Source organism: Corallococcus terminator (assembly GCF_049194865.1).
In the GTDB taxonomy this organism is placed as follows: Bacteria; Myxococcota; Myxococcia; order Myxococcales; family Myxococcaceae; genus Myxococcus; species Myxococcus terminator_A.
On the sequence record NZ_JBLZWL010000077.1, the window covers coordinates 1 to 57671 of the forward strand.

Sequence of the window (57671 nt, forward strand, 5' to 3'; positions counted from 1 at the left end):
TCGCGCCCCCCATCCTGCCGCGCCCCATGCCTGTCCTTCGTGGTGCCGTCACCTTCTCGCGCTTCCGGGTCGAACCCGCCAAGGAAGCGCCTTCCGACATCAAGCGCTGGCTGACCCGTGGTCTCAAGGCGCACGCGTTCGAGCCCATCGACCGCCGCTCCGAGGATGACCGCGCGGCCGGCTTCGTCGAGCTGGAGAACGCGGACGCCGTCGAGTTCTCCGTCGGCCGTGTTTTTTACGGAGAGTATGTCCTCTTCTCCTTCCGCATCGACTCGCTGAAGGTCCCCGCCTCCGCGATGAAGGAGGAGATGGCGAAGTGGTCCACCAACTTCGAGGCGGAGAATGACCGTCCTCCCAGCCGTGGCGAGAAGACGCAGGCCAAGGCGCAGATCAAGCAGATGCTCCGCACGCGCGCCACGCCGCGCACCAACGTGCTGGACGTGAGCTGGAACCAGAAGACGCAGCAGCTTCAAATCTGGGCCGCGTCCCGCAAGGTGGTGGAGGAGATCCTCATCGCGCTGGAGAACGCGCTGGGCCTGAAGCTCGTGGGCCTGACGCCGGCCGCCATCGCCCAGACGTCGGGAATCGACGAGAACGCGCTGGGGCCCACGGCGGAGCTGATTGGCATGGACCTGCCGGCGACGTCGGCGGAGGTGGCACATGGCGAAGCGTGAGCAGGCGCGGGCGGATGCCGCCTTCGCGCGAGGAGAGGTCGGCGTCGATGGCGCCGCCACCGAGGAGACCAAGGACGTCGCCGAGGTGGAGCGTGGTCAGGCGCGAGAGCAGCTCCTGCGGGGCCGGGCGTACCTGGGCCGCGAGCTGCTGACGTGGATGCTGTGGCGCTCGGAGACGGGCGACGCGCTGGTGGAGCTGGAGGGTACGGGCGTCAACGTGCTCTTCATGGGCCGCATCACCCTGCGCGGCGTGGCGGGCGACGTCACGGAGCTGAGCGCGAAGGGCACGCTGGCGCCGTACTCGGAGCAGGTGAAGCACGCGTTGGACAAGGGCCTGCTGGTGGCCCAGGCGCGCATCCGCTTCACGCATGGCGAGAAGGAATACGAGGCCACGCTCGACTCGGAGTTCCTCGACGTTCGCGCCGCGAAGCTGCCCGCGCTGATGAGCGAGGAAGAGGATGACCAGCTCAACGAGCGGCTGTTCCTCACCGAGCAGCTGTCCGCGATGATCGACGCGCTGGTGGGCGACTTCCTCAAGATTCGCGTGGGGAAGACCTGGAGCAAGCAGGTGGTGCCGGCGATGAAGGAGTGGATGCGCGGCGACGAGCAGGGCGCCAACGCGCTCTCCAAGGCCGCGCGCGCCCGGGGCCGCGACGCCCGCGCTGCCCGGCACTGAGTTTCGGAGACGCTGACAGGGGCGTGGAGCCTCTGTCAGCGCCTCGCAATCCGTGAGCCTCGGCTTTCGCTCAGTGGGGAAACAGCGAAGGGGCGGCGAGCGGACCGAAGGACCGCGTCCCGGTCCCGAGCTGTCCGTTGAGATTGGTGCCCCATCCCCAGATGGAGCCATCCGTCCGGGACACCAGGACATGGGATGGGCCGGCCTCGAGGTTCTGGACGTCTGACAGGTTGGGGACCGGCGCGGGACTCGACCTCGAGGTCCAGGTCCCATCTCCCAGTTGCCCCACCGCGTTGCTGCCCCAGGCCCAGACGGTGCCATCGGACTTGAGCGCCAGCGAGCAGCCATCCCCTACCGTGATGGAGACCACGTCCGAGAGGCCCGCCACCTGGACGGGCGTCTGCCGGGTGAGGTTCGTCCCATCTCCGAGCTCGCCGTTGCCATTGGGGCCCCACGCCCACACGGTGCCGTCTGACTTGAGCGCCAGCGAGTGGTCCTCGGCCGCTACGGCGATGATGTCCGTGAGGAGGGAGACCTGCACGGGCGTCAGACGGTCAACCTCAGTTCCATCCCCAAGCTGGCCTGCCGAGTTGTTCCCCCAGGACCAGACGGTGCCGTCGGCCTTGAGCGCCAGCGAGAAATCCCAGCCTCCCGCGCTGGCGATGACGTTCGATAGTCCTGTCACCGGCTTCGGCTCAGCGCGTCCCCAGCGCGTGCCATCTCCGAGCTGACCGTAGCCATTGTTGCCCCAGGCCCACAGGGTTCCGTTGCCAGTGGCGGCCAACGAGTGGACGTGGCCGGCGGCCACGGAGACGACGTCCGTGAGCTGCGGAATCCGCGCGGGAGTGGGCAACGTGAGGCCGCCGGTGCGCCCGAGTTGATTATTCGAGTTGCGGCCCCAGCTCCACACCGTGCCATCCGTAGCCAGCGCCAACGCGTGGAAATAGCGCGCCGCGAGCGAGGTGACGGAGGGCAGATTGGAAACCTGGAGGAACCCCGGGCGGAAAAGGGTGGTCCCATCTCCCAGCTCACCATTGCCGTTGTGGCCCCATGCCCACACTGTTCCATCCGGCTTCAAGGCCAGTGAGAAGGCGTAGCCGGCCTGGAGGCGCGCCGGCCCGGTCATGAGGGAGGCAATCGGGCTGGGGTGGTAGTTCGGAACTCCGTTCCCAAGCTCACCCACCCTGTTGTTGCCCCAGGTCCACACGGCGCCATCGGACGTGCGCGCCAGCGAATGATAGTCCCCCGCCGCCAGCGCGACGCCGCCCGTGAGGCCCGTGACGGGGACGAAATTCCGCCTCTGGGTGGTCGTGCCGTCACCCACCTCCCCGAAGGTGCTGTCTCCCGCCGCCAGGACAATGCCGTTGGCCCCGAGCACCAGCGAATGAGAAGAGCCGGTGGCCACCGCCACGATTCCCGTCAGCCCGAGAATGGGTGCGGGTGCCCAACGGGAGGTGAGGGTTCCATCGCCCAGTTGGCCGTAACCGTTCGCACCCCAGGCCCAGACGCCGCCATCGGTCCGAATCGCCAGCACATGCCTGGCGGACACGTCGATGGCGGTGACGTTCGTCAGGCCGGGCACCCGCACAGGCGTGCGCCGGGTCATGGTGGTGCCATCTCCCAGGATGCCTCCCGAGTTGGAACCCCAGGCCCAGACCGTGCCATCGGCTTTGACCGCGAACGCGAAACCCCCAGCGGCGGTCAGTGCCGCGACACCGGTGAACCCTGGGATGGGCCCCGCCAGACGTCGTGACGTCGAGGTGCCATCCGCGAGCTGTCCGAAGGAGTTGTCGCCCCAGGCCCAAACCGTGCCATCGGTCTTGAGCGCCAGGGAGAAGTCAGTCCCCGCGGCCACGGCCTGAACGCCTGTAAGACCTGTCACCTGGACGGGCAGGGAGCGGTTGGTTGTCGTGCCGTCGCCAAGCTGCCCTTGGTAATTGCGGCCCCAGGTCCAGACGGTGCCGTCGGACTTGAGCGCCTGCGACCAGAGACCCCTCGCGGAAACGGCCACGACGTCCGTGAGCCCTACCACCCTGACGGGTGTCCGTCGGGTGAGTGTCGTGCCGTCTCCGAGCTGCCCAAACTCGTTGTCACCCGAAGCCCAAACCGTCCCATCCTCGGCGACCACCAGTGAGTGCCTGAATCCCACGGCGCTGCGCACACTCGCGGGTGGAGTGACATTGAGGGGTTGGCTCTGACGGGGTGGCGCCTCCGCTGCGCCGGGCGGCGCCTCCGCGCACCCCACTGCGAATAGCAGACTCAACGCCATACGGACAGACGTCAGCTTCAGACGGGCAGACATGGATGCCTCCAGTGCGGGAGAGGCATTCTGCCAGCAATGTCAGGCATTGGCGAAAGGGGCAGCGCGGACAATGGCGGGCGGAAAGTGTGGATAGAACATTCCTGCCACAGGGTTCGAGCGAAGAAGACCTGGAGCAAGCGAGCGGTGCCGATGATGACGGAGTGGCTGCGCGGCGGCGAACAAGGGGCTTGGCGACCGCGCGAATCCAGGATACCTCTCACAACCGCAGGGGCCGCAGCCAAAGGGATGGATCATCGGTTCATCCCTTGATGGAAAGCATATCCATGCAGGCATCCCTGCCGTTCCGCTCCGTGGCGGAGAAGCTCCAGAGTCGTCCCATTGCCCGCGCCCTGTCCCTGCTCCTTGTCCTGGGCGGAGGACTGGCGCACGGCACCAGCTCCCAGTCCGTGTCTCGCTCAACCCCCGCGAGCCTGGCGTCCCTGCTGCCAACGATGTGTGCCCGCGTCCACGGCACGGGTGACTTCCAGCGCGCCTTCTGCGCCACCGGCAACGTGGGCGCCACCTGTGTCGGCGATTCCGCCCGGACTTGCACCGATGACGGCAGCGCCATCCACCCGCGCTGGTATCAGGCAGCCATCGACTGGGCGAAGGCCAACGGCCACTCGAGGGTGGTGTTGGATCCAGGCACCATCACCATCTCCGAGGCGACGAAGCTCGCCTGGAGCTGGCCTTGGGGCAATGGCTTTGGCCTCCATGTCCCGGCGGGAATCCACCTGGAGGGGACGTCGCTGTCCCCGCCCACAATCATCAACGTCGACCATGCCACCACGAAGCTGAACGGGTTGATCATCGTCGCGGGCACGGGCACCGAGGAGGGCCTGCTCAACGACGCCAGCGTCTCCAACCTGACCCTGGTGGGGACGACGAACGTCGGCTACAGCCAGGGGCAGGAGTGCCCGGCGCGCGCCCACTCACTCAACTCCATCCTGGACCTGGATGGCTACGAGCCGCCCTCGCCCGCGCCCACGGTGTTCAACACGGGGACGATGCCGCGCCGGTGGACCGTCGGCGTCCAGGTCAACCACGCCGAGGCCATGAGTGGCCCGGCAGTGAATGTCCATCACCTGCGCATCGTCCACCTGGGGGCGGGCATCGCCTATGGCTGGAATACGGCCCACGTGAAGGAAGACCCCGCGTGTGAGACCAGGCCCGGTATCAAGATCTCCATCCAGCCGGCCAGCGCGACGTCGACCGGTCCCGGTAGCCCAGTGGTCTATCACTGCCCCAGCGGGTGGAACCTCAAGGCGCTGAGCCTCCGGCCCGGAACCGCGGAGTGCCGCCCCACGTCCTGCAATGTGGACGGCAGCATCCCCTCTGGACAGTGCCCGGCCCTGCCACCGCTGGGGGAAGGGGAGACGGTGCCGAACGGGATGTACTGCATGCGCGTCGACCCCACCACGGAGTTCGGAGCGCGGCGGTATTGCACGAACCAGCCGTTCGAGTTCCGCGGCAACGCCAATGCTCGCTCCCTGGTCCACCACAACTCCATCTGTGACGTGAACGTGGGCATCAACATCGTGGGCGGTAATGTCGACGTCTCCAAGAACGTCGTCCTGCGGGCGCCCCACAACGAGCCCCTCACCAGCAACTTCGGACTGAGCACGGACGGACACCTGCCGTACACCAGCTCGACGACGCACACCGAGAACTTCGTCTCCGGCTTCTCGCTGGGCTTCCTCACCGATGGCAGCCAGTACACCGTCGCGCCCCCGTGCGCGTTTCGCCAGTTGACCGGCTATGACATCGGAGATTTCGGCGACTACAACCACGTGCTCGAGTTGCAGCAGCACCTGCTCGACGATGCGCAGAAGTACTACGCGCTGACCGACCCGATGCGCGGCTTCATCGACCACGTGTATGTGCGGGACAACCGCTTCTACAAGAATCCGATTGGCATCACCTTCTACCGGGTCAACTGGGGCTTCGTCGGCTTCAACAAAATCGAGTCACAGCTCACCGGTGTGAAGGGGCAGCTCGGCGTCCTGGTCGACAACACGCTCAACAGCTGGGTCTACGGAAACACCATCCGAGACTTCAGCAGCAGCCTCGAGTTCCGAGGGTCGCCGGGCCATCAGTCGACGCTGGGCTCCTGCTACAATGGCAACCACGTGGTCTGTGATGCGCCGGGCTGCCCCAACTGGGCCAGCTACCCCAACGTGTTCTCGGGCAGCGATGTCGTGGGCGGCACGGCCTGCAACGTGGCGTACACGGCGAACTACTGCGCTGACTCGACGTCGCTGCCTTCACCCACGTTCCCCGTGGGTGTCACGAGGCAGTGCTACGCATACTGAAGTCTTGACGCTGCGGGGATGCGCGGCGCAGGGCAGGCCGCGCATCCCCGTGGTGGGGCGATAGCTCCTCGATTGACAGGGAGGTGTCGCCGAGACGTCACTGCACGAAGAGGACGAACGTCTCCCAGGCGCCGACCGCGGGGCGGTTGGCGTTCACTGCACCCGAGGTACTGCCGCCGCCGCCGTTCTCCGCCACCACGTACTGTCCATTGGAGGCTTGCAGGGCCACGCGGTCACCGGTCTGGAAGCGGCTTCGTCCTTCGAGGTTGATGAGACGGAAGGCCTCCCAGCCCTGGGCGACGGCGCGGTTGGCGTTGACCACGCCGCCGCCGCCGTTCTCGGCCGTGACGAACTGGCCGTTGAAGGCGCGCAGGTTGATGACGTCATTGTTGAGCAGCTCGCCGCCGTTCAGGTCGACGTAGCCGAAGCTCTCCCAGGTGCTGATGGCCAGACGGTCAGCGCCCACGAAATTGCCACCGCCGTTCTCCGCGACCAGGTAGTGGCCGGTGGCGGTGCGGAAGGCCAGGCTCGCCCCGCTCCGGGGATACAGCGCAAGCAGCGCGGTGACATCGCTGCCCGTGAACTCGCCGGTCTCCGACGAGCGGAAGCAGGCGTTCATGATCGAGCCACCGAGCACCGCGTTGGTCGGCGTGCCGGGGATGTGGATGGCTCCGACGCCCGCGGCGCCCTCGTTGCCGCCAGTGCCGCAGCTGATGGCGCGGTTGTAGTAGTCCGAGTGACGGAAGCCGAGGGTGTGGCCGAGCTCGTGCGTGATGACGTGCTCGATGACGTCGACACCGTACTGGCTGAGCAGGCCGCCAATGGTGATGGACCCGAAGGGCAGGCCGTTGGCCGGGAACCCCGCGACGCCGCCGTTCATGTTCGGGTCGATGTTGGCGTTGATGGTGAAGCTGCATCCGGTGCTCGGCGTGCGCGCCATCGAGAACCGGAGCGGCCGCTCCGCGTAGTTCTGGATGGCCAGGTTGAGGGCCGTGCTGAACACCCCGGTGAACGCGGAGCCGTTGACACAGATTTTCGTCACGGCCGCGCCGACGAGGTTGGTCGTGCGGTACTGCTCCTCGGAAGAAGGAGCCTGCAGCATCTCGCGAGAAGCCTCCAGGCTGACCTCCGCGTCCCGGCCCACATAGACGGTCTCGCCGACGACCTGGATGTCATTGGCCGGGAAGCCCGCCTGTATCAAGTTGTCGACGGTCTCCTGTGTCCGTGCGGGCTGCTCTCCGCAGCCGAAGACCAAGGCGCTGCTCGCGGCGAGCGCGAGAATGAAAAACTTCGAGGACCTGGGGGTGTGGTTCACAGGCAATCCTGTCGTGAAGGCCGGACGGATGAGACATTGCCTGCTCGAGCCTTCTCGCGAGCAGGATGCCCAACGCCTTATCAACCTCCATGTTCAGCGACTGCGGATTCGCGGGTGCTTCGCGCCCACGTGTCGCCTGGAACGCCACGGCGTCATCGTGGGACGCAGCCGTGTTCCTCCACTCCACAGTGTCGATGTCGCGGCGCGCGGCTCGTGAGTTGCGGGCTCACGGTGCGGGAGGCGAGAGCGCCCGGAATCCCTCCGCGAGCGCGATGCCGATGTTGCCCATCAGGTCCTGTCGCGCGTTGACTACATAGAGATGCGGAGTGAGCGCCCACACCTCACGGACGATGCGGCGCGCAGGGGGAGGGGGCTGCGTGCTCAGCTCCGCCTGGAGCAGCGGCAGCACCTTGTCGGACAACCGCAGGGCCGTGTCCATCACGAACACCGCCACGTGCGGACGCAGCGCGCGCACGCGTCGGAAGAAAGCCCCCACCTCATCCGGCGCCAGGTGCTTGGGTGGCGACGACTTCATCTCCAGATAGACGAGCCGTCCCTCCGCCGTGCCCACGACATCCAGGTCTCCACCCACGTCGGGCGCGTGGAACTTCACGCCCGCCGCCACGTCGAAGCCGAAGCGGCCTCGCAGCTCATGCGCGACGTACCACTCCAACGTTCCGCCGAAGCTCGCCGCGGGATGGACCAGTTGGTATCGGCCGTCCGTCTCGCGCGTGGCCAGGTCCAGGGACACCAGGTCCTCGGCGAAGGCCGTGGCGCCGGCCTCCTCCAGATAGCGAGTGGCCTCCATCGGCGTGAAGCTCCCTCGTCTCAGGATGGCGCCGCGCAGGAACAGGCGGAAGGCGTAGTGGCCCAGCCGCTCCACGAGCCGCTCCGCCCGCGCGCCGCTCACGTCGGCGGGGAAGGGCAGGTCCAAGGGCGCGACGGTGGCCGGGAAGCCCCGGCGCGCCAGCATCGCGAGGGGCTCGTTGCCGGGTGGCAACAACAGACGCGGCTCGGGCGCTGCGCTGGCCTCGCCCAACTCCAGCTCACGCGCCGTGGGAAGTTCGTCCTCGGGGGGCGGCTGCTCCGTCATGGCCCTACCCTAGCCCGCTTCCAGGTAGGGGATGGGGCAGCGACTCACTGCACATAGACAGGGCAGTAGCGCAGGAACTCCGTCACGGGAGGCTGGCAGAGCTGGAGGATGCGGGAGTCGTCACCAAAGCTCTTGCTGCGCGCCTGGAGGTAGCAAGCCGCGGGGTCATCCTCGTTCGTGGCGAACTGGCAGAGCTGGAGCGCCTGCGCCTGCGTCAGCGAGCCCTCGTCCTGGACCTGCAGGAAGCACTTCGCGGGAGCGTCGGAGCGGGCGCCGCGACAGAGCTGGGTGGCCACATAGTCGTCGCTGAGCCCTCCCTGGCTCGCGGCCGAGTAGCAGGAGACCTGGGGGGCGACCGCCGCCTCGTCGTCGTCCTGAGCGAGCCCGCTTGCCGGAGCGACGAGCAGGAGCAATGCACCCAATCCTCCCGAGCTGGCGAGCGGAAGGACGGACCGGAACCTGGAGCTGGATGATTTCATCGCGGGCCTCGTGCCGAAAATCTAGGGCGCCGACCGCCGCGCGGAAGAAAACGCACGCCCTCCGCGAGGCCGCCAGGCTGGAGACCTGCCCAGGACGACCAAGCGCCTTGTACAGTGCCCGGCGCGCAGGGCAGCGGAGGGGACATGGCCGACGTGGCATCCAGTCTGGGCTCGGAGTGGCGGGCGTGGCTGGCGGAGAACGTGGTGCGGGGCGTGGCCTCGGCGCGGCTCGTCGACACGCTGGTGTCGGCGGGCGTGCCGCTCGCGAGCGCTCACGCGGAAATCGAAGCCACGCGTGCGCATCCGGCCGTGGCGGCGGGTCTACGTCGCATGGGTCCTCACGAGGACATGCTCTCGCTGCTCGACACCCGCGTCGCGCTGCACCGTCACTCCGGACGGCACCGACGCCTGGAGCGCCAGGAGCACCTGTCCGTGAGCACCCTCATGCAGCGCTACTACCTGGCGCACGAGCCCGTGCTGCTCGCGGGCTTCATGCGGGACTGGCCATTGATGGCGAACTGGCGGCCGGAGGCGCTCGCGCGGCGTCACGGTGACGTGGAGGTGGAGGTCATGGTCGGCCGCGAGGCGCGCGCGGACCACGACGTGGAGCCGGATGCCTGTCGCGCGGTGATGCGCCTGGGCGAGTTCCTCCGCAGGCTGGAGGAGGGCGGCCCCACCAATGACCTCTACCTCACGGCTCGCAACTTCGCCCTGGAGCGCGAGGAGCTGCGCGGGCTGCTCGACGACGTGCGCTATCCACCGGGCCTGTTGCGCGCGTCAACGCGGGCCGGCGCGGTGAAGCTCTGGGTGGGACCTTCGGGCACGCGGACGGAGCTTCATCACGACCTGGGCACCGTCCTCTTCGGCCAGGTCTTCGGCCGCAAGCGCTTCCGGCTCATCCCCTCGTTCCACACCCACCACGTCTACAGCCACCTCGAGGTGTGGAGCCAGGTCGACGCCGACCGTCCCGACCTCACGCGCTTCCCCGCATACCGCGAGGCGGACGTCCTCGAAGTCATCGTCGAGCCCGGCGACATGCTGCTGATTCCCGCCGGTTGGTGGCACTGGGTGCACGCGCTCGACGTCAGCGTGTCCGTCACCTTCCAGGAGTTCGACGTCCCGGAGGGCAATACGTGGTGGAAGCTGGGATGACGCCCTTGCGTCGCGCCTTCATTTCTCCAGCGGCGGTGTGGTGGGCGGCGGGGTGGGAATGGCGCGTTCCTCCGGCGGCGCGGAATGACCTCCCGGGTTGGGGACGATGCGCGGCGCTATCCGCGTGGCCGGGTTGGGTGGCGGGTTCGGGACGATTTTTGGAACTGGATCATTCGAAGTCGTCATGCGGTCCCCAATGCAACGGAGTGGCCTACCCGGGTGGTATATCGCACCGCGCGAACCATGACTCCTGACGAGCGCGAGAGCCTGCCGCCCCCGGTGCGTTCCTGGCTCGCTGAAAACTTGACCGTGGGCGTGGACCCCTCACGGCTCGTCCAGGCGCTCCAGGCCCGGGGCCTGTCCGAGTCCCAGGCCCGCGAGGCCGTGGACGCCGTCGCCTCCCACCCCGCGGTGCGTCACGGCCAGCAGGCCACGTCCCGGCGCCGGGAGCTGGAGGGGCTGCTGGAGGCGCGGGCCCGGCTCCATGCCCAGCACCACCCGGGCGCATCCCCGGTAGGCGTCGAGCGGCGGCGCCACTTGTCGCCCGAGGCGTTCTTCGAGCGCTACTACGTCAACAACCAGCCCGTCGTCCTCGAGGGCTTGCTGGACGACTGGCCGGCGCTGTCTCGCTGGTCCCCGGAGTGGCTGGCGGAGCGTTTCGGTGACGAGGAGGTGGAGGTCATGGCGGGCCGCGACGCGGAGCCGGACCCGGACTTCCATGCGGAGCGCCTGCGCCGGACGCTGCCCCTTCGCGAACTGGTGGCCCACGTGCGTGGCACCCGGTCGTCGGACGACGTGTACCTGGTGGCACGCAACAGCCTGTTGCTGCGCGCCGCGTTCCGTCCGTTGCTCGACGACCTGACTCCGCCCAGGGGCTTCATCCATCCGGACCTGAGCGCCCCGGACAGCGTGCACCTGTGGTTCGGCCCGGCGGGGACGCTGTCGAACCTCCACCACGACCACCTCAATGTCCTCTTCTGCCAGGTGCTGGGCCGCAAGCGCTTCTGGCTGGCACCGCCCTGCGAGACGCCCCGGCTCTACAACGACAGGGGCCTCTACAGCGCGGTGGACATCCTCGCGCCGGACGCGGGCCGCTTCCCGGACTTCGCGCGGGCCACGCTTCACTCGTGCGTGGTGGGGCCAGGTGACGCGCTCCTGATTCCGGTGGGGTGGTGGCACGCGGTGCAGGCGCTCGACGTGAGCGTGTCGGTGACGTTCGTCAGCTTCGACCGGCCGGAGCGCAACGTGGAGTGGCGTGACTATTGGATTGGCCCCAGGCCAGAGAAGGTCCAGCGATGACGGATGCGGACACGCGCGCTCCTGGAGCGCGCACGACGGGCTCGCTCGCGCCGGAGTGGCGGCGCTGGGTGGTGGAGAACCTGTTGCGCGGCGCGGAGCATGACGACCTCGTCTCCGTCCTGGAGCGCTCGGGCGTCGACCCGGCGCTCGCGCGCGCGGCCGTGCGGGCCGAGGCCGAGGACCCCTGCTACGTGGGCGCCGCCCGCGCCGTCGCGATGCAACGCAAGCTGGAGGGCCTGCTGGACCTCTACGGAGATCTCCATCGCCAGTCGGCGGACCCCACGCACGTCGCGCGCCATGACGCGCTGACGCCCGAGGACTTCTTCGAGCGCTACTACTTCCAGAACCTCCCCGTGGTGGCGCGCGGCACGGTGCTGGCGGACTCCGAGGACACGGGTTCGCTGCTGACCACGCTGGCGCGCGAGGCCAGCGCCACGAGCGTCGTCGTGCCTCCTGGCGCCTCCGAGCTGTCGCGCGTCTCGGTGCGTGCTCCAGAAGGACTGGTGACGGCGGATGCGCCCGCGGGCCTGTGGTGGGACGCGCCAGGCGCGGAGGTGCCCCTGGCGCCCTCGCGCCGCAACACGCTGGTGTGTCAGGTGCGGGGGCACCGGTGGCTCCAACTCGTGCCCGCCTATGCGTTGCATCGCGTGCTGGGCGCCGCCTCGGTGCCCGAAGGGGTGCCGCGTTTGGAGGTGGAGCTGTCGCCCGGTGAGCTGCTGCTGCTGCCCGTGGGGTGGTGGTTCGCGCATCGCTCGCCAGAGGGCGGCGCCGCAATCGTCTTCGAGTCCTTCGCCGCGCCCGAGCCCAACGTGTCGTGGACGCCCCGGCCGGAGTCCCGCGAACCTACGCCTCCTCCTCGCTCTCGAGTCGACTGAGGAGCTGCCGCGCGAACTCTCGCAGCGCGGGCGCGGAGGGCTCGCGCTCCAATCGCACCAGCGAGTCGCGGATGAGGGTGAGCCTTCCCGCCTGCGCGAGAATCTTCAGCGCTCGCAACTGCAACAGCTCCTCGGGAGGCATGGAGTGGGGGACGGGAGGTTGTCCTCGCAAGGGCACCCGTCCTCGCTGCACCAGCAGGTCCACCAGCACTCCCACGTCTGCGTCCTCCAGGGGGCTGACGGCCAGGTCCCGGGTGGAGACCTCCATCTGCTCCAGGGCATCCATCAGCTCCCCCCAGGCGAAGCCGCGGAGCGGGGGTTTTCGCTCCGCCACCATCCGCCTGAGCTGTTCGCGTGTCGTCGGCATGACAACTCCTAGCGTGTCCACATGATGTCTATCTCCGGGACTTGCTCCGTCCCGACGGTGATGCCGAGCTCATCGCGTCCCAGGTCCACCTCCCAGAGTCTTCCATTCGCCCGCAGCGTCCCCATGAGGAAGGGCAGCGTCGGGTGCAGGTAGCGGCGCCTGAAGGAAGACTCCACGCCCAGTCTGACGGGGCGGCCATCCGCGGAGGGCAGCGGCATGTCCAGCGCCACCGCCTCTGTCCGGAAGCAGGCGTCGTAGAGGTAGAGCCGCCCCGAGTCCTCCAGGAAGTTGAGGCAGTGGCCGTCGTCCCAACCGGCCATGAAGACATACCGGGACTCCACGCGGCCCAGCAGCTCCACCGGCTCGTCGGGTGAGAAGGGATAGCGCACGCAGTCGTGGAAGCGCCCGTGCAGGCACGTCAGACGGCTGGGCTCGAACTGGTTGATGCCTGGCGTGACGGCCACCATCGCCTCCCAGCGCACCTCGTCCGTGCGCGGGTCGTCCTTGGGCACCAGGTGCAGCGTGCGGCCCTCCAGCGTCACGCCCTGACAGTTGGCGAGCTGCTGGAAGAGTTGATACCAGCCGCCACACATCCCGCCGCCCACGGTCAGCATGTGGCGCACCGTCCACGCGGGCACGCCGTAGCGCAGGCCCGTCTCCGGCAGGCCCCGCAGCAGCGCGTCGCAGATGTCCTTGCGCGACTCCAGCCTCTCGCACCAGCGCGAGGACCAGCGCACCAGCGGCACATAGGCGCCGGAGGGTGGCGCTCCCGCTCCACCATCACGCATGGGCGCGCCGGTGGTGAACAGCTCATGGCGGCTGTTGCCCAGGAAGAGGCGGCGCGCGCTCCCGTCCGCGTCCGTCCACTCGGCCACCCACTGGAGCTCCAGCGCGTGCGTGCCGATGTGATTGGGCAGCGGCCGGTTGAAGGACACCGGCTCCGCGAGCGTGTTCCAGCCCGCCGTGCGCTCCAGGCTCACCGGATGCGGCCCGAGCCAGCGGATGGGCGTGTCCGGGCCATGGGCCGCTGACAGAGATGGGCCGAAGGCGCTCAGCTCGAATGAGGCGGGGACGAAGTGGTTCGCCAGCAGGGAGATGAGGACGGAGGGCCGTGCGCCGCGCACGTAGGCCACGGGCTCGGCGCGGTGGTCTCGAATCCACTCGGGCTGCTCCCCCAGCCGGGTGTCCGTGACGGGACTCCACAAGGGAATCGTGCCGCTGTCCGCGTCTCCCCGGTCGAAGTGCAGGCTGTAGATGGCCAGCGGTTCCGCGTCGTGCATGTCCACCCCCCCTCGCCCGTGCCGGAGGGGCACGGACACTGCTTCACGGCCTCCGGCGACGCCCCCACGGGCCTCCGGTGGGCCTACTCATACAACAAGACGCGCGTCACCCACGGCGCGCCCTTCACCTCGCGCAGCCAGCGCAGTCGCTCCGCGCGCAGCGCCACCGCCGGCGTCGCCCCCGCGTGGATGCGCTCCCGCACACCCTGGAAGAAGCGGCCCGCCGAGTCCGGGATGTCCACCGTCGCCGCGAACACCGCGCGCGCGCCCGCGCCCACGAAGGCCTGGGGCAGTGAGGACGTCTGATGCAACAGCGGCGGCAGCCGCGCCGCGCTGCACGCGCCCAGCAACACCACGGGCGAGCCCTCCAGGCGCACCTGCTTCAGCGCCTCCGACGTCAATGCGTAGCGGCCGTCGTACTCGGGCGCCAGGGCGATGACGGGCGCCTCCGACAGGCTGCGGTCCACCACGCCATGCGCGTGGAACTCGATGTCGGTGGCCCGCGCCATCGCCTCCAGCACGCGCGAGGGCGTGGCCTGCGCGGCGGACAGCTCCATCGACTGGCCGATGGGGGCGGGCGTGGACTCCCACGAGGACAGCCGCGCCAGTCCCAGTCCCGAGGGCGTCTCCACGTTGGCCACCACCAGGTGCAGGGGCGGAGGCGGCTTCTTCTTGGGCTCCGTCGCGACGCCCGTGGCCACGCGGTAGCTCCACGCCATCTCTGGCGGGAGCAGTCCGGCCCGGCTGTCGAGGGGCGGCGCGGCGAGCACGTCCACCCGAGGGCACGTGCGCAGCAGCGTCAGCAGCTTCTCCGGCACCAGCCCGGACAGGTCTTCGCCCAGGGGCTCCTTGCGGGAGGCGTCATGGTGGCCGAGCACCTGGCTGCGGGGCCCGAGCGCGACCACCACGGTGCGCTCGGCTTCCGTCGCGGCGATGAGCGCGCACTGCTTGGGACTGGTGACGCCCAGGTGGCTCGCCACGACGCCCGGTACCTCGGAGAAGGCGCCCGCCTCTCCGGCCGTGACGGCCATCGTCTGGTAGGCCACCGCCACCGCGTCGCGCGCGTCAGCGTCCGTGGTCAGGAACGGCGTGGCCTCCTTGATGACCGCGGAGAGCCGCTCGTTGCCCTGCTTCCGGTCCTTCAACAGCTCGAAGCGCGCCCGCACCAGCTGGGTGAGCATGCGGCGGCCGGGGGTCTCCCGCGTCGCCTGGGCCCGGGCCAGCTCGGCGGTGATCTGCGCCGCGTCCTCCGGCCGAGGATCCATCCGCATGAGGTCGGTGAGAATCCACGCGCCGATGAGGCCCACGGAAGCGTCGCACTCCTGTGCGCGCACCAGGGCGCGGCGGGCCTCCTTCGGCCGCAGGCGCATCAGCTCCAGGGCCGCCACGTTGCGGTGGACGTAGTTCTTCACGTCGCAGGTGTCCGGCGCTCGGGCCAGGTACTCGGCCAGGTACGCGCGCGCGGAGGCCACGCGGAACTGGAATCGCGCCGCCTGGGCGAGCGCGCGCAGGGCCGCGGACTCCAGCTCCCACTCGCCCATCGCCTGGGCCTCGCGCCAGCTCGCGAGGGCCGTCTCCTCGGCCTCCGACAGCCGGTTGGCGGACGTGGCCCGGTGGCTCACCTTGCGCAGCAGGTCCGAGCAGCGCGGGCGCAGCCGCTTCTCGCGACACAGCGTCAGCGCGGCCTTGAGGCGCTGGTCGGCCTGCCACGACTCGCCCGCGAGGCCCTCCTGCCGCGCCAGCTCGTCCTGCACCAGCAGGTGGATCCACGGGTCGTTCCATTGGCGGGCCAGCTGCTCCAGCTCCTCGGGCGGGCCCTGGGCCTCTGGCGACAGCAGGCGCGCGCCGAGCAGCAGGTCATGCTCCCCCGCGCCACGCAGGCGCGTGAGGAGCTCCGAGGAGGCGGGCTGACGCTCGCGCACGAGCCGTGCGTACTCGGCGGCCAGCGTCGCGCGTCGCGTGAAGTCCCGCGTGGCGATGGCGCGGGTGTGGTCGGCCAGGGCGGTGCCGCCGTGGATGCGGTCCAACAGCTCCGCCAGCGGCAGCAATGCCAGCACCCGGGCGGAGGTGGGCGCGGTGCGCACTGCGTCGTAGAAGAGGCCGCGAGAGATGCCTGGATGCTGGCGCGCCTCTTCCAGGGGAATGGGGAGCGTGGGGTCCTGGGCCAGCTTCGTGAGCGCGGCCCGCGTGCGCTTCCAGGACTCGGCCCGCTGGCTCACGGAAGCCCGCAGCGAAGCCGCGTGTTCACGGGCCTCCGCGCTCCAGCCGGGCTCGCCCAGGGCGGCCACCTCCTCGAAGACGGACGCCGCGAGCAGGTGCAGCCCCATCTCCCTCAGCACGAGCGCCCGGTTCCACAAGGCCTGGGGATGACGGGGCGAGGTCTCCAGGATGCCGTCGAGCGAGGTCAGCGCCTCGTCATGGCGCTTCAGCAGGAAGGCGGCGACGGCCTGGTCGTTTTCGCGATTCAGCGACGGCGGTGCATGCGCGAGGTGCGCGAGCCCCTGCTGCGGATCTCCATGCAGCAGATAGGACGCGGCGATGCCCGCGCGGTCTCCGCTCTCCTCCAGCCGGGCCAGCTCTCGCAGGGGCACGGCGATGGAGGGACGCTCCTCGCGGGGACGGGCGTAGGGACGGTGGACATCCGCGGCGGGCACGCTGAGGCGCGGCTCCAGCGGACGGGTGCGCGTGTCGGTGAGCCACAGCAGCTCGTCGCGACGGCTGGTCAGCGGCCCGGAGCGCGCGATGAGGAGGGCGGGGAAGACGAGCAGGGGGATGAGGTGCCACGCACGCAGGCGCGGGACGCGTCGCCCGCGATTGGACTTCCCTGGTGCATCCAGCTCTGCAGCCATTCGCTGGACCCTCCCCGTCGCTCCACGTCCCATGGCGTGGAGCCATCACTGAGACTCCGAGTCTTAAGCCATAACGCCTGACTGGGACAAATCGTCGCAGTGAAAGACTTGCTGGGTTGGAGTTGACGGCCTGAGTCATGACGGCCCGGGTGTGCGTCTGGGAGCCTCGCGAGCGCCTCGCGGAGCTAGGGTATCGGCATGTTCATCGTCATCCTCGGCGCTGGTGTGTCGGGCCTGTCATGCGGCATCCGGTTGCTGGAGGCGGGGCACTCGGTGGAGGTGTGGGCGCGAGAGCTTTCCCCGCACACGACGTCGGATGTCGCCGCGGCGGTCTGGTACCCCTACCGGGCGTGGCCCCAGGAGCGCGTCCTCGCGTGGGCGAAGCGGACGTACACCGTGCTGGAGTCACTGGCGCGCGAGCATCCCGACGCGGGCATCCTGCGCGTCCCCGGCGTGGAGGTGTTCCGGCGTCACGTCGAGGACCCGTGGTGGCGTGACAGCGTGCCGGACTTCCGTCGGGCGCGCGCGGAGGAGCTGCCGCCGGGTTTGTTGGAGGGTTATCACTTCACCGCGCCCGTCATCGAGATGCCGCGCTACCTGCCGTTCCTCATGGGGCGCCTGCGCGAGCTGGGAGGCCAGGTCGTCCAGCGCGAGGTGCGCTCCCTGGAGGAGGCGTGGGCGCGCACGCCCCTCGTGGTCAACTGTACGGGCCTGGGGGCGCGCGGACTCGTGGGCGACGAGACGCTCTTTCCGGTGCGGGGTGAGGTGCTGCGGGTGACGCCGGCACCCACGGACCGCTTCATCTTCGATGACGAGTGCGAGCACGGCATCGCCTACGTCATTCCCCGCGCCCACGACTGCATCCTCGGCGGCACGGTGGTGGAGGGGAATGCATCGCTCGTTCCCGACGCGGACGAGGCCCGGAGCATCCTGGAGCGCAACGCGCCGCTGCTGCCTCCAGGCGTGCCGCTGAACGTCGTGGAGCACAAGGTCGGGCTGCGCCCCGGACGCCCCACGGTGCGACTGGAGGCGGAGGTCGTCGGCGAGCGCGTCGTGGTGCATGACTACGGCCACGGGGGCGCGGGGGTCACGCTGTCGTGGGGCTGCGCGGAGGAGGTCGTCCAGCTCGTCTCCGCGCACGCCCGTTGAGTCAGGCCCTCGCGCGGAGCACCTGCCCGAAGCCGCGCTCCTGGCCCAGGGCCGATGACACCGCGCCTTCCGTCACCGCCTCGCGTCCGGAGATGAGCACCGCCTTCACCGCGGCGTCATTGCGGCGCACCAGCCGGACGAAGCCGCCGAAGTTCTCCATGGGCGCCTCCGCGATTTCGTCGAGCTTCGCGTCCAGGCCCTCGGGGTTGACGACGACGAGGTCCGCGCGCCGGCCCTCCGCGAGCACGCCCGCGTCCATGCCGAACCACTCGCCAATCTCCCCGGTGAGCCGGTGCACCGCGCGCTCCACCGTCATGAAGGGCTCGCCGCGCTTCTGGGCCTCGCGCACCAATCGCAGCAAGCGCAGCGGGAAGTTGTAGTGCGCCATGTTGCGCAGGTGGGCGCCCGCGTCGGAGAAGCCGACGAGGATGTCCGGGTGCTGGCAGATGAACTCCAGCTCCTCGCGCCTGTCGTTCGCCATGACGGTGTACCAGCGCAGCGCGTCCCCATGCGTGGCCACCAGGTCCAGGAACACGTCCACCGCGTCGCGCCCCTGCTCCTGGGCCACCTGCGCGAAGGACTTGTCCACCATGCTGGCGTCCGGGCACGCGAGGATGCGCGACTGGTTGAAGTCGCGGTGGAAGGCGCGCGGAAGGAAGCGGTTGGTCCACTGGCTCCGGAAGCGGGAGCGGTACTTCGGGTCCTTCAGCAGCCCCGCGCGCGAGGCCGCGTCCTGGAGGTGCAGGGCGGCCGCGCCCGCGCCGAACTCCTCGAAGACGACGAGGTCGATGCCGTCCGCCCACAAGTCGAACACCTCCGGCAGGGCCTGCCAGCGGAAGTTCGCGCCGAACAGCGTGTTGGCCGCGCGCGACAGCACGCCGATGAGCCGGTGGATGCCCCGGCTGGCGCGCGGGTCCATCATCGAGATGACCGTCGTCTTCAGCGTCTTGCGGAACAGGCCCATGCTCTCCAACAGGAACAGCACCACGTTCACCTTGGTGCTGATGTTGGGCACGCCCTGGAAGACGCGGCCCCGCTCGCGCAAGAGCTTCGTCAGCCGGCGGTACTCGCTCCAGCGCGCGTAGGTGGAGGGCAGGGGCCTGCTGCGGACATCGCGCGAGCCGCCCATCTTGTCCCACTTGAGCGTCATGATGGACATGCCCAGGTAGCCCAGGTCCAAGCCCTCGGTGACCAGCGCCTCCATGCGGCGCAGCTCGTCCTCGCTGGGACGCAGCCCCGGCTCCAGGCTGCGATGCAGACCCATGGCGTGGGCGCGCAGCGCGGAGTGCCCCAGCATGGACGCGACGTTGGGCCCCAGCGGGAGCGTCTCCAGGTGTTCCAGGTAGCCGCCCAGCGTGTCCCACGTCTTTCGCTCCTCCAAGAGCGAGCGGACGGCGTCGTAGGGGATGGCCTCCACGCGGCAGAACATGTCCGCCAGGTCCTCGGGTTTTCCCACCGCGAGGCTGAGCGAGCAGCTCCCCACCACCACCGTGGTGACGCCGTGGCGCACCGACTCGGAGAGTGACGGGGCGAACTCCACCTCCGCGTCGTAGTGCGTGTGCAGGTCGATGAAGCCCGGTGTCACCCAGTGGCCCGCGGCGTCGATGACACGCGTGTGCGGCGCGCGCTCAATCGGTCCCTCCGTGAGGCTGGCGACCACGCCTCCCTTGATGCCCACGTTCAGCTTGCGGGGTGGGTTGCCCAGACCATCGAATACGAGGCCGTTCTCGACGATGAGGTCCATGCGCCGAGCCTAGGCCCGTCGTTCTGTCCACTTCCACTCGGAAGCCTCCGGCAGCAGGGTCCAGGGACCTTCGGGCGCGGTGCGTCATTCAGGCCCGCGCGCCCCCGCGACGAGGGCAGGGGCGCTTGCTCGACGGCCCGCTCTCTCGTGCTCCCATGCCTACCTTGCCGTCCGGACGACACAAACGCGACACGAGCGCGGAGGCGAGGGATGGCACGGACACGCTGGCAGTGGCTCACGCTTGTGGGCCTGGGAACGTCACTCGCGGCCTTCACGGGCTGCGATGACGCGAAGGTGCGCGACAACTCCCGGGAGGTCGGCCGCGAGGTGGGGAACGCGGCGAGGGAGGTGCGCGACGGCACGCGCGAGGCGGCGAAGGACATGAAGACCGCCGCGGAGGAGGCGTCGCGGGGCTTCAAGGAAGGCGTGGGTGGCTCTGGTGAGGCGAGCGACGAGGCCACGCCGGTGCCGGACCCGGTGGAAGAAGACCGGGAACGTTCGGTGGATGACCGCGATGTGCCAGGTGAAGCACCTCCGCGCTGAGGTCGAGGCCGCCCTCCTGGCGCCGTGACTCGACGCGGTGCCAGGATGGCGCACGCGGCCATGCAGCGCCTGGCGGGGGGCCCCATGAGCGAGCTGGAGCTGGACAAGGTGTATCGCCGGGGCGAGGAGTCCCGTGGCGTGCGGCGCATCCAGGAGTGGCTGTCCCTGAATGGCTTCGCGGTCGCCATCGACGGGGACTTCGGCGCCGCCACGGAGGCGGCCCTCAAGCGCTTCCAGGCGCGGGCGGGGCTGCCCGTCTCCGGCGTCGCCGACACCGTCACCTTCGAGCGACTGGTGGCTCCGCTGCGCGCCGCGCTCTCCATGGCCCCTTCAGCGGGCCGCTCCCTGGGCTCGCTGACCGTGACGTATGCGGCGCAGCACCTGCGGCAGCTCCCGAGGGAAGTGGGCGGACGCAACCGAGGGCCCTGGGTGCGGCTGTATCTGGATGGCAATGAGGGCTCGTCCTGGTGCTGGTCCGCCGGCTTCGCGACCTTCTGTCTCCACCAGGCGGCGAGGACGCTGGGCGTCCCCATGCCGTTGGAGCGGACCTTCTCCAGTGACTTGTTGGCCGCGCAGGGACGCGCGCGGGAGAGCTTCCTCTCCACGCTGAGCGCACCGCCGGACCGCACGCGCATCCGTCCGGGCAGTCTCTTCCTGCGACGGCGCACGCCCGGGGACTGGGCCCACGCGGGCATCGTCACCGAGGTGGATGAGGAGACCTTTCAAACCATCGAAGCCAACACCAACGACGACGGCGCGCACGAAGGCTACGAGGTCTGCGCGCGCACCCGGGGCTTCAAGAACGTGGACTTCGTCCTGGTGTGACGCCGCGACTCACGTGGGCTTGCCAGGTGTCGGCTTGCCGTCGCGAGGCTTCGCCGGTCGCGGCGTGTAGTGCGCCAGGACGGGCTGGTGGTCCGAGGACTCGGTGCTGCGGTCCACCTCGAAGAGGACGGGCTCCAGCTCCGGGCTGGCGTAGAAGTTGTCGAAGCGCTTGCCCGTGGCGGGTACGACGCCCGACTCGTCCGGCAACGAGGTGAGCGTGGCGCTGTCGGCGATGTCCTGGAGCCGCAGCCAGTGCTCGCTGCCGCGCGGCACCTTCCCGGAGCGCAGCTCCGCGCACGCCTGCTTCGGCGTCATCATCGCTCCGTCGGCGAGGCGCACGCGCGCCACGGCGGCGTGAGCGATGGTCTCCGGCAGGGCCTGCTCCATCACATGCAGCTCGTGACGCAGCCGGGGGTCCGCGATGTTGCCCACGCCCTTGTCGCCGACGCTCGCGTGCGGCTCGCCGTAGCGCACGGCGTACTCCTCCACCGTGTCCGTGTCGTCGTACGTAATCAGGTGGGCCATCAGCCAGGAGCCGCCGCGCTTGATGGCGGTGTTGGCGTTGAAGTCACCCAGCGCCACGGCGTGGGGAACCTCCCGGTGGCGCAGCAGCGTGTTGAGCTGCCGCATGTTGTGCGCGTTGATGGCGGAGTCGCCCAGCGTGTGGTGCACGTTGTAGAGGACGACGGGCACCCCGCCGACCTCCAGGCGGACGTACAGCGCGCCCCGGTCCTCCGGCAGCTCGCACGGATCTCCACCGCGACGCTGGATGGCGGCGGCGCGCTCCGCGTCGGAGAGGGAGTAGGTGAAGTGGGCCGCGTCCACCAGCGGATGGCGCGAGAGGAACGCCTTGCCGTTGATGAGGCGCGCGCCGTGGCCACCGTCATGACCGAAGTACGCCAGGTGGAAGCCATAGCGCGACGACAGCAGCACGGAGATGGGGACGTTGGCCTCCTGCAGCCCGATGACGTCCGGCATGCGGCCCTCGGCCTCCAGCCCGTCGAAGTAAGCCAGCAGCGCCGCGCGGCGCTCGCCTCCGAGCAGGATGTTGTAGCTCATCACGGATAGGCCGGGTCCCGTGGGAGGTCTGGATTCCGGGTTGCGAACGATGAGCGTGCGGCCATCCCCGAGCTGGCGTGCGGTGGCCGGCAGCTTGAAGGCGTCGAGGCTCGGCAGGGTGAGGGTGGGGTCCCTGCGAGGCCGAGGCTCGTCGTCGCTGGTCGCCATGCGGCCGAGCAGAGGGCCTACGCCCGGCAGGTGCTCGAGGACCTCGGGCACCTTCATACGGGCTCCCGGGGCAGACCCCTCCTGAGAGGGGCGCGAAGCAGCGACTCGTACTGGCGAGCGACGTTGTCCACCAAGCCTCCTGAGTGTCCTCAAGTTCGATGCGGATCCTCCGACTCGCTAGGGGGCAGGCGTGTCGAGGCGCGTGATTCCGCCATTCTCGCCGGGACGGAAAGCGGGCGAGCAGCGAGGCCATGGCCTCCTCTCCCGCAGGTCGAGAGGCGGAGCGGGGGCACCTCATGGTTGAATGGTGAACATGACGCGGGTGTGGCTGCTGGTGATGTGTGCTGTGGGAGTGACGGCGTGCGCGACGACGCCCCGGACTGAGTCGGCGACTCCATCCTGTGAGCAGGGCGCGGTGCTGCCGTGCCCGGAGTGGGGCGCCAAGCTGCTGCGCGAGGGAGACCGTCCCCGCGCCATCGAGGCCTTCGCCAAATCGTGCGAGGACGGCGACCTGTCGAGCTGCATGACGGAGGGCCAGCTGCGCAAGGAGTCTGGCGACCTGGTCGGCGCGGAGCGTCCGCTCACCAAGGTCTACGACACGGGAGACGAGAAGGCCGCCCTGGCGCTGGCTGACGTGCACGAAGCGAAGGGACAGGCGGTGGATTTGCGGGCCGCGGCCCAACTGCGGCGCGAGGCCCCCGCGATGAACAAGCCCGACACGGAGGTGCTCTTCGCCATGCGGACGGGCAGCGAGATGGGCACTGGCCTCGAGCTGTCGTTCAACCTCCAGCCGATGGCCTTCATGGACCGCCGGCTGGGCTTCGGCGCGAACATGGTGCTGGGCGGGAACGATGGGCTGGTGGAGGCCAACGGCTTCGCCGCCTACCAGCACTACCTGACGCCCTTCGTGGTCCCCTATGCGCGGGCGATGGTGGGCGGCATGGGCTCCGGGCAGGAGACCTTGTTGAACCTGGGCGGTGAGGCGGGGGTGAAGCTGTGCCTGGAGGACGTTGGCCACCTGAACATGGCCGCCGGTGTCTCGCGCGCCAGCGGGGGCTACCTCTCGGTGGGCCTGGGGCTCAATGGCCTCATCGTCCTCGCCATCCTGTTGCAGATCCGCTAGCGCCAGCTCCACGCGGACGCGCTGCTGCACGCGATGTTCGAGCGGCAGGCCCAGCGCGCGCTGGAGCGGCTTCCGGCGGTGAGCACCACGACGGACCGGGTGCGGGCTCAGGTCCGTCAATCCCTCTCCGGTGGTGATGCCTCGTTCGCCGCGGTGGCGAGGACGCTGCGAATGTCACCCCGCACGCTCCAGCGGCGTCTGGCCGACGAGGGGGAGTCCTACGCCGCCATCGTCGAAGGACTGCGCCGGGAGCTGGCGGGGACCTACCTGCGGCGGCGGATGTCCATCGCGGAGGTCTCCTTCCTGCTGGGCTACGCGGAGCCGGCGGCGTTCCATCGCGCCTTCAAGCGCTGGTGGGGAATGAGCCCGGAGCGCTTCCGCCGCGAGCACCTGCCGTCTTCACCGTGATGCCGCTGCTGTTCTCCGCGCGTCTGGGTCCTTGGGGACCGAGCTTGCGTGCGTCCTGATAGGTGTCAGGGCTTTGCAAGGGTGACTGCGTGGCGGGTTACAGATGTGACAACGACTGTTTGACTCGCTTGGAAACGTGTTCCTAGCATCACGTGACATCAAGCGGGGGAATCACCACTCACATGCCGGCACTGACTGAGTCACCTGGGTATCTCTCCCAGGGCGAGGACTCGCTCTATTTCGTTCACCACCGGGCGCTGACGGAGCGTCGGGCGGCGGTGCTGCTCGCGGGGCCGTTGGGGTTGGAGCGTGCGCACGGCTACGTCGTGTGGGTGAGGTGGGCGCGCTTCCTCGCGGCCCGAGGCGTGGACGTGCTGCGTCTTGACTACCGGGGCTCCGGCGAGAGCACGGGGCGCTTCGACGAGATGACGTTTCCTCGGTGGGAAGAGGACCTGCGCACGGCCCTGGAGCACCTGCGCCGCGCGAGTCCCGGTGTGCCATTGATGGTGCATGGGCTTCGACTCGGTGCGTTGCTCGCGGCGAGGGTGTTCCGGACGGAGCCGGTGGATGGGCTGCTGATGTGGGAGCCGCCGGAGTCGGGGCGGGCGCACCTGATGGAAGTGCTTCGCCGGAAGGTGGCGGCGGACAACCTGGAGGGGACGGGAGGGGAGGCTCGCTCGCGCGAGGACTACGTGACGGAGCTGGAGTCGGGGCGGCATGTGGAGGTGGAGGGGCTGCCCTGGTCTCGTGGCTTGTGGCGCAGCTCGGAAGGGTATGGGCTGGCTGTCCCGGAGAAGGACGAGGCGCGGCCGTGGCGGGTGGTGCACCTGGATGGTCGCCCCGCGGAGCGTCATCTGGCGCCGGGACGGAGTCACTCGGTGCGGGCACCCCGGCCCTTCTTCTGGAGCACGAGCAACCGGCTCTTGCCGGAGCTGGTGGAGCTTTATGAGGACGGGCTCGGGTTCATCGCCGGGTCGGGCGCGGGTCAGGAGGCGCGGTCATGAGGGAGCTGATCCAGCTCGATGTGATGGGCCATCGGCTGTGGGGGACGTTTCATCCTCCGTCGTCGTCCGCGCCCCGGCGCACCGTGGGGGTGCTCTTCCTGAACCCGGGGCATGTGCCGCGCTCTGGGCATGGGGGGCTGTCGGTGCTCGCGGCGGACCAGCTCTCGGCGCAGGGGTTCCCGTGTTTCCGCGTGGACCTGCCGGGGTTGGGGGACTCGGATGGGCCGCTGCCGGAGATGACGTCGGAGCTGTACCAGCTCGTGTGCAAGGGCGGCTTCGTGGACGTGGCGAGCGCCGTGCGGGAGGAGCTCCAGCGGCGGCATGGGTTGGAGGGGATGTTGATGGGCGGGCTGTGCGGAGCGGCGACGACGGCGCTGTACCTGGCGGACCGTGAGCCGGAGGGGGTGCACGGCCTGTTCATGTTCGAGCCGGAGTTCTACCTGTCGGAGCAGGAAGCGGCGGCGGTGGGAGGGGAGGGGGCTCCGGTGGAGGTCGAGCACTCGCGGTTGTCGTTGAAGCGGGTGACGTCGAAGCTGTTCTCGTACTGGGGCTGGATGCGGATGCTGACGCGGGAGAACGAGTACGCGCGGCTGTTCAAGTACGTGCCGTTTCCCCGGCAGCGGCTGTTGGACTTGTTGATGGACTGGGATTCGCTGCCGGCGGTGGCGAACGTGCCGCTGGTGCGGGCGTGGCAGCGCGTGGTGGAGCGCGGGCAGCCGGTGCTGGTGCTGACGGCGGAGGGGAAGTTGAGGGACGTGTTCTTCGACCGCATCCACCGCTCGGCGCTGGCGGACCTGCCGCACCCGAACCTGTCGCGGATTCGGCTCAAGGGCACCAATCACATCTTCACGACGGGTGGTGCGATTGAGGCGTGCGTGGACCACCTGGCGCAGTGGGCCTCGGAGCGCTTCCCGGGGACGAACACCACGCATCTGAACATTCCGCCCGACGCTGTGCGTCCGGGCGTAGAGCGGGTGGTGAGCTGAAACCGAGCGTCTACTTCATCTCGTTATGTCGCATGTGTTCGATGACCTGCTGCGCTATACTTCGAAGGGTCGTGTCCGCTCGCAGTTCCTGTTCCATCTCGTTCATCTCGGTCTGATCATCGACTCCAGGAACGTGGTGCGCGGAGTCCCCCGCGCGCCACAGGCCAATGCTGGGAGGCGGTTGCAGCAGGCCGTCCCTGAACTGGTCAAAGGTGAGGTCGAGCCAAATGCCGCAACTCTCAACCCACCAGTGCCCGAACCATTCATAGTGGTCGTCAGCAGCGTCGGCGCCCTCTGCAGGGATTGCGCGATCCAGATGCACGTGGCCGCGAATAGTCCATGCTGCAAGGCCAAGTGCTTCCAGAACCATCACAAGCCCCACCGACGCGGTATGGGCGCCCCTTTGTGGAATTCTCGTTGTCCCCATCAGAACCTCCTGAAAGGCTCCCGCCACGTGGCGAAGCCACACTTCGTCGGTCCGGGAGGGTTCGTCCACGCCGTGGAGCACATACGGGTCGATCCGACTGTCGCCGGGCAATTGCACACCCTCGGGCCGGTGGCCCAATTGCTGGGCAATTTCTGCGGCAACCACGGCGATCTTGGCGTCGCGCTTTTTTCCTTTGGGGATGTCGTCGATTAGTGTGCCATCCAGGGTATTGTTTACATGTATCAGACTCATGTGTGAGGGATGCCGGACATACACTGCGCGGGCGGCAAGGCGATTCTGGGACTTCAGCGCAGCGACAGCCCAGCAGGCGCAGTCCCCGAAACAGATGATCCAGTCGGTGATGGCAGCCAGTTCCCGTTCCAGCCTGCCCAGGTTCGTGGGCTGCAACACATCGCTTTCTGTACCCTGAGTTCGGCCCGTCCACATTGGGCTGCTCGTCCTGGTGTGTTCCACACGGGACCAAGCGTTGGTAATGGTGGCTTTTTCCCGATTCGGGATCCAATCGAGACCCATCGCATGAAGGTAAGCGATGACCTTGTCCAGATGGTTCCCCGTCTGGCCGGCGGCCGGGTGCTTTTCAATGAGTTCATCATGACCGGGACAGGAGAAGACATAGGCAACGCGAATGTCAGTGCCCACTTCGATCCATGGCCGTCCGTCGGGTGTGCCCATGATTTTGAAATGCCTCTCAATATGGATGCGTGGTCCCTGTGCTGGGCAGTGACCGATGCGGGGCAGGTCAGACCCGGTGGAAGAGACTCAGTCCCCGGACACTGTTCGACGAGCCCTCCGCCTCTTCCTTGCTCACCCCCAGCAGGCGCGCGAGCTGGGCGAACTCCTTGTCGCCGACGAGCTTGCGGATAGCCTCCGGGTCTCCTTCCAAGAGCTTGTGGTTGTTGGCGAAGCGCACCGAGACTTCAAAGTGCTCGATGTAGGAAAACCAGTCGTGACCGCCAATCAGGCCGAGCTTCGCCGTCGTCGCGCCGTAAACCCGGGAGTTGCCCGCTACGCAGAAGCAGTAGACGACTCCTCGAAGCGTGGCGTCCCCGTGGACCTCCAGGTTGCCCTCCAGATAGAGGTGGTGTGCTTTGAGCTGGCCTGTGACTGCCAACGTGCCCGTCTCATCTGTCGCGACGGCGCCGCTCACCGTCAGGTCTCCCAGGACCAATAGCGCCCCCGAGTCCACGCGGAGGTCTCCCTCAATCACGAGGTCTCCCTCGTGAACCCAACAGTCATCGCCGAGGACGCCAGCGATGTCCTCGTCACGAATCAGCTTGAGGTCTTCGTCCTTCACGGGCCGGAGCTTTGGCTTCAGCGCCTGCGGTGTCTGCTCGTTCAAGTCACGTCTCCACGTTCATCGATGACTCGGCGTCCAGGACCTACGCCACGACCCGTTCCGACTCCGCCTTGCCCCCAGCCTCGCGCTTTTGCTCAGACCCGGAGGAAGAGCTTCATTCCGTAGCCATCGCTGTCCGTGTCCTCGTCGGACAGACCCAGCATGGGCGCGAGAATGGCGAACTCCTTGTCGCCCATGAGCTGGCGGATGGCATCAGGGTCTCCCTCTTGAAGCTCGACGAAGTTCGAGAAGCGGCCAGAGACCTCGTAGTGCTCGTCATCGCACTCCCATTCATGGTCGCCGATGAGACCGAGCTTCGCGGTTGTCCGTCCGTAGACCTGTGAATTGCCCGCGGCGTAGAAGCCGAAGAGGGCGCCTCGGAGCGCAACGTCCTTGTGCACCCGCAGGTCGCCTTCCAGATAGAGATGGCGGGCATCGAGTCGACCCGTGACGACGAGCTTGCCGCTCTCGTCCGTCCCGACGGCATCGCTGACCCTCAGGTTTCCCAGGATCAGCAGCGCCCCTCGCTTCACCTCAAGCTCCCCTTCGAGCACCAGGTCTCCCTCGTGGACCCAGGTGTCACCGTTGAGGAACGTTGCGTGCTCATCGAGCACGAGTTCCGCGATGTCCCGGGCCCTCCGAAGCCGAGGCTTCAACGACTCCAACGTATGTGTCGTCACATCGTCCCTGCTCTCGGGGAGTGAGCGGCGTTTGTGAATCACATCGGCGGCCAGGTCAGACCCGGTGGAAGAGGCTCAGTCCCCAGGCGCTGTTCGACTTGCCCTCGGGCTCATCCTTGCTCACACCCAGCATGCGCGCGAGCTGGGCGAACTCCTTGTCGCCGACGAGCTTGCGGATGGCCTCCGGGTCTCCTTCCACGAGCTTGCTGTGGTTGCTGAAGCGACCGACGACTTCGTAGTGCTCGCTGTCGCAAGACCAGTCGTGATTGCCAATCAGGCCGAGCTTCGCGGTCGTCTTGCCGTGGACCCGGGAGATGCCCGCTTCGTAGAAGCCGTAGACGACTCCTCGAAGCGTGGCGTCCCCGTGAACCTCCAGGTTGCCCTCCAGGTAGAGGTGGTGGGCCTTGAGCTGGCCTGTGACCGCCAACGTCCCCGTCTCATCCGTCGTGACCTCGCCGCTCACCGTCAGGTCCCCCAGGACCAACAGCCCTCCCTCAGTCACGCTGAGATTTCCCTCAATCACGAGGTCTCCCTCGTGAACCCAGCTGTCATCGCCGAGGACTCCAGCGATGTCCTCGTCACGAATCTGCTCGAGGTCCTCGTCCTTCACGGGCCGGAGCTTCGTCTTCAGGGACTTCAGTGTCTGCGCGTCCACGTCACCTCCAAGACCATCGATAAAGCGGCGCCCAGAGGCTACGCCGCGACCAGCCCCGACTCCGCCTTGCTCCGGGCCTCACGCTTCTGGATGGCCAGGAACAGGGCCTCGTGCGTTGCAGGGGAGGCCAGCTCCACCTCTCCGCCCGGCGCCCCGAACGCGCCCACCGCATCCCGCAGCGCCTCGCGCACCGACAGCGCCAGCATCAGCGGCGGCTCGCCCACGGCCTTGCTGCCGTGAATCGTGTTGTGCTGCCGCGCCCGCTCCAGCAACCGCACGCGGAAGTCCACCGGCGCATCGCTGAACGCGGGCACCGGGTACGTGCTGGCGGAGTGCGTGAGCAGCCGCCCCTTCGCGTCCCAGCGCAGGTCCTCACCCGTCAGCCAGCCCATGCCCTGGACGAAGCCGCCTTCAATCTGTCCCCGGTCGACGCCTGGGTTGAGCGAGTCGCCCACATCCTCCAGCAGGTCCACCCGGAGCACCCGCTTCATGCCCGTGTGGCCGTCCACCTCCACCTCCGTCACCGCCGCGCCATACGCGAAGTAGAGGAACGGCTTCCCCCGGCCCTTCGCCTTGTCGTAGCCGATGCCCGGCGTCTGGTAGTAGCCCGTCACCGAGAGCCCCACGCGCGCCAGGTACGCCGCGTCCACCACCTCCGCGAAGGACACGGACGCATCCTTCACTCCCACGCGCCCGTCGTGGAACTCCACTGCCTCCGGCCCCACGGTGCGTCCATGTCGCGCCGCCAGCAGCTTCACGGCCACCGGCACCAGCCGCTCACTCAGCGTGACGCACGCCTCGCGCACCGCCGCGCCATTCAAGTCCGAGCCTGACGAAGCCGCCGTGGCGGAGGTGTTGGGCACCTTGTCCGTCACCGTCTTCGCCACCCGGATGGCGTCCGCGGGCAATCCCAGCTCGCGCATGGCCACGCCCTGAATCTTCGTATGCAGGCCCTGGCCCATCTCCGTGCCGCCGTGCGACAGCATCACCGAGCCGTCCCGGTACACATGCACCAGCGCGCCCGCCTGATTCAGGAACGTCGCCGTGAAGGAGATGCCGAACTTCATCGGCGTCATCGCCAGCCCGCGCTTGATTCGCGGTGAACTCGCGTTGAACTCCTCCACCTCCCGACGCCGACGCGCGAAGTCCGACGAGTCCTTCAGCTCACGCCACAGGTGTGGAAGCCGCTCGTCCTCCAGCTCCTGGCCGTAGTGCGTCGTGTTCGTCTCACCGGTGCCCCGGTAGAAGTTGCGCTCGCGCACCTCCTCCGGCGGCAGGCCCAGCGTGCGCGCCACGCGGTCGAGGACCTCTTCGCCCACCAGCATGCCCTGCGGACCGCCGAAGCCACGGAAGGCCGTGTTGGACACCAGATGCGTCTTCGCCACGCGGCCCGTGTAGCTCATGGCCGGGACGTAATAGGCATTGTCCAGATGGAAGAGGGCGCGGTCCGTAATCGACTCGGACAAGTCCAAGGACCAGCCCGCGTTCGACACGAGCTGCGCGCGCAGGGCGAGCAGCTTGCCCTGCTCGGTGAAGCCCACCTCGAACGTCGCATGGAACGGATGACGCTTGCCCGTCACCATCATGTCCACGTCCCGGTCCATCATCCACCGCACCGGCTTGCCCGTGTGCCACGCGGCCAGCGCGACAATGGCCGCGGGCGAGTTGCCCTGCGTCTCCTTGCCACCGAAGCCGCCACCCATGCGCGGGGACTGCACCACCACCCGACTGCGCGGCAGGTGCAGCACGTGGGAGATCACCGCCTGCACCTCGGAAGGGTGCTGCGTGGAGGAGACCACCGTGACGTCGCCGTCATCGCCCTTCTCGGCGAAGGCAGCCTGCGTCTCCAGGTAGAAGTGCTCCTGCCCGCCCATCGTCACCGTGCCCGACAGCCGACGCGGGCTCGCCGCGAGCGCCGCGTCCACGTCGCCGCGCCGGATGACATGCGGCTCGGTGTGGTAGCTGCCCTGCGCCATCGCGTCTTCCACCGTGAGGATGGCCGGCAGCGGCTCGTACTCCACCACCACCTGCTTCGCGGCCTCGCGGCACGCGTCGATGCTCTCGCCCACCACCACGGCGACGAGCTGCCCGTGGAACAGCACCTCGTCCTTCGCCAGGAGCGGCTCGTCATGGCGGATGGGCCCCGTGTCGTTCATCCCCGGGATGTCCTCCGCGAGCAGCACCGTCACCACGCCCGGCAGGGCCCGCGCGGCCGTCGCATCCCTGCGCAGGATTCGCGCGTGCGCATGCGGCGAGAACACCGGCCACACCTCCAGCATGGGCCGGCCCTGCGCCACATCGTCCACGTACTTCGCGGCCCCCGTCACATGGCCCAGCGCGCTCTCGTGCCGCAGCACACGGCTGGCGTCCGAGGGTGCCTCGGCGTCCCCCGTGAGGAAGCCCGGCGCCGCGTCTATCGAGGGACTCTGCTCCCCCGAGAAGAACTTCTCGAACAGGCTCACGATGAGCCCACGCCGGTACTCCGCGCTCCCGCGCAAGTCGCTGATGGGGGACAGCTCTCCCGAGAGCACGGGGAGCACCTTGTCCACCGTCTCCCGAGTCCACGGCTGGCCGACGAGCAGCTCCTCCGTGCGCCGCGCGCGAATGGGAGTGGCCGCCACGCCGCCGTACCCGAGCCGCGCCGTGCGCACCACGCCGCCCGCGTCCAGCTCCACGCAGAAGCCCGCCGCCACGATGCTGATGTCCAGCTCGCGCCGCTTGGACACCTTGAACGAGTCCGACACCCGCTTGAGCCCACTGGCCGCCGAAGGCGCATGCGGGATGACGATGAACCGCACGACCTCGTCCACCTGGAGCGCCGTCTTCCGGTACGCGAGGAAGAAGTCCGACAGCGCCACCGTCCGCTCACCCTTCGCCGACGACAGCACCATCCGCGCATCCAGCGCGAGCAGCACCGGCGCCAGGTCGCCAATCGGCGACGCCGTCACGAGATTCCCGGACAGGGTGGCCCGCTGACGAATCTGGCGCGAGGCGAAGACGTTGAGCATCTTCCCCAGCTCGGGCACGTCCTTCCCGAGCGCGTCCTCCAGGTCCACGAGCGTCGCCGCGCCGCCCACGTACCAGCCGTCCGCTTCACGGCGGATGGCACGCAAGGACTCCACGCCCTCGGTGGAGATGAGGAACGGGTAGCGCCGCGCCTTCTTGGTGATGTCCACGCCCAGCTCCGTGGCACCCGCCACGAGCAGCGCCTCCGGGTGCGCGGCCTTCAGCGCGAGCAGCTCCTCCCACGACGTGGGCCGCAGGAACTTCTGGCCCCCGGCCTCATAGCTCAACGCCGACACCGGCGAAGCAGGGCCCCCGAGCGGCGTGCCCGGCAGCGACTGCAAGCCCACTGCCGCGTCACGCGCCGCGAGCGCCTCCATCATCGCGTCGCGGATGGGCCGGTAGCCGGTACAGCGACAGATGTTTCCACAGAGCTGGTCCGCCACGGCCTCGGGGGTGCAGACCTCCGGCCGCGAGTACCCCTCCGCCATGGAGACGATGAAGCCCGGCGTGCAGAAGCCACACTGCGAACCGTAGTGCTTCACCATCGCCTGCTGCACGGGGTGCGGCTTCTCGCGCGAGCCCACGCCCTCCACCGTCACCACTTCGCGCCCGGCCACCATGGGCACCAGGGTGATGCAGCTGTTGAACGCGCGCAGGCAGCGGTTGCCCTGGGCATCGCGGTCGACCAGGGCCACGGTGCACGCGCCACAGTCTCCCTCGGCGCAGCCCTGCTTCGTCCCCGTGGCGCCGCGCGCGCGCAGGAAGTCGAGCAGCGTGGTGTTGGGCGACACGTCCGCGACGCGGACCAGGCTCCCGTTGAGCCGGAACTCGAACATGGTGCTCATTCTCCAGACGAAACCCCGCGCAGGCGGGGCGGCTCCGAGGCGGATGGCTCGGTGCGGGTTTCAACGAAAGGTTGGTGGTGGAGCTGGAGCAGTCCCGCGGCGATGCTCACCGCGACCTCCTGGGGTGACTTGCCCCCCAGCTCCAGCCCCATGGGGCACTGCACCCGGCTCAGCAGCGACGTGGGCACGCCTCGCGCTTCCAACCGCTGTCGGAAGCGCGCCCACTTCGTCTTGCTGCCGATGAGGCCGATGTAGCGCGCGGGCTTCTCCAGCGCGGCGGCGATGACGTCCTGGTCCAGGTCATGCCGGTGCGTCATCACCGCGACGTACGTCCGGCGCGCATCCCACACGGCATGGGCCACGAAGTCCTCCCAGGACTCCTCGTGGCGCGTCACCGCGGCGGGCACGCGCTCGCCGTGGAGCCACTCGGGGCGCTCGTCCACCAGGTGCACCCGGAAGGGCGTCCCCTCGAGGATGCGGCACACCGCCTGGCCCACATGCCCGGCCCCGAAGAGGTACAGGCGAGGCCCGTGGTTGACGGGCTCCACGAAGACGTCCACCACGCCCCCACAGCACTGGCCGAGCTTCGCGCCCAGCGGATAGCGATAGGAGCGGGACTCCCCACGCTCCAGACAGGCCCGAGCGTCGGCGAGCACGAGCTGCTCCAGGTGTCCGCCGCCCACCGTGCCGTGAAACGCGCCGTCCCCACGCACCAGCAGCTTCGCGCCGGGCTCGGCGGGGGTGCTTCCCTGACACGCTGTAACGGTGGCCACGGCGAAGGGCGCATCCTCGCGCGCCCACTCGCCCAGCTGGCGGACCCAATCCCACATGGTCCCTGTGAGTCTGCCACACCCGGAGTCAGACGGGGATGGTCCTCATCAGGAGTCTGGAGGCTGGACGGCGGCTCGGTGTCCGAGCCACCCCCCGCCCCGGGGCCTGGAAGCCCGGGAGGACGCCCCCGTCAGTCGCTCACGTCGTCGCCACCGCCGAGCCGGCCGCCTCGGTGCTCCGGCGCATGGGCTGGGCCTTGCCGTACGTCAGCGAGCGCCACACCCACTCCATGGGCCCGAAGCGGAAGCGCGCGAGCCACAGGTGGCTCGCCACGATTTGAACGGAGAAGACCCCCAGGCAGTACAGGATGGACAGGCTGGGCGTCAGCTTGCCGACGAGCCCCAGGCCGTAGCCGTAGAACACCAGGATGCTGATGACGGACTGGCTCAGGTAGTTCGTCAGCGCCATGCGACCCACCGGGGCGAGCACGGACAGCAGCCGCTGCCACGTCGCGCGCTGGAAGAGCAGGGTGATGCCCGACACGTACGTGGCGGCCATGCCCAGCTCGCCCATGGCCCGCACCGGAGCCAGCGCCATGGGCACCCACACGGGCAGTGTCTCCGGGGTGAGGATCTTGCGGAGCATCAGCTGCTGGAGCACCACGCCCACGCTGCTGCCCAGCAACCCCAGCCCCAATCCCCAGAAGAACAGGCGACGGAAGAAGGCCAGATGCTGGGGCGCGTCATGGAACAGGCGCTTGCGGCCCGCGTAGAAGCCCAGGAGGAAGCGGCCCAGCAGCGCCAGCGCGTTGACGCTCATCATGAGCAGGAACTCGCGCCGCCAGAAGTACAGGCCGGCCTTCGCCACCGCCCACCAGTTCCCGTTCTGGAAGACCGACAGGGTGTCCGCCTTGAGGGCCGCGCCGCGCTCCATCTCCAGCTTCGCCAGCTCGGCGGCGGCCTCCGGCGAGGCGGCCATCAGCTGCGGCAGCTTGAAGAGGACCGCGCTGACGATGGGCCACACGAAGAGCAGCACCGCCGCCACCTTGAGAATCGTCCGGTCCTCCCGGCGCCGGAACCACAGCAGCGAGAAGCCAATCAGGGCGTAGTTGCTGAGGATGTCCCCGTACCAGATGAGCGTCAGGTGGGTGAGCCCCAGCAGGAGCATCACCGCGAGCCGGCGGACATACACGCGATTGATGGGCGAGCCCCGCGCCTCGGCCCGCCCCAGTTGCACCGCGAAGCCCAGCCCGAAGAGGAACGAGAAGATGGTGATGAACCGCCCGCTCACCAGCGTCGTGACGACGGGCAGCAGTATCTTGTCGAGCAGCGTCCCATTTGCGAACAGCGCCTCCAACTGCTCGCGGGGGATGAAGGCCCGTCCGCTGAACCACATGAAGGTATTGGAGATGAACACGCCGCAGAGCGCGAAGCCGCGCAGCGTGTCGAGCAACACCAGACGCTCGCCCGAGTCGACCGGGCGTGCCTCCGGGGTGGTCACCGCGGATGGTGCAGGAGTCATGGCTCCGGAAAGAACGTCCGAACCCGCGCTTCATTGCCGGTATTCCACGGCAGCGGTGGATTGAGCGCGCTTCCAGAGGAGCAGGTGGGTCTACACGCCGATGCGTGGGCAGACATCCTTCACGATGCACTCGTCGCACTTCGGCTTCTTGGCGGTGCAGGTGTAGCGGCCATGCAGGACGGTGGCGGGGCCGAAGAAGGTCCAGGCGTCCTGAGGCACCAGCTTCATCAGGTCCTCTTCAATCGCCTCCGGCTTGTCGTGCTTCGACAACCCGAGTCGCTGGCTGACGCGGGCGACGTGGGTGTCGACGATGATGCCGGACGCCAGGTCGAAGGCGGTGTTGAGGACGACGTTGGCCGTCTTGCGCGCCACGCCGGGCAGCGTCACCAGCGCGTCCACGGTGCGGGGGACCTCGCCGCCGAAGTCCGCGAGCAGCGCGCGGCTCATGGCCTGGACGGATTTGGTCTTCTGCTTGAAGAACCCGGTGGGCTTGAGGTCCTCCTCCAGCGCCTCGGTGTCGGCGTCGGCGAAGGCCTGGGGGCCCGGGTACTTGGGGAACACGGTGGCGGTGACGCGGTTGACGCGCTCGTCGGTGCACTGCGCCGCGAGGATGGTGGCGACGAGCAGCTCGAACGGCGTGGACCAGTTGAGCTCGTAGCGCGCGTCGGGGTGCTTCTCGCGCAGGCGCTCAAGGAGGAGGGTGGCTTTCTCGGCGGGTTTCATGGGGTGTGGAGGACATCCTACCCGGGATGTCTGACAGCCACGGGCTCGGAAGCGGTGGCGCGTTCCGGAGCGTGCCGGACTCTACCGTGAGTGCGCACTCCACGGGGGGCGGTTGGCGCGGGAGGCGAGGCGCCCGAGTGGTGTGTGCATTCCTTGAGGCGTGCGCGCGGTTGTGTGGAGAGGGTTCCTCGGACAGTGTGGGTTTGGGCTCCGCCGCATCGTCGTGATTTGACAATGCACCGATTGATGTTGTCGAGACAGTCTCGTCGGCGGAGCCGCGGGTTTCGGGTGACGACACGGACTTCCGCTGCCTCGCGGGGCTCCAGGTCCGCACGCAGATATTTGCCGCGGGATTGCGGCACGTTTAAGTGAGACCGCCACGCGCTTTCCGCTCACAAGCGACCGCATTTCCGGATCCGTCGCACCGGCTTTCGGCGCCACGTCGCACAAAGGCTTCGTGAGAGCGGTCATCGGTCGCTGCGAACCTCTTGAATTGCTCACCCACCTGCCTTGACGTGGGCCATGGCTGACTTAGTTTGGTCGCAGAACCTTCCCTGGCGAGACTCGCTCGGGGCAAAGGATTCATCCCCCACGAACCCCTCTGGACTGGAAGCGCATCGCTGCGCCTCGTCCAGGCGGGTCCCCCCCTCGGAGCCTTCTTGACTTTCTCTCCCTCCACTTCGCGCCACCCGTCTATCCATAGCAGCCTCGCGACCCGGCTTGGCATCGTCCTGCTGACGCTGGCCATCACCGCCTGCGGCGGGACGGATGACCCCGAGCCGAAGCCGGCGCCGACACTCACCGCGACCTCCCCCGTGGACGGTGCCACCAGCGTGCCGCTCAACGCGACCCTCTCCGCCTCCTTCGACCTGGCCATGGAAGCCCTCACCGGGACGACCTTCACGCTGAAGGAGGGAACGACCGCCGTCACGGGAACCGTGGCGACCAGCGCCGATGGAAGGACGGCGACCTTCTCGCCCTCCAGCAGCCTGACCGCGAGCAGCGTCTACACCGCCACCATCACCACCGGAGCGAAGTCCGCGGAGGGCACGAGCCTCGCGGCGGCCCGCTCCTGGAGCTTCACGACGGGCGTGGCGGCGGACACCACCCCGCCCCAGGTCAGCTCGACGACCCCCGTCGCCGAGAGCGTCGGTGTGGCCATCAACCGGAAGGTCACGGTGAGCTTCAGCGAGGCGATGGACCCGCTCACCCTCACCTCCGCCACCTTCACCGTCCGGCAGGACGCCACGCAGGTGCCTGGCACCGTGGTCTACGGCCCCGGTACCACCGCGACCTTCACTCCCGGGAGCGCGCTGGCCTCCAGCGCCATCCTCACGGCCTCGGTGAGCACGGACGTCAAGGACCTGAACGGCAATCGACTGGCGAGCGCCTTCACGTGGAGCTTCACGACGGGCACCTCGGCCGCGATGGGCCCCATGCCGGTGTCGCTGGGGACGGCCGGCAACTACGCCATCCTGGCCAAGTCGGGCGTCTCGACGGTGCCTGCTTCCTCGGTGACGGGCGACATCGGGCTCGGCCCGGCCGCCGCGAGCTACCTCACCGGCTTCTCGCTGGTCGCGGACGCCACGAACATCTTCGCGTCCTCGCCGCAGATTGTCGGCAGGGCCTACGCCGCCAACTACGCGGTGCCGACGCCCTCCAACCTGACCACGGCGGTGGGCAACATGGAGGGCGCCTACACCGACGCCGCCAGCCGGCCGACGCCCGACTTCCTCGAGCTGGGCACGGGCAACATCGGCGGGAGGACCCTGGCGCCGGGGCTCTACAAGTGGACGAGCACGGTGACCCTCCCGACCAACGTGACGATTTCCGGCGGCGCGAATGACGTGTGGATCTTCCAGACCACGGGAGACCTGATGGTGAGCGCGGCCCAGCGCATCACCCTGAGCGGCGGCGCGCAGGCGAAGAACATCTTCTGGCAGGTCGCCGGCCGGGCGACGATGGGCGCCGGCTCGCACTTCGAGGGCGTCCTGCTCTGCAAGACCGACGTCACGCTGCAGACGGGCGCGACGATGAACGGACGCATCCTGTCGCAGACGCAGGTGGCCCTGCAGCAGGCCACGGTCACTCAGCCTCCCCGCTAGCGTCGGGTCGCTGGACTTCGGGGGACAGGTCCAAGTGACCTGTCCCCCGATTGCGTTTCGGCCCTACTCCGCGAGGGGCAGCGTGAAGTGGAACGTGCTGCCAGTGCCAAGGGTGCTCTCCGCCCAGATTCGCCCGCCATGCGCCTCGACGATGCACTTGGAGATGTGCAACCCGAGCCCGTGCTCGCCGCGATGCCGCCCAGCAGCGAGCGGAGGTCATGGCTGACCATCCCGAGAAAATCATCGCGGGTGACCAGTGCGGCGTCGGCCCCCCTGCGCTCGAGCAACAGGTCCTTGTCGGTCTCCTCACGCTCGAAGCGGAGCAACTCCGCGAGGGCTCGCCGCCGCTCGTCGCGCTCGCTGGTCAGTTGAGCGGCCTGCGGGGTGCGCTCCTCAGCCAGGACGCGGTCCTCTGCTGTCCGCTCGACCTCGAGCGCGGCGCTGGAGCCGAGGGTCGTCGTGTCGGCCTTCGCGCGGGCTGTCTTGAGCACCTCATCCGCGCGGTCGTGAGCGCGGGCCAAGACCGCGTCCAGGTCCTCCTCTATCGAGGCCCGCTTCTGTTCCAGCGCTCGATCCGCCCTCGCGCGCTCGCTGCGAAGGCTGTCATCGGTCTGGGTGCGCTCAGGTTGCTTTTGACTCATTTCCGCCCGTCGTAGGACTGCCCCAGGGATGAACACCGCGGTGCCAGGAATGGGAGCGAAGATGTATCCTTGTTAGCGGTTCACGCCCGGCGCCGCTCGTCATGAACGGCGGCGCCGGCCCGCCTTGGATGCGCTACCGTGCTGCCCCATGAGCGAAACGGTCGCGAGTGAATCGCCCCCCCAGGTCTCCCAGCGCGGAGGCGGTTTCATCACCGGTGCGGCCATCTCGCAGGCCCTGGTGGTTCCCTATCTGCTGCTCGCGGGACTCATGGCGGCCGAGATGTCCGCGCTGCTGTCCACGGCGTTGCTGGCCCACGGAGTCGTGGTGGCCGTCGCGGCTGGGTTCCTGTTCCGCCGCAGACTCTGGGCCTGGCGCCTGTCGGCGGCCCTCGCGACCCTGGCCTTCATCGTGGGCGCGGGCGCGACGGTGATGTCGCCAGCCTGGGTAGGGGGGATCCATGCAGCGGGCGCAGCCGCGATCCTGGGCCTCCTGCTCGCGGGCCGCCCCGCCGTCGTCGGCGCACGTCCACCAGGCGCCTCGGAGAGCCTCTCCAGGACGGGCCGGTGAGCTGCCTCGCCGAGCGGTGTCGCGGCGGTGGTGGGACCCGTCCACGCCAGCCGAGCCCAGCCCCGTCACGATTTCGTCCGGACGCAGCCTCTACTTCAAGACCCACTCGGCGCAGACCACCTACTTGAGGATGTTCGCCGTCCACGAGGAGCTGTCGGGCTCCTACAGCTGCGTGCTCGAGGACGTGGGGCCGGATGATCATGGTGACACCGTGGAAACGGCCACGCCTTGGCTCCCGAGCACCCAGGCCATGGGCGTCATGGAGCTGCACACGGACATGGATGTGTTCACCGTGTCCCTGTCGCACGGGGCCTTCCATGGTGTCACCTGCACGTCCCAGAACTCGGCCGTGCCCTGCAAGGTGAAGGTCCTCTCCCCCACGGGAGCGTCCACGGGGGAGCCCACGGGCACGGCCTCCTTCAATGCGACGCATGACGGCACCTATCGGGTGGAGGTGACGTCGACCTTCGCGCAGAACCCCATCGCCCATGCGGCCTATACGCTCCAGTTCGAGACCCTGGGCACGGACGACCACGGGGATGCTCGGGAGTACGCCACTCCGGTGACACCGTCCTCCGTGCCTTTCACGGGACAGCTCTCCGGTGGACTGGACCGGGATGTCTTCTCCTTCACCACCCAGGTAGGACACATCTACCTCTTCAGTTGTGAGGTCGTCCCTGGGTACAGCGTGGGGCCCCACCTGCTGCTCACGAATGGCACCGGGCAGATGGTGGATGTCTATACGTATGTCGAGAACCAGCCGACGCGCGTCTCGGTGGATGCAGCCGCTGTCGCCGAGTACTTCGTGGAGGTGGGCTTCGCGGCGGCCTACGTGGGCCCCTATTCCTGTCGCCTGGAGGACCTGGGCTCCGACGACCACGGGGACACCCTCGTGGACGCGACCGAAGTGCTGCTTCCCTCCCAGCTCACGGGACACTTGGAGACGCGCCTCGACGTGGATGTCTTCTCCTTCTCCATGCGTGCCGGGCACCATTACTCTCTTGAGCGGACGGGAGGCACCGGCAGCGCGGGCGCAGTGAGGCTGAAGAACGCGCAGGGGACGGTGCTCCAGACCCTGTCCGGTGGCTCCACCTTCCTGGCGTCCGAGGAGGCGGTCTACTTCCTGGAGGTGGATGTCGCTCCGTTCGGGCGTGCGGGCACCTTCTCCATCCGGGCCCGTGGCCTGGGACCCGATGACCATGGGGACACACCCGCGACAGCCACTCCGCTCGAACCGGGCCAGCCTGTCTCCGGCGCGTGCTACGTGAGCACGGACGTGGACGTGTTCACCTTCTCCATGGAGGCCAATGCCCTCTACCGGGTGAGCTGCACCGGATGTGACCCGAAACTCGAGTCACCGGCCGGGCCGCTTCGAACTCTCAAGACGACCCAGGGCACCACCCTCAGCTACCACCTGGACGCCGACGCGACGGCTCCGGTCTACGTCGTCGTCAGGTCGGGGCTCTACCAGCTCACGCTGGAGTACCTGGGCAGGGATGACCATGGGGATGACTTGGACCATGCGACGCCCATCACCTATCCGCTGCTGCTGCCCGCTGTGCTGGACTCAATGTTCGACGTGGACGTGTTCTCGCTGCGCCTGCTCGCGGGTCAGGCGCGTCGGGTGAAGGCCACCGCCAGTTTCTGGACGGTGGTGAGTGTGGTGGCCCCGGATGGAACGGAGGTACCCAGGAGCTTCGAGGGGAACTTCACTCCCACCCAATCGGGCCTCCACCACATCCGGATCCGGCCTGACCGCGCCTCCGGGAGCTTCACGTACGGCCCCTACTCACTCATCCTGGACTGAGCACGCCGCCACGCCCACGTTCTGGCGGAAGAATGGCTGGTCGGCCCGGGTCATCAAGAACGAGGAGGATGGCCGATGAGCATGAGCCCCACGCACTGCTCTCGGCCATTGACGACGCGGGCGCGACCGTCGCGAAGCATCGCGTGCCCATGAACCTCAAGTTCAACAGAGACGTCGCCAACGCGTGGGTGCGCGGCGGCTTCCCCGAGTCCTGAAAAGGGGTTTGGTGGCACGTCTCCTGTCTGGCGCGAGGCCCGAGGCGACGCGGGTGGAGACACGCGCGTGGAAGAAATGGCAGTGCAATTTCCGCAAAACATGCGGAATCCGCATCTACGTACTTCCCCGCAGCAAGGTCTGTCGTGAGGACACGCGGCGCGGACGCAAGGTTCCGGGGGCCCCTCCGCTCGAAAGCCAGACGAGCGATGAGCCTGGAATGACAAATGCTAGGGAGACTTCCCATGAAAATCCAAGCATGGGCCCTGGCGGGCATGGTGATTCTGGGCAGCGGCTGCATCTCCAGCATTCGGACCAGCAGCCGCTCATTCCTGGACGCGAAGGAGTCCGAGGCGCTCCTCCAAGGAGGCACGGATGACGCCGCGCGACGCATCACGGAGTTGATGAGCAAGCGCGGCTTCCCGGTGACGGAGAGGCAAGTCCGCAAGGACGGGAGCCTCGTCTACGTCTTCAAGGGACAGCGCACGGCGTTGACCACGGTGTCGGGGTCCGACCTCATCCACGGCTCCACGAACACGGTGGGGTCCATGTTCTTCGTGCTGCTGACGCCACGCGAGGACGGCGTTACCCGGATGGACTTGATCGGCAAGCCCACCTTGGATGGCCGCGCTGTGTGCAGTGACGCCCCGCCCGCCTGGGTGCCGAGCTGCGACGAGAGTGTCGTCGTCGGCTCGCTCTGGCACGGCCGGGACCGGATGACCGGGAAGGATGAGGCGGAGGCCATCCGCGGCATGCTGCTGGAGCTGGAGTTGGGACAGACCAGCGGCCCTGGTGCATTGCTCTCCAAGCCGGAGGCTCCCTCCCAGCCGACCTGCGTTGCCTCGGAACATCCCGACTGGGCGGGCGCCTCGGCCGTCCAGAAGAAGAAGATACTGGAGATGTGCCGAGCGCCGGCCGCCCAGGCCGCCGACGCGAGCTGACACCTTGAAGGGCTCCCCTCGATTTCTGATTGGCCGATAATTCCGAGCTGGATACGGAATCCGCGCCCTCGTCTGGACAGCGTCTTTTTTCACGAGGGTCGCACATGGCACATCCGTCGTTCTCGCGGTTACGAGATGTATTGGGCGTCGCGCTGGGGCTCCTGCTGTCCGTGGGCTGTGGACAGCAGGGCGCCAGTCCTGACGCGACAACAGTCGAAGACAGTCAGGAAGCCGCGATTGCGCGCACGAGGCCCCGGGTCAAGCTCTCCGCGGGGACTCGTCACTCCCTGGCCATCCGCACGAACGGGACGGTCTGGGCCTCGGGAGCCAACCATTCCTCTCAGCTTGGCAGGACCGGTTTCACCAGCACCTCGACGCCCCTCCAGGTACCGGGCGTGACGAACGCCACCTCCGTCGCCGCGGGTGATGAGTCCTCCGTGGCGCTCCTCTCCGCGGGCACCGTCTGGACATGGGGTGCCAACCAGACGGGGCAGTTGGGCGTGCCCACGGGCAGCACGCCGGGCGCGGTGCGCGCCGCCCCGGGCCAGGTTCCGGCAGTTGGGGGGCGGCACAAACACCGCACGGTCGACGCCTCTCCAGGTGACAGGGCTGACGAACGTCGTGGCCCTGTCCGTGGGCCTGATGCATGCGTTGGCCGTCAAATCGGATACCACCGTCTGGACCTGGGGAACGCTCCTGGATGCGCCATTCCCTCAAGACCCCGATCAGCCCGTGCCCATTCAGGTGTCTGGCCTGACGGGATGTGTCGATGTCGCCGCTGGCAAGGTCACCTCCTTCGCCATCAAGTCGAACGGCACGCTGTGGAGCTGGGGCTTCAACACCGCGGGTGAGCTCGGAGATGGAACCCGGATCACGCGGCACGCCCCCGTGCAGGTGCCGGGGTTGACGAACGTCTCGGTGGTCGCGGCCGGCGAAGCGCATGTCCTCTGGGGGTGCAGGAGGTCGTCTCAAGCGGCGAAACGGCCTTTGCCTGGGACGGCAACGGCGTGCTGTGGGCCGCGGGACGCAACTTCTACGGCCAGCGCGGCGACGGCACGACCTACTCTCCCTCGCCCCCCAATCAAGTCGTGGGAATCACCAACGGCGTGACGGCTGTCGCGGCGGGCGACACGCACGCGCTGGCCATCTTGCCGGATGGAACCGTGTGGTCCTGGGGCAAGAACGCCGACGGACAGCTCGGCCGCGGAGCGCCGACCGAGGCCCTCCTCCCTGTCCCATCGCTCCTGGACTGAGCCAGTCCAACCCGCATGAAACCAGGCCCCGGGACGTCGCAGGCCCCGGGACCCCGTGCCTCATCGCATCCAGCGCGCGTGGATCCGGCCGTTGACCACGTCGACGGCCATCCAGTCGTCCGCGAAGGCGGCGGAGCAGTCGCACGGCACGTTCTTCAGGTGCTCCCGAATCAACTGGAGCTTGAAGCCACGCGGCGTCTTCAGGATGGCGACAACGCGCTCCTTCGACTGACCGAGTCGCTGCTTCACGTCGAGCACCTTCCCTGTCGCCGCGTTGATGAGCGCCACGCCCACCCATTCGTACCCGGGACGGTCGTCCCGGGTGAAGAACACCAGCGCGCGGTGGTCATCCACCGCGAAGGCGGAGACGCCACCGCCGACGGACCCCTTCGCTCCGGCGAGCCGGCAGACGGACTTCCCATCCGCGACGTTTGCGATGGAGCCGTACCAGGCCTTCTCCAGCGGCAGCTCGGTCTTCCCTCCCGAGGTCTCCACGAAGGCCCGCATGTCGTCCTCCACGCACTCGCCCGAGGCGGAGTCGAAGGCCACCGAGAACACGTGCGCTCCGACCTGGCACTCCCACCGGAAGTCACAGTCGGCGACCTGCGGCTCGGCGGCTTCCACAGTGACCGCACCGCAGCACAACATCAGCGCCACCCACCCACCGCGCGTCATCGAGTCCTCCGTGCAGGCCCCGGTCGGGCTGCTCAGTGGCCAGCGTCGTAGACCGCGTCGCGGAGGGCAATGGTGAACGCGCCTCACCCGCTCTGCCAGGGTGGGTGAGACAGTCGGAGCCAGGGAGAGCAGGGGGCCCGCGGAGAGAGGCTCCCCTAGTTCCAGGGATAGGCTGGCTCGTAGGTGCTGTGGTCGCTCAGCTCGAAGGGGAGTTTTCCCGTCAGGACGAGCCCTACCTCACGGCCCCGCCGGACGCGGCCGGGGGCTCCGTCCGGGCCGAGTCCTCCGCCCTTGTCGCTCAGGGGGATGCCGATGCGCACGCCCAGGGACGCGTAGATGCCCGTGACGAAAGGGGTGAGCTGCAGCCCCGTGGTGGGCAGGTGCTCCTGGGTTCCCGTGTGGTGGTAGACGCCCAGCTCCAGTCCGCCGAAGACGAGGGTGCCCTGGATGCCGCCGGCGAGGCGGGCGTGCCCCTGGGTCATCCACTGGGCCTGGGCGAAGGCCCCCAGGCTGTGGACGTCGTTCAACCAGTTGAGGCTGGTCTCCAGGCCCAGACCCAAGCGGGGTTTGTCCGTGAGGTCGGTGAGGCTCACGAGCGGGCCGACGGTGAGCCAGCGCTCATCCTTGGGGAAGGAGACTTGTGCCCGCGCCGCGAAGGGGAGGAGGACGAGGAGGAGGGCAGGCAGGAGACGTGGGGACATGGTGTGCGGAGTTGCAACGCGCGGACCCGAGGAAGTCACCTCGGGGATGGGGCAGGGGCGTGTGCAGCGGGGTGTACGGTGCGCAGGGGCTGGCACGAAACGCGGGGGAAGACCTCTTCCCAATCACCGTGCTTGGCCCGCGCGCTCAAGGAGGAGGCGCTGCGTCTCGTTGCCCTCGGTGGTGCCCCCCTCGCGCTCCAGGATGTAGTCGAAGAGTGAGTCCTCGCCCACCGTCACGGGCGCGCCCGCCTTCAGCTCCGGCACGGCCTCCGGCTCGCTGTTCAACACGCCATGGAGCACGCTGCCCTCCCACCGCGTGACGTGGACCCACATCCACTCGATGCCCCCGTCATGGGTGGTGAAGCGGGCCTTCACGAGCAGCTTCGACTCCAGCTCCAGTCCCTCCTGGAAGCGCGGCTTGACGCGCGTGAGCAGGGTCTCCACGGCGCGGCGGCTCGCGGCCAGCAGCTCCGGGTCCTCCTCGACATGGACAATCTCGGCTTGCGTACCGAAGACCTCGGCGATGGCGGCATAAGGGCGCTCCGAGGGGTTGTCGCCAGGCCGCGCCTTGAAGATGATTTCGAGCAGCCGGTTCTCGCCTTCCACGTCGTTCGGGTCCACCGGGAGCAGGCCAATCAAGGTGCGCCGGGGCGCCTCGGGTGGCACCTGCTGCAGCAGGGCCTCGCGATAGGAGGCGAGCTTCAGCGCATCCACGGTGATGGGGAAGACTCCATCCTTTCGGATGGCGGTGCCTTCAAGCATGAGCTGGGCAACGAGGTTCATGAACGTGCCCACCGTGCCAGAGAGCGGCGCTGGGACCTGCTGCACTCCCAGGTCCGGGAGGCCGAAGGTGCCCAGGCCCGCGGTCATGAGCCGTGAAGTGCCGTCCCATTCCGCGTAGACACGGGTGTTGAAGTGGCGCTGAAGAATCGGCTCGCCGCCGTCCCAGCCTTCGAGCCGGCGCTCGTGCCAGCCCTCCACGGAGAAGAACTCCCCGGCATGCTCGTCCCACAGCAGCCCGCCGCTGGCGCGGGCAAGCTCCAGCGCCAGCGCGTGCGCCTGCCGCACCGCCTCGAAAGCCGGGGGCTCGGTGGTGAACTCCAGGACGGTGACGCGCTCTGAGGCCGCGAGCTGCGCCTGCTCCTGGGGCGAGAGGCCACGCGCGGCGAGCTCCAGCATCCTCTGCTCGGGAAGAGGATGGTCCTTCAGGGCCCGCTCCGAGGCGCGCACGGTGGGCAGGGGCGCGCCCTCCCCAGCGAGCCGCAGCGCGGTGAATCGCTCACGCACCAGCTCCTCCACCTTCGGGAGGACTGGGATGCCGGGCTTCGGCGTGTGGACGACGGCGAAGCGGAACGTGGCACGCGGGGAGAAGAGCGGGCCTGGAGGCAGCAGCGGGGGAGTCGACCGGGGAGTCGCCGCCCGGGTGGCACAGCCCGAGAGCACGAGCGCACAGACCACCGCGCCCCAGAACCCCAACCGCCTGGCGGTCACACCACGCACGCTCATCCTCACGCCCTGTCTGAAGAAGGTAGGTGACGGCAACCTACCACCCGGGGATGACGTCGTCGTCACCGTCGGGGCGCGGGTGCGACTTGCTGGCCTGCTAGGATTCGCGCGGCCTCCCCTCCGCACTGAACACCCGACGAACCTTTGAGTGAGGTCAGCACGCATGTTCAAGGACAGCGCCGCTTCAGGACTCGGGTCCGAGTACCGCCCGCTCGACTCTCCTCACCTCGAGAAGCCCCACCCGTTCCTCGCGCGTGCACGGCGGGAGGAGCCGGTGTTCTTCAGCCCGGCGCTGGGGGCGTGGGTGGTGACGCGACATGCGGACATCAGCGCAGTGGTCGCCGATACCGAGCGCTTCTCGTCCGCCGAGTCCATCACCGTGGGCGCCGCGACGACGCCTCCGGAGGTGGTCGCCGCGCTGATGGACGGCTACCCCCTGGTCCCCAGCCTCGTCGACAATGATCCGCCAGCGCATCAGCGCTTCCGGAGCCTCGTCAGCAAGGCCTTCACCGGGCGGCGCCTCACGGAGAAGGAGCCCTTCATCCGCGCCCTCGTGGACGAGCTCATCGACTCCGTCCGGAAGGAGGGGAGGGCGGACCTGTTCCTTCGGTTCGCCCATCCGCTGTCGTCCAGCATCATCGCGGAGATTCTCGGAATCCCTCGCTCGGACATCCACAGGTTCCGGCGCTGGTCCGACGAGCTGACCACGGTCCTCGCGGCGCATGGCCCCCTTGAGCACCAGGTCGCGTGCGCGCGAGGCGTGGTCGACTTCCAGCGCTACCTCGCCGCGGCGCTCGAGGAGCGAAAGACGTCCCCCCGGGAGGACCTGCTGAGCGACATCGTCACCGGCTCTCAGGGGATGACGCCGCCCATGAGCATGGCGGAGCTGGTGAGCATGCTGATGCAGGTGCACTTCGCGGGGCACGAGACGACCGCGGGTCTCATCGTGGGCGCGGTGGAGCTCCTGCTCGAGCACCCGGACCAGCTGCGGGCCCTTCGGGACGACCCGGGCCTCATCGCGGGCGCCGTCGAAGAGGCGGTGCGGATGACCTCCCCCGTGCATGCCATGTTCCGTACCGCGCAGGAGGCAGTGGAGCTGGGGGGCGTTCCCATTCCCAAGGGCGCCCACATCCGAATCGTCTACGCGTCGGCCAACCGCGACGAGGCCCGGTTCCACGAGCCGGAGCGCTTCGACGTTCGGCGGCCTGACGTCAAGAAGCACCTCGCCTTCGGGCAGGGCCTGCATTTCTGCATTGGCGCGCCGCTCGCACGGCTCGAGGCACGCCTGGCGCTGGAGGCCCTGCTCCGGAGTCTCCCGGGGCTCCGGCTCGTGCCAGGGCAGACGCCGGCCTTCTTGAGGAGCGTCACCGTCAGGCGGCACGAGAGCCTCGAGGTTGCTTGGGATGTGCACGCGCCCCAAGAGCGCTGAAGACAGCGCCGAGCCAGCGAGCAGCGTGGCGAGGAGCGCTCGGCCGCGAGGAGGTCGAGCGCGCGGTCGACTTCCGTGGTGCGGGGGAAAGCTCATTCTCTGCTCTGGAAAATGGCCATCGGAGGGTATGAACAACACCTATGAGCGACGAGCGCACACCTGCCGAGCCCGAAGTGATGGAGCCCACGTTCTGGCGGAAGAATGGCTGGTCGGCCCGGGTCATCAAGAACGAGGAGGATGACGGCTGGGCCGTGGAGATCCGCAAGCAGGGGATCGCCGAGCCCGTCCTCATCAGTCCGTGGGTGATGGGCCGCGACAAGAAGAACCCCAAGCCCTTCGATGCGCCAGCGTTCGCGACCTTCGTGAAGACGGCCTCGGAGGTCCTCGACCGCTCCGCGCGACAGCACGACCAGGCCATGACCCGGAAGCTCTCCATCGCCTGGGAGGGCCGCTGGTACGAGGTCCGGCTCGAGCTCGTGGCCGATGAGTATGAGCCCCACGCGCTGCTCGTGGCCATCGACGACGCGGGCGCGACCGTCGCGAAGCACCGCGTGGCCATGAACTTCAAGTTCAACAGAGACGTCGCCAACGCGTGGGTGCGCGGCGGCTTCCCCGAGCCCTGATGAGGCCATCCCCCGAGCAGCTCATGCTCGGGGGATGGCCTCGACCGGGCCGCGCCACCTGCCCAGGGGAAGAGGCTTCACCGACCCTCATTCCCCGTGGGGACCTGCTCCTCTCACGGCGCGGTCAAAAGCCAGGACCGCGGCGGTCATCTCACGAGGATTGACCGCTCCCATCATGAAGATGTCCGGCTTGGGCTGCACGGCCATGATTCCATGATGTTCCACCACCGTGCAGCGCACGGTGATGGGGGACCCGTCCTGCAGGAACACGACATCGTAGACCCCCGTCCCGACAGAGGTAATCGAACGAGGGACCATCACTGTCATCGCCAGACTCCTGCCGCCACGAACTTGTCCATCCAACTGCTCGTCACCCGATACGTGACGCCCGGTAGAGGATCTCTCACGAGAAACCCGCCCTTCACTGACTCGATGACAACCATATGGCCACTGCGACCGCCAGGTGACCATAGCACCGCTCCCATCGGGCCTCGACCCGCAGCGGCCATCGCGTCCGCACCGCCCCCAAACCATCCCCCCTGCCACCCTCCGCCAAGGCTTTCGGCAAGCGCCTCGGGAGTCGACCATTCTCCGAGCTCCGCGAGGAATGCCGCTTCGCTCTTCGCCCCTCCGGTCAACATCTCGCCGCAGGCCGAGACACAGGACCCGGGGCGACTCTGGGAGACAGCTCCCCCGGGTTGGACGTCCATGGCCTCATCCGCCCACGGACCGGACCCTCCGCCAACCCTCCCTCTGGCACGCGCGGCCGACATGACCGCGTTCGCCGCACGGCCTCCATGGGCCTGCCCCATCGCGAACGCTGGCTTCGCCAGTCTTCCGCTGGCCACACCTCCCACCACGGCTCCCACGCCGAAGTAGTCGCTCGCGGTGCCTTGGCCGTTGTAGATGCGCTCACCGCTGTCCCAGAGCGCCTTCGCGCCTCCATTCACGAGCTGATAGGCGCCAACGGCCGCCATCCCCAGGCCACCCACCACCGCGCATGGCACGCAGATGGCGGCAATGGCCCCGAGTGCATACGCGGCTCCCACGCCCATTCCCGCGCCAGCAATCAGCCCGGCCACACCGTAGGCCCCCGCCTCCACTCCGGAGACGCGGCTGCCGTTCGGGTCAGCGGTTCCCGCGGCGGACTTGCCACCCGTCCCGGACCCGGAGATCAAGATTTCATACTCTCCCGGCTCGAAGACCGACGACTCCGCGTAGATGACGAGGCCACTCTCCGCGGGCCAGACCTGGGTCTCGGAGTTCGCGATGATGGTGTCGTCGTCGAAATCGAATCGGGCAATCACGGGCCCCCACGCGTCCTCGGCCTCGAAGCCCGTGGGGTCCGTGAAGGACAGTGGGTTGTTGAGGACGTAGCTGTAGCGATTCAGGGACTGCCCGAAGAGCGGCGCCTGGACCACCGGGTCCGGGCTCAGGAAGCGGCCCAGCTTCGGGTCATACATCCGGCCCTTCATGTTGATGAGCCCCAGCTCGTCGTCCTCCTCATGGCCGGTGAAGCCCAGGCGTGGATTCGCGGGGCTCCCGTTGTAGGCCAGGGCCGGATTCGACGCGTTCTTCCTCAAGCCAAAGGGGTCATGCTTGTAGTGGGCGAGCACCACGCCCCCCGAGGCCGTGACCGACTCCACCGAGCCCAGGTTGTCCGTATGGAGATAGGCCACGGTCTCCGCGCCTGGCGTCGGGACGTCCGTCCACTCCACCTGCGCCGCCACGCCCGTGCCACCCGGCACGTAGAAGACGTGAGCCGTCGTGGTGTCGGGCTTCGTCCGCTTCTCGTACATCCCGCCCACGTACACCGTGCGGTTGCCCTGGTTGTCCTGCTTGAAGGTCCGGCGCTGGCTCGCGTCGTAGCCGAACGTCCATTCCCTCGGCCCCTCCGTCACGCGGCTGGGCAGGTTGAAGTAGGTGTACTCCAGCTCCCGCAGCCCTCCCGCGCCCAGCTGCCGCTGGTTGAGGTTGCCATTGCCGTCATACGCATAGTGGTCCGTCCCCACGCTCGTCACCGCGTGCGGCCCCGCCGTCCCTGTCCCATACGTGTAGGTGGCTTCCGCGAAGGGTGCCTGGGACGCGGTCCCCAGCCGCGAGGAGCGGTAGCTCAGGTTGCCCAGCACGTCGTAGTTGTACTGGAACACCGCGTTGTTACACCCCTTGCTCACCTGCCACTGCTTCAGCCGATCCACCCCGTCGTACTGGAAGGACTCAGCCACCTGGGTCAGCCGGTCAACCCGGCTCTTCAGGTTGCCATTGGCCTCGTAGTCATACGCCAGCTGTTGCACGGCGCCGGCCGCGCCCGACGTTTCGATGAAGCGCAGTTGGTTGAGCGCGTCGTAGCGGCGCGTCGACGTCACGCCATTTCCGAACGCCTCACCCGTCAACAGTCCCGCCGCATTGTGCGACGTGGCCGTCCAGTAGGCGTGGCCCGTGTTGATGTTCTGCACCGAGCTGAGGTGACCGTAGCCGGTGTAGTTGAAGACCACGCCCATCCGTGCGCGTCCCGCCACCTCCGGATACCCCAGCGTCTGGATCCGGCCCTGGGCGTCATACGTCGTGCTCAGCCGGTACTCCTGTCCCTGGATGCTCCACCGCTCCTGCACCGGCCGGCTCAGCGCGTCGTACTCATGTGTCTGCACCACGCCGTCCGGTGAGGTGGCGGTGTGCAGCGCGCCCAGGCCATTCACCGCGGTGTCCCAGACGAAGGACGTCACCTGGGCTGGACTCCCCGAGGCCGCCGGCTGGTTCGACAGCGAGACTCCCCGGCCCATTCCGTCGTACTCGCTGCTGACGGTGTTGCCATTGCCGTCCGTCTGCGACCGCACGTCGCCGAAGGCCGAGTACCAGGTCCGGCGGAGGCCGGAGTCCGGGTCGTCGAGCAGGGTGCGGCGTCCCAGCCGGTCGAACTCCAGCAGGGTCGCGTTGCTGGACGCATCGATGACCCGCCGGGGCAGCCCGAAAGGCCCATACTCGTACTGGGTGAGGATGGTGCCGGAGGACATGACGTTGGCGCTCCGCACCACCCGTCCCAGCCCGTCCTCGACCACGTAGCCATGGTTGCGCTTCTCGTCCCAGGAGAGCGTCTTCAGCCCCTCGTGCTTCTTCTCCTGGTACGTCCCGTCGGGGTTGCGCACGAAGCGCAGCCGTCCACGCTTGTCGTACTCGAAGCGCTGCTTCAGCACGGGCCCCAGCTCGGTGCGCGGCATGGACGCGGTCTCCACCCGGCCCAGCCCGTCATACTCCAGCTCCACCAGCGTCCAGCCGCCATCGAAGCCGCGCGTGCGACGCCGGATCTCTCGGCCCAGCGAGTCATAGCGAACCAGCGACTCGTTCCCATTCCGGAGGCATGTGGCGAAGTCGAGCCCATGGGCGTTCGACCCGCACGTCGCGAGGTCCACGTCGCGGGCGGTGATGAGCGGCCGGCCATACTCTTCCGAATAGCTGAGGGTGGCGTCCGCCGTGTCCGGACCATCCTCGGCGCGCGGGCGACCCCAGGCATCGTAGTACCACCGCGTCCGCACTCCGTTGGGGTTCTGCTGGAGGGTCGGCACCCCCAGGGCGCGCTGGTACGCATAGTCCGTGCGGAGGACCGGCCCATTCGGGTCATCCGGAGCGGGATAGGCAAGCTGGGCCGACACGAACATGCGCTCGGCCGCGTCGTATTGGAGCTCCGTGCGCCGCTTGCGCGCCGCGGTGTCGGTGGTCTCCAGCCGGGTCACGAGGCCCAGTGCGTTGTAGGTGAACTCCGACTGCAGCCACACGTCCTCGCGCTCGGGCGACACCGCGTCCGGCTCCACGAAGACCCTGCGCGGCAGGTTCGACGTCGGCTGACACGAAGCCCCGTCGCAATACTCATACGCCTTCGTCCGGGTGACCGATGACGCTCCAGGCACCGTGCTCGTCACGGACTGCCGGCGCAGCAGGCCCAGCAGGTGACTGCCCGCCACCGGGTAGTTGTCGTACGTGGAGACCGTCACCAGGCTGGTGCCGTCGGGCGCGTCCTCCTCATGGCGCGTGAGGTTGCCGTATGCGTCATACTCGTTCGTCGACTCCTGATGACGCACGGTTCCGTATCCCGCGCTCACCTCGTTCTCGGTGACTCGCGACACATACGGGAAGACGACCTTACCGGCCGCCTTCGACTGGTAGGCGTACTCGAGGTTGCGCTGGAACGAGTCCTCCACTCCGGGGGCCAGCGTCACCGTCGTCTGCTCCTCGTAGGGCCGGTGCGCCTCCAGGTAGAAGCCAAGGGTGCGCTGGTCATTGTGGTAGCGCGAGGTCGTCTGCTTCGCGGCGTCCAGGTCATGCACGGTGCGACTGGAGAACCCCAGCCAGCCGCGCCCCAGCAGGTCCGTTCGCCCTCCCGCGTAGGTGTACGAGAAGTCACGAGTGGCGGAGTCCCAGCCCGTCTCGGCATGGCGGACCACGAGCCACTGTGCCCGCATGTTGCACGACTGCGGATGGACGCAGGTGCCCGGCGTGTGGTGGTTCGCCACCGAGGACGGCGAGACAAAGGTCGTCGCCTCGAAGGTCACCGTGGCCGTGTTGTTCAACCCATCCGTCACCTGCTTCAGCACGTCCGGCTTGTAGGCATTGCGCAGATACAGGACGAACTGTCCGCCCTCCATCTGGATGATGTCGGTCAGCCCATCTCCATTGGCATCCAGGAGCTGGGTGAACTTCATTCCCCAGCCAGAGCCCTTGTACGAGTACATCGCCGGGTCATCCGCGCTGACGGACTGGAGATTGCCTCTTCCCGTGGGCTGTCCCACCGGGATGGCCAGGTTCCGCACGGTGAAGCCCGTCCCGTTCGACTCGAGCACCACATGATGCAGGCGCGTCGCCGGTCCCGGGTCCACGCCATAGCTGGAGTCCGTCAGCAACAGGTCCTGCTTGCCATCCAGGTTGAAGTCCATCACCCGCACGCCTGTATCCGTGAAGCGGTGCTGCGGATGGATTCGCGAGAAGCTCACCTGCGCGCCCGGTGGCAGGGTCTGCGTCACGGGTGGGGAGAAGCCATTGCCTGTGTTGATGGAGATCATCAGGCTGCCCCCGTCCGTCAGGCCCTGACGCTCGCGCTTCGCGCTGACCGAGTCGGGCAGCCCGTCGCCGTTGATATCCATGAACCAGTGTTGTCTGTGGATGAGGTTGCCCTCGACCCCCATCACCGGCAATGCCGGCAGGGTCGTGGTGAGCTTCTTGCCGATGACCCCGGGCCCCGTGCGGCCGATTGCCACGAAGAAGCGGGAGAAGCTGTCGAACAGGTTGGACTGGGGCTCGCGAACCAGCAGCTCCACGGCACCATCCCCGTCCACATCCACCGCATAGCCAGCATGGTCCAGTCCCGCCCCCACGCTCGTGCGCTGATGTGTCGCCGGGAACACCGGCGCGCCCCCGCTGGCGACCCCCGTCATCCGAGCACCCCACTCGTAGGGCAGGGAGCTCCCGCTGGCGCGAGTCAACGAGCGCACGACATCCGGATAGCCGTTCCCATCCAGGTCCGCCAGGTGCATCGCCGGGGTGCGCACCGGCTTCGTCTGGTCGAACCAGAAGTCGTAGATGTCGTCCTGCGTCCCGGTAAAGCCTGTCCCATTGGAGAGGAAGAACTCGTAGCGGCCGTGGGTCCCACTCTCCACGTCGGGCAGGAACAATCCGACGACGTCCACCTTGCCGTCGTTGTTGAGGTCGACGGTGCGCAGGTCATCCGCGCCATCGCCACTCAGGGACTCGGGCAGCGTCGACATCTGCGTCGCCGGTCCGAAGTCGCGGCCATTCGTGTTGAGGCGGGCGTACCACTTCGGCGGCAGGCGCCGTCCTCCGGAGACGGTACTGGCGCGGTACATGATGTCGTCCCGCCCGTCGCCGTTGATATCCAACGTCTGCAACGTCCAGAAGTCCGGCGCCGAGTAGAACCCCTCCTCATCCAGGGTGTTGGAATACGCAAGCGGTGAGGGCGTCGCGCCGGACACCGGCACGCGCAGGAAGTAGTCGTCTCCCTCCTCGGGCAGGGCTTCGCGACCGTGCCCGGGCCCGCTCAGCTCCCAGGTGAAGGCGGTGGGCCGCTTGCAATGGCTGTTCGCATCACACTCCTGGAGCGTCGCCAGCAGGCTTCGTCCGGAGATGCTGTCGTTGCGATAGGCGAGGCGATAGGACCGCAGTGCCTCCGGGCCCCCGCCAGGACCGTGCATCGCAATCGACTCGAGCCGTCGGACACCGACCAGCTTGAGCCCTGACACGAACCGCTCGATGCGGTCGGGACGCTCGGTCATCTCCTGGTAGTGGAACAACACCGCGCGGCCTGGAGTCGCGACCGAGGCGTCCGTGGTGGACCCGGTGTAGCGCAGGGCCACCGGCAGCTGCTCGTAGGCGTAGCCCTGGCTCGAGTTGCCGTGTACGCGCAACTGGTACTCCAGGGACATGAAGTTGCCCTTCCTGTCCCGCATCCGCGACAGGGACCAGCCATAGCGCACGCTCTGCGCGGTGTGGTTTCCCACCACCGAGGAGTCACCGCTGTTGCTGGAGGCGGGCACGAAGTTCATCCGGTAGCCTTCAATCCGGGAGGTGCCGTCCTTGCCATACTCGAGCACCAGCCCATTCTTGAGCTGCACCTCGAACCACTGGGGCCCCAGGCCGTCCGCCTGCTTCGCGACGATATGGGAGAACTCCTCCACCTCCGTGGCGTAGGTCTTCTCACCTCCGCTGGTGGTCCCCACCTGCACCAGGCGCTTTCCATCCAGGCAGAGGGCATCCGTGCTGTCGAACATGACCGGGCCCGGCGCGGTATCCTGGACGGTCGTCTTGCCGCACCGGGTGATTTGAGACAGGCCCCCGAGGCCCCAGCCCACGCCCAGCAGGCCATTGCCTCCCCGGCTGTTGTAGTTGAGTGACAGCGAAGGCTGGATTCCAGCGCGCCCCTGGGGCACCCACAGCGGCACCTTGTAGGTGGCCGCTCCATCCGCCGTCACGTCGAAGCTTCCCGCCAGGGTGCCGGGGACGAGCCCGGCGCCGTCGAGCTCGCTCCGGACCACCGCGTTCCCCGGCGGCGGCAGCTCCTCGTCTCCGGTCAGCGGCGCATGCTGGTGCGCCACCTCCCCGGGCGTCGAGGACCGCGGCGCCTCCACCCCGTAACCACAGGAGACCGCCAGTTGCGTGCTGTACATCAGCAGCGTCAGCATCGAAAGAATGCGTTTCATCGCAGCACCTTGAATCGGGGGCGGCTCCGGACTCCGCCGGCCCCCTTTGACAATCCATTGGCAGGAGTCGCTGCTCCCCGGGAGGCCCGGGACTCACCAGGGAGCGGGAATGCGCCTCAGCCTCCGCCAGGATTGCCCTGGCACATGCCGCCGGCCTTGCAGGTCATTCCCGTCGGGCAGGTGCCGCAGGACCTGAGCCCGCCGCAGCCATTCGAGACGCTGCCGCACTCACGCTCTCCACAGACTTCGTAGGCGGGCGCCGGCGTGCAGCCGCAGGCATACGGCGTCCCTCCGCCTCCACACGAGTTGTGGCCGGAGCAGGACCCGCAGGTGTACGTCCCGCCGCAGCCATTGGACACAGAGCCGCAGCTCTTTCCCGCGCACGCCGTGGCCTCCGGGATGGTGGTGCAGCCGCACACGTTCGCGGTTCCTCCGCCGCCACACGTCTGGGGGCTGGTGCAGGTGCCACCCGTGGGGCCGCAGATGTACGTCCCGCCGCAGCCATTGGGCACGGTGCCGCAGTTCTTTCCCGCGCATGCCACGGCCTGTGACGTCGGTGTGCAGCCGCACACGTTCTCCGTGCCGCCCCCGCCACACGTCTGGGGGCTGGTGCAGCCACCGCACTGGTAGCTCCCGGTGCACCCGTTCGACACGGTGCCGCACTTGCCCTGGCACGCCTGCGTCTGGGTCAGCGGCGTGCAGGCGCCACTGCAGACGTTGGGCGTCCCATCCCCGCCGCACGTCTTCCCCGCCGCGCACGTCCCACACTCGAGCGGCCAGCCACAGCCGTCGTCGATGGTGCCGCAGTTCTTCCCCTGCTGCACGCAGGACTGGGGCTGGCATGCGCACACTTCCGAGCCCGGCAGGCACACGTCCCCTTCGTCGATGCTGCCGTCACAGTCGTCATCCGCTCCGTTGCAGCCCTCCGTCGGCGCGGTGCAGGCGCCCCAGTAGCGGACCGTATATCCGCCCGCCATCTCCGTCCGACACGACTGCGAGGTGCCCGGGCAGACGCCCGCGCCGCTCTGGCATTCGCGGGTCAGGCTTCCGCCGGCCTGTCCGGAGAGGTTGTCGACGACTCCGTCGTAGTCGTCATCACACCCGTTGCAGTCCTCCAGCCCTGGCACCGGGGGCTGGCAGGCGCCCCTGGAGCCGTCCGCGCGACATGCCGCCGTGGCCCCATAACACCGGTCCTCGAACGGGCTCCAGCAGGAGACTCGCGCCCCCGCCTGGTAGATGCATTGGAACGCGCCGCTCGTGCAGGTGCTCGTGCCGGGGCAGGTGTCGCCGCTCTGGCATGAGCCATTGGTCAGGGGGCCGTTGTTGGTGGCGTTCTCGTCCACCTGCGTGTCCCCGTCGTCGTCGCAGCCATTGCACAGCTCTGCCCGATAGGCCGTACACGAGCCGGCGATGACCTCACCTCCGCCGGACTCCATGCTGGAGCCCTGCGTACAGGTCCTCGTTCCATTGCGCCCGCACACCGCACAGGAAATGGTGGACTCCCCCGTGAACGAGCAGGGGCCCCACTGTCTCCCTTCGCAAGTCATTGTCCCCTTGCATCCATTCGCGGAGCAGGTGTCCATCGCGCCGTCCACACATGCGGCGCGGGCCTCTCCCGCAAGGAGCAAGGCGATACACGCTACGACGAGGCCCAGGCAGCGATTCAACGGATGAAGCAGAGACATGAGGTCGGCTCTGTGCGGACGCGACAAACCGCGCCGTCGGACGGCTCGGCCCTGTCGTGAGGATGGTATGGACGGCGCTACGCGCTTCTGGATTGCCAACTGCCGGGTCCCATCGGGACCTCTCCCTCAGGGGATACGGATTGAGGAACGTCTCCGGGTCGTCGGAAACTTGTGCCTCCCCAAAATCCAGTCGCCGCGTCAGTCCGTACCGCATGCCGAGTGCGTGACGCACCCGGTCGGGTCTCTCTGTGTGGAGCTGTCGAACCTGGGCTAGGCGGGCTTCGAGGCGGCCGGAGCCGAGGGTTGGCGCCCGCGTTCGACGGCGTCCAGGCGGGCCATGGTCTGCGCGTAGAGGTGGTCCAGCTTGGAGTGGAGCTGGGTGACCTCCATGCCGGCGCGGATGTTGGCTTCGTACTCGACGTCGGAGCGGATGCGGTCCTTGGCGGCCTGCCGGCTCTGGCTGATGAGGACGAAGCAGGACAGGAAGATGGCCTCCAGGCTGACCACCATGGTGAGCAGGCCGAAGGGGAACGGGTCGAACGCGTGGACCGTGGGGACCCAGCCCAGGTTGATGGTGATCCACACCGCGAACCACACGGCGTGCAGCATCATGAAGGTGAAGGTGCCGCTGAAGGCGGACAGTCCATCCGCGAGC

Annotated in this window: 48 protein-coding genes and 1 pseudogene (1 of these 49 running past the window's edge); 24 read left to right on the forward strand and 25 right to left on the reverse strand. The window is 68.4% G+C overall.

Translation table 11 applies throughout. The annotated features are described in order from the left end of the window. Positions 1-26: 26 nt before the first annotated feature. The gene (gene rdgC / locus ACN469_RS24780; RefSeq protein ID WP_498771520.1) at positions 27-674 is read left to right on the forward strand and encodes a recombination-associated protein RdgC; all 648 of its coding nucleotides are present in this window, start codon (positions 27-29) and stop codon (positions 672-674) included. Beyond that, entirely contained in the window at positions 661-1350 is a 690-nt protein-coding gene (locus ACN469_RS24785) for a hypothetical protein (RefSeq protein ID WP_498771395.1), read from the forward strand. The genes rdgC and ACN469_RS24785 overlap by 14 nt, the downstream gene beginning before the upstream one ends. Before the next feature lie 70 nt (positions 1351-1420). Here ACN469_RS24785 and ACN469_RS24790 read toward each other — a convergent pair whose 3' ends face one another. Next, entirely contained in the window at positions 1421-3652 is a 2232-nt protein-coding gene (locus ACN469_RS24790) for an RCC1 domain-containing protein (RefSeq protein WP_498771397.1), read from the reverse strand. A 284-nt stretch (positions 3653-3936) separates the two neighbouring features. On the opposite strand from ACN469_RS24790, the gene ACN469_RS24795 reads away from it, so the two are divergent. Next, positions 3937-5964 carry a hypothetical protein gene (locus tag ACN469_RS24795; RefSeq protein ID WP_498771399.1) on the forward strand — a complete coding sequence of 676 codons (2028 nt, stop codon included), beginning with the start codon at positions 3937-3939 and terminating at the stop codon, positions 5962-5964. Positions 5965-6061: 97 nt separating this feature from the next. On the opposite strand, the gene ACN469_RS24800 is transcribed toward ACN469_RS24795, so the two are convergent. The 3 genes from ACN469_RS24800 to ACN469_RS24810 form a co-directional block, all read right to left on the reverse strand. Further along, positions 6062-7219: a M57 family metalloprotease gene (locus ACN469_RS24800; RefSeq protein ID WP_498771401.1), complete on the reverse strand. Its 1158-nt coding sequence runs from the start codon at positions 7217-7219 to the stop codon at positions 6062-6064. 286 nt (positions 7220-7505) lie between these two features. Further along, positions 7506-8372: a hypothetical protein gene (locus ACN469_RS24805; RefSeq protein ID WP_498771403.1), complete on the reverse strand. Its 867-nt coding sequence runs from the start codon at positions 8370-8372 to the stop codon at positions 7506-7508. Positions 8373-8416: 44 nt separating this feature from the next. After that, positions 8417-8794, reverse strand: coding sequence for a hypothetical protein (locus tag ACN469_RS24810; RefSeq protein ID WP_498771405.1), 378 nt, complete (start codon positions 8792-8794; stop codon positions 8417-8419). A gap of 201 nt (positions 8795-8995) precedes the next feature. Between ACN469_RS24810 and ACN469_RS24815 the strand changes: the two genes are divergently transcribed. From ACN469_RS24815 to ACN469_RS24825, 3 genes are all read left to right on the forward strand, one after another. Further along, a complete protein-coding gene (locus ACN469_RS24815; protein ID WP_498771406.1) occupies positions 8996-10003 on the forward strand; it encodes a cupin-like domain-containing protein in 1008 nt (335 codons plus the stop codon). A gap of 243 nt (positions 10004-10246) precedes the next feature. Beyond that, positions 10247-11302, forward strand: coding sequence for a cupin-like domain-containing protein (locus ACN469_RS24820; protein WP_498771408.1), 1056 nt, complete (start codon positions 10247-10249; stop codon positions 11300-11302). After that, the gene (locus tag ACN469_RS24825; RefSeq protein ID WP_498771410.1) at positions 11299-12177 is read left to right on the forward strand and encodes a hypothetical protein; all 879 of its coding nucleotides are present in this window, start codon (positions 11299-11301) and stop codon (positions 12175-12177) included. The genes ACN469_RS24820 and ACN469_RS24825 overlap by 4 nt, the downstream gene beginning before the upstream one ends. Here the strand turns inward: ACN469_RS24825 and ACN469_RS24830 are convergent. The 3 genes from ACN469_RS24830 to ACN469_RS24840 all read right to left on the reverse strand — a co-directional run bounded on the left by ACN469_RS24830 (position 12146) and on the right by ACN469_RS24840 (position 16673). Then, positions 12146-12544, reverse strand: a complete 399-nt coding sequence (locus tag ACN469_RS24830; RefSeq protein ID WP_498771412.1) for a hypothetical protein — start codon at positions 12542-12544, stop codon at positions 12146-12148. The two genes, ACN469_RS24825 and ACN469_RS24830, sit on opposite strands and share 32 nt — an antisense overlap. Before the next feature lie 8 nt (positions 12545-12552). Continuing rightward, a complete protein-coding gene (locus ACN469_RS24835; RefSeq protein ID WP_498771414.1) occupies positions 12553-13824 on the reverse strand; it encodes a hypothetical protein in 1272 nt (423 codons plus the stop codon). Positions 13825-13907: 83 nt separating this feature from the next. Next, the gene (locus ACN469_RS24840; protein ID WP_498771416.1) at positions 13908-16673 is read right to left on the reverse strand and encodes a CHAT domain-containing protein; all 2766 of its coding nucleotides are present in this window, start codon (positions 16671-16673) and stop codon (positions 13908-13910) included. A 198-nt stretch (positions 16674-16871) separates the two neighbouring features. Here ACN469_RS24840 and ACN469_RS24845 point away from each other — a divergent pair, with 198 nt between their 5' ends. Then, on the forward strand, positions 16872-17822 hold the full coding sequence (locus ACN469_RS24845; protein WP_498771417.1) for an FAD-dependent oxidoreductase: 951 nt from the start codon (positions 16872-16874) through the stop codon (positions 17820-17822). Position 17823: 1 nt separating this feature from the next. Here the strand turns inward: ACN469_RS24845 and ACN469_RS24850 are convergent, their stop codons facing one another. Beyond that, positions 17824-19566 (reverse strand): N-acyl-D-amino-acid deacylase family protein, encoded by a 1743-nt coding sequence (locus ACN469_RS24850; RefSeq protein WP_498771419.1) that lies wholly within the window; start codon positions 19564-19566, stop codon positions 17824-17826. Positions 19567-19776: 210 nt separating this feature from the next. On the opposite strand from ACN469_RS24850, the gene ACN469_RS24855 reads away from it, so the two are divergent. Both ACN469_RS24855 and ACN469_RS24860 read left to right on the forward strand, forming a co-directional pair. Beyond that, positions 19777-20109 carry a hypothetical protein gene (locus ACN469_RS24855; RefSeq protein ID WP_498771421.1) on the forward strand — a complete coding sequence of 111 codons (333 nt, stop codon included), beginning with the start codon at positions 19777-19779 and terminating at the stop codon, positions 20107-20109. A 60-nt stretch (positions 20110-20169) separates the two neighbouring features. Then, the gene (locus tag ACN469_RS24860) at positions 20170-20934 is read left to right on the forward strand and encodes a peptidoglycan-binding domain-containing protein (RefSeq protein ID WP_498771423.1); all 765 of its coding nucleotides are present in this window, start codon (positions 20170-20172) and stop codon (positions 20932-20934) included. Positions 20935-20943: 9 nt separating this feature from the next. Here ACN469_RS24860 and ACN469_RS24865 read toward each other — a convergent pair whose 3' ends face one another. Then, the gene (locus ACN469_RS24865) at positions 20944-22218 is read right to left on the reverse strand and encodes an endonuclease/exonuclease/phosphatase family protein (protein ID WP_498771425.1); all 1275 of its coding nucleotides are present in this window, start codon (positions 22216-22218) and stop codon (positions 20944-20946) included. 256 nt (positions 22219-22474) lie between these two features. Between ACN469_RS24865 and ACN469_RS24870 the strand changes: the two genes are divergently transcribed. From ACN469_RS24870 to ACN469_RS24885, 4 genes are all read left to right on the forward strand, one after another. Beyond that, a complete protein-coding gene (locus ACN469_RS24870; RefSeq protein ID WP_498771427.1) occupies positions 22475-23284 on the forward strand; it encodes a hypothetical protein in 810 nt (269 codons plus the stop codon). A 33-nt stretch (positions 23285-23317) separates the two neighbouring features. Beyond that, entirely contained in the window at positions 23318-23692 is a 375-nt protein-coding gene (locus ACN469_RS24875) for a helix-turn-helix transcriptional regulator (RefSeq protein ID WP_498771429.1), read from the forward strand. Positions 23693-23874: 182 nt separating this feature from the next. Then, positions 23875-24696, forward strand: a complete 822-nt coding sequence (locus tag ACN469_RS24880) for a serine aminopeptidase domain-containing protein (protein ID WP_498771431.1) — start codon at positions 23875-23877, stop codon at positions 24694-24696. Continuing rightward, complete coding sequence (locus ACN469_RS24885; RefSeq protein ID WP_498771433.1) at positions 24693-25682, forward strand: alpha/beta fold hydrolase; 990 nt, start codon at positions 24693-24695, stop codon at positions 25680-25682. Before ACN469_RS24880 ends, ACN469_RS24885 begins: the two co-directional genes overlap by 4 nt. Positions 25683-25692: 10 nt before the next feature. Here the strand turns inward: ACN469_RS24885 and ACN469_RS24890 are convergent, their stop codons facing one another. From ACN469_RS24890 to nth, 8 genes are all read right to left on the reverse strand, one after another. After that, positions 25693-26802, reverse strand: coding sequence for a hypothetical protein (locus tag ACN469_RS24890; RefSeq protein ID WP_498771435.1), 1110 nt, complete (start codon positions 26800-26802; stop codon positions 25693-25695). A 67-nt stretch (positions 26803-26869) separates the two neighbouring features. Continuing rightward, complete coding sequence (locus tag ACN469_RS24895; protein WP_498771437.1) at positions 26870-27469, reverse strand: bactofilin family protein; 600 nt, start codon at positions 27467-27469, stop codon at positions 26870-26872. 92 nt (positions 27470-27561) lie between these two features. Beyond that, entirely contained in the window at positions 27562-28122 is a 561-nt protein-coding gene (locus ACN469_RS24900) for a hypothetical protein (protein ID WP_498771439.1), read from the reverse strand. A 79-nt stretch (positions 28123-28201) separates the two neighbouring features. Next, a complete protein-coding gene (locus ACN469_RS24905; protein WP_498771441.1) occupies positions 28202-28801 on the reverse strand; it encodes a bactofilin family protein in 600 nt (199 codons plus the stop codon). Positions 28802-28839: 38 nt separating this feature from the next. Continuing rightward, positions 28840-32643 (reverse strand): xanthine dehydrogenase molybdopterin binding subunit, encoded by a 3804-nt coding sequence (gene xdhB / locus ACN469_RS24910; protein WP_498771443.1) that lies wholly within the window; start codon positions 32641-32643, stop codon positions 28840-28842. A gap of 5 nt (positions 32644-32648) precedes the next feature. Then, positions 32649-33482: a xanthine dehydrogenase accessory protein XdhC gene (gene xdhC / locus ACN469_RS24915; RefSeq protein WP_498771445.1), complete on the reverse strand. Its 834-nt coding sequence runs from the start codon at positions 33480-33482 to the stop codon at positions 32649-32651. A gap of 139 nt (positions 33483-33621) precedes the next feature. Further along, a complete protein-coding gene (locus ACN469_RS24920) occupies positions 33622-34944 on the reverse strand; it encodes a DUF418 domain-containing protein (protein WP_498771447.1) in 1323 nt (440 codons plus the stop codon). 90 nt (positions 34945-35034) lie between these two features. Beyond that, positions 35035-35667: an endonuclease III gene (gene nth, locus ACN469_RS24925; RefSeq protein WP_498771449.1), complete on the reverse strand. Its 633-nt coding sequence runs from the start codon at positions 35665-35667 to the stop codon at positions 35035-35037. A 659-nt stretch (positions 35668-36326) separates the two neighbouring features. On the opposite strand from nth, the gene ACN469_RS24930 reads away from it, so the two are divergent. After that, entirely contained in the window at positions 36327-37772 is a 1446-nt protein-coding gene (locus tag ACN469_RS24930; protein ID WP_498771451.1) for an ice-binding family protein, read from the forward strand. A 63-nt stretch (positions 37773-37835) separates the two neighbouring features. On the opposite strand, the pseudogene ACN469_RS24935 reads toward ACN469_RS24930, so the two are convergent. Beyond that, positions 37836-37958, reverse strand: a pseudogene (locus ACN469_RS24935) (sensor histidine kinase); the annotation flags it as partial. Positions 37959-37990: 32 nt separating this feature from the next. Between ACN469_RS24935 and ACN469_RS24940 the strand changes: the two are divergent. The 8 genes from ACN469_RS24940 (at position 37991) to ACN469_RS24975 (ending at position 43195) form a co-directional block, all read left to right on the forward strand. After that, a complete protein-coding gene (locus tag ACN469_RS24940; protein WP_498771453.1) occupies positions 37991-38428 on the forward strand; it encodes a hypothetical protein in 438 nt (145 codons plus the stop codon). A gap of 133 nt (positions 38429-38561) precedes the next feature. Next, complete coding sequence (locus ACN469_RS24945; protein ID WP_498771455.1) at positions 38562-38981, forward strand: hypothetical protein; 420 nt, start codon at positions 38562-38564, stop codon at positions 38979-38981. Positions 38982-38997: 16 nt separating this feature from the next. After that, on the forward strand, positions 38998-40788 hold the full coding sequence (locus tag ACN469_RS24950) for a hypothetical protein (protein WP_498771457.1): 1791 nt from the start codon (positions 38998-39000) through the stop codon (positions 40786-40788). Positions 40789-40856: 68 nt separating this feature from the next. Then, complete coding sequence (locus tag ACN469_RS24955) at positions 40857-41003, forward strand: hypothetical protein (RefSeq protein ID WP_498771459.1); 147 nt, start codon at positions 40857-40859, stop codon at positions 41001-41003. 243 nt (positions 41004-41246) lie between these two features. Next, positions 41247-41942 carry a hypothetical protein gene (locus ACN469_RS24960; RefSeq protein ID WP_498771461.1) on the forward strand — a complete coding sequence of 232 codons (696 nt, stop codon included), beginning with the start codon at positions 41247-41249 and terminating at the stop codon, positions 41940-41942. Positions 41943-42046: 104 nt separating this feature from the next. Then, positions 42047-42793, forward strand: coding sequence for an RCC1 domain-containing protein (locus tag ACN469_RS24965; protein ID WP_498771463.1), 747 nt, complete (start codon positions 42047-42049; stop codon positions 42791-42793). Beyond that, positions 42687-43052 (forward strand): hypothetical protein, encoded by a 366-nt coding sequence (locus tag ACN469_RS24970; protein WP_498771464.1) that lies wholly within the window; start codon positions 42687-42689, stop codon positions 43050-43052. Before ACN469_RS24965 ends, ACN469_RS24970 begins: the two co-directional genes overlap by 107 nt. After that, positions 42950-43195, forward strand: coding sequence for a hypothetical protein (locus tag ACN469_RS24975; RefSeq protein WP_498771466.1), 246 nt, complete (start codon positions 42950-42952; stop codon positions 43193-43195). Before ACN469_RS24970 ends, ACN469_RS24975 begins: the two co-directional genes overlap by 103 nt. A gap of 60 nt (positions 43196-43255) precedes the next feature. On the opposite strand, the gene ACN469_RS24980 is transcribed toward ACN469_RS24975, so the two are convergent. From ACN469_RS24980 to ACN469_RS24990, 3 genes are all read right to left on the reverse strand, one after another. Beyond that, positions 43256-43870, reverse strand: coding sequence for a hypothetical protein (locus ACN469_RS24980; RefSeq protein WP_498771467.1), 615 nt, complete (start codon positions 43868-43870; stop codon positions 43256-43258). Positions 43871-44025: 155 nt separating this feature from the next. Beyond that, the gene (locus tag ACN469_RS24985; RefSeq protein WP_498771469.1) at positions 44026-44571 is read right to left on the reverse strand and encodes a hypothetical protein; all 546 of its coding nucleotides are present in this window, start codon (positions 44569-44571) and stop codon (positions 44026-44028) included. A gap of 123 nt (positions 44572-44694) precedes the next feature. Then, complete coding sequence (locus ACN469_RS24990) at positions 44695-46071, reverse strand: DUF2314 domain-containing protein (RefSeq protein ID WP_498771471.1); 1377 nt, start codon at positions 46069-46071, stop codon at positions 44695-44697. A 169-nt stretch (positions 46072-46240) separates the two neighbouring features. On the opposite strand from ACN469_RS24990, the gene ACN469_RS24995 reads away from it, so the two are divergent. After that, positions 46241-47506, forward strand: coding sequence for a cytochrome P450 (locus tag ACN469_RS24995; protein WP_498771473.1), 1266 nt, complete (start codon positions 46241-46243; stop codon positions 47504-47506). Between the two features lie 140 nt (positions 47507-47646). Then, positions 47647-48129, forward strand: coding sequence for a hypothetical protein (locus ACN469_RS25000; RefSeq protein ID WP_498771475.1), 483 nt, complete (start codon positions 47647-47649; stop codon positions 48127-48129). An 87-nt stretch (positions 48130-48216) separates the two neighbouring features. Here the strand turns inward: ACN469_RS25000 and ACN469_RS25005 are convergent, their stop codons facing one another. The 4 genes from ACN469_RS25005 to ACN469_RS25020 form a co-directional block, all read right to left on the reverse strand. Next, positions 48217-48456, reverse strand: a complete 240-nt coding sequence (locus tag ACN469_RS25005) for a hypothetical protein (RefSeq protein WP_498771477.1) — start codon at positions 48454-48456, stop codon at positions 48217-48219. Continuing rightward, positions 48453-55331 carry an RHS repeat-associated core domain-containing protein gene (locus tag ACN469_RS25010; protein WP_498771479.1) on the reverse strand — a complete coding sequence of 2293 codons (6879 nt, stop codon included), beginning with the start codon at positions 55329-55331 and terminating at the stop codon, positions 48453-48455. Before ACN469_RS25010 ends, ACN469_RS25005 begins: the two co-directional genes overlap by 4 nt. 116 nt (positions 55332-55447) lie before the next feature. Further along, on the reverse strand, positions 55448-56767 hold the full coding sequence (locus ACN469_RS25015; RefSeq protein WP_498771481.1) for a hypothetical protein: 1320 nt from the start codon (positions 56765-56767) through the stop codon (positions 55448-55450). 519 nt (positions 56768-57286) lie between these two features. Then, positions 57287-57671: the final stretch of a DUF1003 domain-containing protein gene (locus tag ACN469_RS25020; RefSeq protein WP_498771483.1), read on the reverse strand. It continues 485 nt past the right edge of the window; the window shows 385 of its 870 coding nt (coding positions 486-870); its start codon lies off the right edge, out of view; it ends in the stop codon at positions 57287-57289.

Excerpts from the sequence above, each read along its gene's own strand:
- rdgC (WP_498771520.1), top strand. The coding sequence starts at position 27 with ATGCCTGTCCTTCGTGGTGCCGTCACCTTCTCGCGCTTCCGGGTCGAA.
- ACN469_RS24785 (WP_498771395.1), top strand. The coding sequence starts at position 661 with ATGGCGAAGCGTGAGCAGGCGCGGGCGGATGCCGCCTTCGCGCGAGGA.
- ACN469_RS24790 (WP_498771397.1), bottom strand. The coding sequence starts at position 3,652 with ATGTCTGCCCGTCTGAAGCTGACGTCTGTCCGTATGGCGTTGAGTCTG.
- ACN469_RS24795 (WP_498771399.1), top strand. The coding sequence starts at position 3,937 with ATGCAGGCATCCCTGCCGTTCCGCTCCGTGGCGGAGAAGCTCCAGAGT.
- ACN469_RS24805 (WP_498771403.1), bottom strand. The coding sequence starts at position 8,372 with ATGACGGAGCAGCCGCCCCCCGAGGACGAACTTCCCACGGCGCGTGAG.
- ACN469_RS24815 (WP_498771406.1), top strand. The coding sequence starts at position 8,996 with ATGGCCGACGTGGCATCCAGTCTGGGCTCGGAGTGGCGGGCGTGGCTG.
- ACN469_RS24820 (WP_498771408.1), top strand. The coding sequence starts at position 10,247 with ATGACTCCTGACGAGCGCGAGAGCCTGCCGCCCCCGGTGCGTTCCTGG.
- ACN469_RS24825 (WP_498771410.1), top strand. The coding sequence starts at position 11,299 with ATGACGGATGCGGACACGCGCGCTCCTGGAGCGCGCACGACGGGCTCG.
- ACN469_RS24830 (WP_498771412.1), bottom strand. The coding sequence starts at position 12,544 with ATGCCGACGACACGCGAACAGCTCAGGCGGATGGTGGCGGAGCGAAAA.
- ACN469_RS24835 (WP_498771414.1), bottom strand. The coding sequence starts at position 13,824 with ATGCACGACGCGGAACCGCTGGCCATCTACAGCCTGCACTTCGACCGG.
- ACN469_RS24840 (WP_498771416.1), bottom strand. The coding sequence starts at position 16,673 with ATGGCTGCAGAGCTGGATGCACCAGGGAAGTCCAATCGCGGGCGACGC.
- ACN469_RS24845 (WP_498771417.1), top strand. The coding sequence starts at position 16,872 with ATGTTCATCGTCATCCTCGGCGCTGGTGTGTCGGGCCTGTCATGCGGC.
- ACN469_RS24850 (WP_498771419.1), bottom strand. The coding sequence starts at position 19,566 with ATGGACCTCATCGTCGAGAACGGCCTCGTATTCGATGGTCTGGGCAAC.
- ACN469_RS24855 (WP_498771421.1), top strand. The coding sequence starts at position 19,777 with ATGGCACGGACACGCTGGCAGTGGCTCACGCTTGTGGGCCTGGGAACG.
- ACN469_RS24860 (WP_498771423.1), top strand. The coding sequence starts at position 20,170 with ATGCAGCGCCTGGCGGGGGGCCCCATGAGCGAGCTGGAGCTGGACAAG.
- ACN469_RS24865 (WP_498771425.1), bottom strand. The coding sequence starts at position 22,218 with ATGAAGGTGCCCGAGGTCCTCGAGCACCTGCCGGGCGTAGGCCCTCTG.
- ACN469_RS24870 (WP_498771427.1), top strand. The coding sequence starts at position 22,475 with ATGACGCGGGTGTGGCTGCTGGTGATGTGTGCTGTGGGAGTGACGGCG.
- ACN469_RS24875 (WP_498771429.1), top strand. The coding sequence starts at position 23,318 with ATGTTCGAGCGGCAGGCCCAGCGCGCGCTGGAGCGGCTTCCGGCGGTG.
- ACN469_RS24880 (WP_498771431.1), top strand. The coding sequence starts at position 23,875 with ATGCCGGCACTGACTGAGTCACCTGGGTATCTCTCCCAGGGCGAGGAC.
- ACN469_RS24885 (WP_498771433.1), top strand. The coding sequence starts at position 24,693 with ATGAGGGAGCTGATCCAGCTCGATGTGATGGGCCATCGGCTGTGGGGG.
- ACN469_RS24890 (WP_498771435.1), bottom strand. The coding sequence starts at position 26,802 with ATGGGCACACCCGACGGACGGCCATGGATCGAAGTGGGCACTGACATT.
- xdhB (WP_498771443.1), bottom strand. The coding sequence starts at position 32,643 with ATGTTCGAGTTCCGGCTCAACGGGAGCCTGGTCCGCGTCGCGGACGTG.
- xdhC (WP_498771445.1), bottom strand. The coding sequence starts at position 33,482 with ATGTGGGATTGGGTCCGCCAGCTGGGCGAGTGGGCGCGCGAGGATGCG.
- ACN469_RS24920 (WP_498771447.1), bottom strand. The coding sequence starts at position 34,944 with ATGACTCCTGCACCATCCGCGGTGACCACCCCGGAGGCACGCCCGGTC.
- nth (WP_498771449.1), bottom strand. The coding sequence starts at position 35,667 with ATGAAACCCGCCGAGAAAGCCACCCTCCTCCTTGAGCGCCTGCGCGAG.
- ACN469_RS24940 (WP_498771453.1), top strand. The coding sequence starts at position 37,991 with ATGGCTGACCATCCCGAGAAAATCATCGCGGGTGACCAGTGCGGCGTC.
- ACN469_RS24945 (WP_498771455.1), top strand. The coding sequence starts at position 38,562 with ATGAGCGAAACGGTCGCGAGTGAATCGCCCCCCCAGGTCTCCCAGCGC.
- ACN469_RS24955 (WP_498771459.1), top strand. The coding sequence starts at position 40,857 with ATGGCCGATGAGCATGAGCCCCACGCACTGCTCTCGGCCATTGACGAC.
- ACN469_RS24960 (WP_498771461.1), top strand. The coding sequence starts at position 41,247 with ATGAAAATCCAAGCATGGGCCCTGGCGGGCATGGTGATTCTGGGCAGC.
- ACN469_RS24965 (WP_498771463.1), top strand. The coding sequence starts at position 42,047 with ATGGCACATCCGTCGTTCTCGCGGTTACGAGATGTATTGGGCGTCGCG.
- ACN469_RS24980 (WP_498771467.1), bottom strand. The coding sequence starts at position 43,870 with ATGACGCGCGGTGGGTGGGTGGCGCTGATGTTGTGCTGCGGTGCGGTC.
- ACN469_RS24985 (WP_498771469.1), bottom strand. The coding sequence starts at position 44,571 with ATGTCCCCACGTCTCCTGCCTGCCCTCCTCCTCGTCCTCCTCCCCTTC.
- ACN469_RS24995 (WP_498771473.1), top strand. The coding sequence starts at position 46,241 with ATGTTCAAGGACAGCGCCGCTTCAGGACTCGGGTCCGAGTACCGCCCG.
- ACN469_RS25000 (WP_498771475.1), top strand. The coding sequence starts at position 47,647 with ATGAGCGACGAGCGCACACCTGCCGAGCCCGAAGTGATGGAGCCCACG.
- ACN469_RS25005 (WP_498771477.1), bottom strand. The coding sequence starts at position 48,456 with ATGACAGTGATGGTCCCTCGTTCGATTACCTCTGTCGGGACGGGGGTC.
- ACN469_RS25010 (WP_498771479.1), bottom strand. The coding sequence starts at position 55,331 with ATGAAACGCATTCTTTCGATGCTGACGCTGCTGATGTACAGCACGCAA.
- ACN469_RS25015 (WP_498771481.1), bottom strand. The coding sequence starts at position 56,767 with ATGGAGTCCGGCGGAGGTGAGGTCATCGCCGGCTCGTGTACGGCCTAT.